General features: G+C 51.3%; 49 protein-coding genes (2 of these 49 running past the window's edge). 29 read left to right on the forward strand and 20 right to left on the reverse strand.

The annotated features are described in order from the left end of the window. The 4 genes from AC0YN3_RS14835 to AC0YN3_RS14850 all read right to left on the reverse strand — a co-directional run. A protein-coding gene (locus AC0YN3_RS14835; protein ID WP_475775803.1) for an ATP-binding protein crosses the window boundary here: on the reverse strand, positions 1 to 1,544 show its 5' portion. The gene continues 727 nt to the left of window position 1, outside the view; 1,544 of the gene's 2,271 nt are visible here — the first part of the coding sequence; it begins with the start codon at positions 1,542 to 1,544; the stop codon falls past the left edge of the window. A gap of 174 nt (positions 1,545 to 1,718) precedes the next feature. Next, the gene (locus AC0YN3_RS14840; RefSeq protein ID WP_475775804.1) at positions 1,719 to 2,204 is read right to left on the reverse strand and encodes a hypothetical protein; all 486 of its coding nucleotides are present in this window, start codon (positions 2,202 to 2,204) and stop codon (positions 1,719 to 1,721) included. Between the two features lie 221 nt (positions 2,205 to 2,425). Beyond that, complete coding sequence (locus tag AC0YN3_RS14845; RefSeq protein ID WP_475775805.1) at positions 2,426 to 2,935, reverse strand: hypothetical protein; 510 nt, start codon at positions 2,933 to 2,935, stop codon at positions 2,426 to 2,428. Positions 2,936 to 3,051: 116 nt separating this feature from the next. Next, entirely contained in the window at positions 3,052 to 5,160 is a 2,109-nt protein-coding gene (locus AC0YN3_RS14850) for a multicopper oxidase family protein (protein WP_475775806.1), read from the reverse strand. Between the two features lie 281 nt (positions 5,161 to 5,441). Between AC0YN3_RS14850 and AC0YN3_RS14855 the strand changes: the two genes are divergently transcribed. The 3 genes from AC0YN3_RS14855 (at position 5,442) to AC0YN3_RS14865 (ending at position 9,548) form a co-directional block, all read left to right on the forward strand. Beyond that, positions 5,442 to 5,663: a hypothetical protein gene (locus AC0YN3_RS14855; RefSeq protein ID WP_183562932.1), complete on the forward strand. Its 222-nt coding sequence runs from the start codon at positions 5,442 to 5,444 to the stop codon at positions 5,661 to 5,663. A 329-nt stretch (positions 5,664 to 5,992) separates the two neighbouring features. After that, complete coding sequence (locus tag AC0YN3_RS14860; protein WP_475775807.1) at positions 5,993 to 7,396, forward strand: MATE family efflux transporter; 1,404 nt, start codon at positions 5,993 to 5,995, stop codon at positions 7,394 to 7,396. Positions 7,397 to 7,550: 154 nt separating this feature from the next. Continuing rightward, a complete protein-coding gene (locus AC0YN3_RS14865) occupies positions 7,551 to 9,548 on the forward strand; it encodes a GTP-binding protein (protein ID WP_475775808.1) in 1,998 nt (665 codons plus the stop codon). Between the two features lie 48 nt (positions 9,549 to 9,596). On the opposite strand, the gene AC0YN3_RS14870 is transcribed toward AC0YN3_RS14865, so the two are convergent. Further along, positions 9,597 to 10,124 (reverse strand): hypothetical protein, encoded by a 528-nt coding sequence (locus tag AC0YN3_RS14870; protein ID WP_475775809.1) that lies wholly within the window; start codon positions 10,122 to 10,124, stop codon positions 9,597 to 9,599. A 431-nt stretch (positions 10,125 to 10,555) separates the two neighbouring features. On the opposite strand from AC0YN3_RS14870, the gene serS reads away from it, so the two are divergent. Continuing rightward, complete coding sequence (gene serS, locus AC0YN3_RS14875) at positions 10,556 to 11,836, forward strand: serine--tRNA ligase (RefSeq protein WP_475775810.1); 1,281 nt, start codon at positions 10,556 to 10,558, stop codon at positions 11,834 to 11,836. Positions 11,837 to 11,987: 151 nt separating this feature from the next. Here serS and AC0YN3_RS14880 read toward each other — a convergent pair whose 3' ends face one another. Then, a complete protein-coding gene (locus AC0YN3_RS14880) occupies positions 11,988 to 13,850 on the reverse strand; it encodes an ATP-binding protein (RefSeq protein ID WP_475775811.1) in 1,863 nt (620 codons plus the stop codon). A 591-nt stretch (positions 13,851 to 14,441) separates the two neighbouring features. Here AC0YN3_RS14880 and AC0YN3_RS14885 point away from each other — a divergent pair. Then, positions 14,442 to 14,696 (forward strand): hypothetical protein, encoded by a 255-nt coding sequence (locus AC0YN3_RS14885; protein ID WP_475775812.1) that lies wholly within the window; start codon positions 14,442 to 14,444, stop codon positions 14,694 to 14,696. 523 nt (positions 14,697 to 15,219) lie between these two features. On the opposite strand, the gene AC0YN3_RS14890 is transcribed toward AC0YN3_RS14885, so the two are convergent. The 3 genes from AC0YN3_RS14890 to AC0YN3_RS14900 form a co-directional block, all read right to left on the reverse strand. Next, positions 15,220 to 15,639: a DUF1284 domain-containing protein gene (locus AC0YN3_RS14890; RefSeq protein WP_475775813.1), complete on the reverse strand. Its 420-nt coding sequence runs from the start codon at positions 15,637 to 15,639 to the stop codon at positions 15,220 to 15,222. A gap of 92 nt (positions 15,640 to 15,731) precedes the next feature. Continuing rightward, entirely contained in the window at positions 15,732 to 16,250 is a 519-nt protein-coding gene (locus AC0YN3_RS14895; RefSeq protein ID WP_475776086.1) for a DinB family protein, read from the reverse strand. Between the two features lie 64 nt (positions 16,251 to 16,314). Continuing rightward, the gene (locus tag AC0YN3_RS14900) at positions 16,315 to 18,624 is read right to left on the reverse strand and encodes a helix-turn-helix domain-containing protein (protein WP_475775814.1); all 2,310 of its coding nucleotides are present in this window, start codon (positions 18,622 to 18,624) and stop codon (positions 16,315 to 16,317) included. A 144-nt stretch (positions 18,625 to 18,768) separates the two neighbouring features. Between AC0YN3_RS14900 and AC0YN3_RS14905 the strand changes: the two genes are divergently transcribed. The 5 genes from AC0YN3_RS14905 to AC0YN3_RS14925 all read left to right on the forward strand — a co-directional run bounded on the left by AC0YN3_RS14905 (position 18,769) and on the right by AC0YN3_RS14925 (position 25,415). Next, a complete protein-coding gene (locus tag AC0YN3_RS14905; protein WP_475775815.1) occupies positions 18,769 to 20,286 on the forward strand; it encodes an extracellular solute-binding protein in 1,518 nt (505 codons plus the stop codon). Between the two features lie 438 nt (positions 20,287 to 20,724). Continuing rightward, positions 20,725 to 22,284, forward strand: a complete 1,560-nt coding sequence (locus tag AC0YN3_RS14910; RefSeq protein ID WP_475775816.1) for an extracellular solute-binding protein — start codon at positions 20,725 to 20,727, stop codon at positions 22,282 to 22,284. 96 nt (positions 22,285 to 22,380) lie between these two features. Next, complete coding sequence (locus tag AC0YN3_RS14915) at positions 22,381 to 23,331, forward strand: ABC transporter permease (protein WP_475775817.1); 951 nt, start codon at positions 22,381 to 22,383, stop codon at positions 23,329 to 23,331. Between the two features lie 52 nt (positions 23,332 to 23,383). Further along, a complete protein-coding gene (locus AC0YN3_RS14920; RefSeq protein WP_475775818.1) occupies positions 23,384 to 24,259 on the forward strand; it encodes a carbohydrate ABC transporter permease in 876 nt (291 codons plus the stop codon). A gap of 58 nt (positions 24,260 to 24,317) precedes the next feature. Continuing rightward, on the forward strand, positions 24,318 to 25,415 hold the full coding sequence (locus AC0YN3_RS14925; protein WP_475775819.1) for a glycoside hydrolase family 88/105 protein: 1,098 nt from the start codon (positions 24,318 to 24,320) through the stop codon (positions 25,413 to 25,415). A 173-nt stretch (positions 25,416 to 25,588) separates the two neighbouring features. On the opposite strand, the gene AC0YN3_RS14930 is transcribed toward AC0YN3_RS14925, so the two are convergent. After that, a complete protein-coding gene (locus AC0YN3_RS14930; protein ID WP_475775820.1) occupies positions 25,589 to 26,311 on the reverse strand; it encodes an amino acid ABC transporter ATP-binding protein in 723 nt (240 codons plus the stop codon). Then, complete coding sequence (locus AC0YN3_RS14935) at positions 26,304 to 27,806, reverse strand: ABC transporter substrate-binding protein/permease (protein ID WP_475775821.1); 1,503 nt, start codon at positions 27,804 to 27,806, stop codon at positions 26,304 to 26,306. Before AC0YN3_RS14935 ends, AC0YN3_RS14930 begins: the two co-directional genes overlap by 8 nt. Positions 27,807 to 28,042: 236 nt before the next feature. Here AC0YN3_RS14935 and AC0YN3_RS14940 point away from each other — a divergent pair, with 236 nt between their 5' ends. Genes AC0YN3_RS14940 through AC0YN3_RS14950 form a run of 3 tightly spaced genes read left to right on the forward strand, consistent with a single transcriptional unit; the run spans position 28,043 to position 30,010 of the window. After that, positions 28,043 to 28,366 (forward strand): hypothetical protein, encoded by a 324-nt coding sequence (locus AC0YN3_RS14940; RefSeq protein WP_475775822.1) that lies wholly within the window; start codon positions 28,043 to 28,045, stop codon positions 28,364 to 28,366. Continuing rightward, a complete protein-coding gene (gene yidC / locus AC0YN3_RS14945; protein ID WP_475775823.1) occupies positions 28,336 to 29,166 on the forward strand; it encodes a membrane protein insertase YidC in 831 nt (276 codons plus the stop codon). The genes AC0YN3_RS14940 and yidC overlap by 31 nt, the downstream gene beginning before the upstream one ends. A gap of 19 nt (positions 29,167 to 29,185) precedes the next feature. Further along, entirely contained in the window at positions 29,186 to 30,010 is an 825-nt protein-coding gene (locus tag AC0YN3_RS14950; protein ID WP_475775824.1) for a sugar phosphate isomerase/epimerase family protein, read from the forward strand. 263 nt (positions 30,011 to 30,273) lie between these two features. Here the strand turns inward: AC0YN3_RS14950 and AC0YN3_RS14955 are convergent, their stop codons facing one another. The 3 genes from AC0YN3_RS14955 to AC0YN3_RS14965 are packed head-to-tail and all read right to left on the reverse strand — an operon-like array spanning position 30,274 to position 31,926. Next, positions 30,274 to 30,819: a chromate transporter gene (locus AC0YN3_RS14955; protein WP_475775825.1), complete on the reverse strand. Its 546-nt coding sequence runs from the start codon at positions 30,817 to 30,819 to the stop codon at positions 30,274 to 30,276. Beyond that, positions 30,806 to 31,441 (reverse strand): chromate transporter, encoded by a 636-nt coding sequence (locus AC0YN3_RS14960; protein WP_475775826.1) that lies wholly within the window; start codon positions 31,439 to 31,441, stop codon positions 30,806 to 30,808. Before AC0YN3_RS14960 ends, AC0YN3_RS14955 begins: the two co-directional genes overlap by 14 nt. A gap of 2 nt (positions 31,442 to 31,443) precedes the next feature. Beyond that, complete coding sequence (locus AC0YN3_RS14965) at positions 31,444 to 31,926, reverse strand: Lrp/AsnC family transcriptional regulator (RefSeq protein ID WP_475775827.1); 483 nt, start codon at positions 31,924 to 31,926, stop codon at positions 31,444 to 31,446. A gap of 284 nt (positions 31,927 to 32,210) precedes the next feature. Between AC0YN3_RS14965 and ggt the strand changes: the two genes are divergently transcribed. From ggt to AC0YN3_RS14990, 5 genes are all read left to right on the forward strand, one after another. Continuing rightward, positions 32,211 to 33,761 (forward strand): gamma-glutamyltransferase, encoded by a 1,551-nt coding sequence (ggt, locus tag AC0YN3_RS14970; RefSeq protein ID WP_475776087.1) that lies wholly within the window; start codon positions 32,211 to 32,213, stop codon positions 33,759 to 33,761. A 34-nt stretch (positions 33,762 to 33,795) separates the two neighbouring features. Continuing rightward, entirely contained in the window at positions 33,796 to 34,986 is a 1,191-nt protein-coding gene (locus AC0YN3_RS14975; protein ID WP_475775828.1) for an amidase, read from the forward strand. A gap of 21 nt (positions 34,987 to 35,007) precedes the next feature. Continuing rightward, positions 35,008 to 35,868: a fumarylacetoacetate hydrolase family protein gene (locus AC0YN3_RS14980; RefSeq protein ID WP_475775829.1), complete on the forward strand. Its 861-nt coding sequence runs from the start codon at positions 35,008 to 35,010 to the stop codon at positions 35,866 to 35,868. Positions 35,869 to 35,937: 69 nt separating this feature from the next. Further along, positions 35,938 to 36,636: a pirin family protein gene (locus AC0YN3_RS14985; protein ID WP_475775830.1), complete on the forward strand. Its 699-nt coding sequence runs from the start codon at positions 35,938 to 35,940 to the stop codon at positions 36,634 to 36,636. Between the two features lie 45 nt (positions 36,637 to 36,681). Then, positions 36,682 to 37,011 (forward strand): hypothetical protein, encoded by a 330-nt coding sequence (locus AC0YN3_RS14990; RefSeq protein ID WP_475775831.1) that lies wholly within the window; start codon positions 36,682 to 36,684, stop codon positions 37,009 to 37,011. 70 nt (positions 37,012 to 37,081) lie between these two features. Here the strand turns inward: AC0YN3_RS14990 and AC0YN3_RS14995 are convergent, their stop codons facing one another. Beyond that, the gene (locus AC0YN3_RS14995) at positions 37,082 to 37,213 is read right to left on the reverse strand and encodes a DUF4023 family protein (RefSeq protein WP_221226342.1); all 132 of its coding nucleotides are present in this window, start codon (positions 37,211 to 37,213) and stop codon (positions 37,082 to 37,084) included. Between the two features lie 299 nt (positions 37,214 to 37,512). Here AC0YN3_RS14995 and AC0YN3_RS15000 point away from each other — a divergent pair, with 299 nt between their 5' ends. Together AC0YN3_RS15000 and AC0YN3_RS15005 are read left to right on the forward strand one after the other, a co-directional pair. Then, positions 37,513 to 38,175: a hypothetical protein gene (locus AC0YN3_RS15000; RefSeq protein WP_475775832.1), complete on the forward strand. Its 663-nt coding sequence runs from the start codon at positions 37,513 to 37,515 to the stop codon at positions 38,173 to 38,175. A gap of 260 nt (positions 38,176 to 38,435) precedes the next feature. Then, entirely contained in the window at positions 38,436 to 38,666 is a 231-nt protein-coding gene (locus AC0YN3_RS15005; RefSeq protein WP_053373644.1) for a cold-shock protein, read from the forward strand. A 77-nt stretch (positions 38,667 to 38,743) separates the two neighbouring features. Here the strand turns inward: AC0YN3_RS15005 and AC0YN3_RS15010 are convergent, their stop codons facing one another. Continuing rightward, positions 38,744 to 40,369, reverse strand: a complete 1,626-nt coding sequence (locus AC0YN3_RS15010) for a response regulator transcription factor (protein WP_475775833.1) — start codon at positions 40,367 to 40,369, stop codon at positions 38,744 to 38,746. Then, positions 40,366 to 42,294 (reverse strand): sensor histidine kinase, encoded by a 1,929-nt coding sequence (locus AC0YN3_RS15015; protein WP_475775834.1) that lies wholly within the window; start codon positions 42,292 to 42,294, stop codon positions 40,366 to 40,368. The genes AC0YN3_RS15010 and AC0YN3_RS15015 overlap by 4 nt, the downstream gene beginning before the upstream one ends. A gap of 115 nt (positions 42,295 to 42,409) precedes the next feature. On the opposite strand from AC0YN3_RS15015, the gene AC0YN3_RS15020 reads away from it, so the two are divergent. The 4 genes from AC0YN3_RS15020 to AC0YN3_RS15035 all read left to right on the forward strand — a co-directional run bounded on the left by AC0YN3_RS15020 (position 42,410) and on the right by AC0YN3_RS15035 (position 46,793). Then, positions 42,410 to 43,297 (forward strand): carbohydrate ABC transporter permease, encoded by an 888-nt coding sequence (locus AC0YN3_RS15020; protein ID WP_441943037.1) that lies wholly within the window; start codon positions 42,410 to 42,412, stop codon positions 43,295 to 43,297. Then, the gene (locus AC0YN3_RS15025) at positions 43,297 to 44,130 is read left to right on the forward strand and encodes a carbohydrate ABC transporter permease (RefSeq protein WP_475775835.1); all 834 of its coding nucleotides are present in this window, start codon (positions 43,297 to 43,299) and stop codon (positions 44,128 to 44,130) included. The genes AC0YN3_RS15020 and AC0YN3_RS15025 overlap by 1 nt, the downstream gene beginning before the upstream one ends. A 147-nt stretch (positions 44,131 to 44,277) precedes the next feature. Next, positions 44,278 to 45,594 (forward strand): ABC transporter substrate-binding protein, encoded by a 1,317-nt coding sequence (locus tag AC0YN3_RS15030; protein WP_475775836.1) that lies wholly within the window; start codon positions 44,278 to 44,280, stop codon positions 45,592 to 45,594. A 152-nt stretch (positions 45,595 to 45,746) separates the two neighbouring features. Beyond that, on the forward strand, positions 45,747 to 46,793 hold the full coding sequence (locus AC0YN3_RS15035) for a PP2C family protein-serine/threonine phosphatase (protein ID WP_475775837.1): 1,047 nt from the start codon (positions 45,747 to 45,749) through the stop codon (positions 46,791 to 46,793). A 19-nt stretch (positions 46,794 to 46,812) separates the two neighbouring features. Here the strand turns inward: AC0YN3_RS15035 and AC0YN3_RS15040 are convergent, their stop codons facing one another. Beyond that, a complete protein-coding gene (locus tag AC0YN3_RS15040) occupies positions 46,813 to 47,913 on the reverse strand; it encodes a GGDEF domain-containing protein (protein ID WP_475775838.1) in 1,101 nt (366 codons plus the stop codon). A 150-nt stretch (positions 47,914 to 48,063) separates the two neighbouring features. On the opposite strand from AC0YN3_RS15040, the gene AC0YN3_RS15045 reads away from it, so the two are divergent. Together AC0YN3_RS15045 and AC0YN3_RS15050 are read left to right on the forward strand one after the other, a co-directional pair. Next, complete coding sequence (locus tag AC0YN3_RS15045; protein ID WP_475775839.1) at positions 48,064 to 48,432, forward strand: hypothetical protein; 369 nt, start codon at positions 48,064 to 48,066, stop codon at positions 48,430 to 48,432. A gap of 191 nt (positions 48,433 to 48,623) precedes the next feature. After that, complete coding sequence (locus AC0YN3_RS15050) at positions 48,624 to 50,927, forward strand: helicase C-terminal domain-containing protein (RefSeq protein WP_475776088.1); 2,304 nt, start codon at positions 48,624 to 48,626, stop codon at positions 50,925 to 50,927. Here AC0YN3_RS15050 and AC0YN3_RS15055 read toward each other — a convergent pair. Further along, positions 50,922 to 51,458: a hypothetical protein gene (locus AC0YN3_RS15055; RefSeq protein WP_475775840.1), complete on the reverse strand. Its 537-nt coding sequence runs from the start codon at positions 51,456 to 51,458 to the stop codon at positions 50,922 to 50,924. The two genes, AC0YN3_RS15050 and AC0YN3_RS15055, sit on opposite strands and share 6 nt — an antisense overlap. 143 nt (positions 51,459 to 51,601) lie before the next feature. Between AC0YN3_RS15055 and AC0YN3_RS15060 the strand changes: the two genes are divergently transcribed. Further along, positions 51,602 to 52,102 (forward strand): Crp/Fnr family transcriptional regulator, encoded by a 501-nt coding sequence (locus AC0YN3_RS15060; protein ID WP_475775841.1) that lies wholly within the window; start codon positions 51,602 to 51,604, stop codon positions 52,100 to 52,102. Between the two features lie 10 nt (positions 52,103 to 52,112). Here AC0YN3_RS15060 and hmpA read toward each other — a convergent pair whose 3' ends face one another. Further along, positions 52,113 to 53,345: an NO-inducible flavohemoprotein gene (gene hmpA, locus AC0YN3_RS15065; RefSeq protein ID WP_475775842.1), complete on the reverse strand. Its 1,233-nt coding sequence runs from the start codon at positions 53,343 to 53,345 to the stop codon at positions 52,113 to 52,115. 769 nt (positions 53,346 to 54,114) lie between these two features. Between hmpA and AC0YN3_RS15070 the strand changes: the two genes are divergently transcribed. Together AC0YN3_RS15070 and AC0YN3_RS15075 are read left to right on the forward strand one after the other, a co-directional pair. Beyond that, complete coding sequence (locus AC0YN3_RS15070; RefSeq protein WP_475775843.1) at positions 54,115 to 55,860, forward strand: ABC transporter ATP-binding protein; 1,746 nt, start codon at positions 54,115 to 54,117, stop codon at positions 55,858 to 55,860. Positions 55,861 to 55,882: 22 nt separating this feature from the next. After that, on the forward strand, positions 55,883 to 57,671 hold the 5' portion of the coding sequence (locus AC0YN3_RS15075; protein ID WP_475775844.1) for an ABC transporter ATP-binding protein. The gene runs 239 nt beyond the window's last position; 1,789 of the gene's 2,028 nt are visible here — the first part of the coding sequence; the start codon lies at positions 55,883 to 55,885; the stop codon falls past the right edge of the window.

Genomic DNA, 57,671 nt, shown 5'->3' on the forward strand with positions numbered 1-57,671 from the left:
ATGGCGCCAAGCTCATTGCGAATGGGCGAGATCGTTAGGCTGAGATCGATGAGCTCGCCGGATTTGGTATAACGCACCGTTTCGAAATCGGTGACGGAGCCGCCGCGCAGCACGGTAGCCTCAAGCTCGTGATGCGAGCTTAAATAATCATGAGGCACATTTTCAAGCGGCTTGCCGAGAGCCTCTTCTTCGTACCAGCCGTACATCTTTTCGAATGCCTTATTCACCTGAATAACGCTGCCGGACAAATCCGATACGTGTATGGCATCGGATGTATGGTTAACGAAGGACTCCAAATATTGCTTCGTGCTGCGGAGCTCCTCGGCCGTATCCTGAAGCTGCGTGGTGTAGCTGTGCAAGTTGCTGCCCATCGTATCGATTCTTGAAGCAAGCAAGCCCAGCTCGTCATTGCTGCGAATCGTAATGAGCTGGCCGAAGTCGCCGGCTGCGATCGCATTTACTTTGCTGAGAATTTGGTTCAAGCCGCGAATCATAAAGCCTGCAATGAAATAGCTGGCAAACATGGATACGAGGACGAGGCATAATGAAATGACCGATTGCATGAAAAGCTGTTTTTTAAGCGGCTTTAGAATCGCCTGCTGGTCAAAGCTGATGCAGATGACATAGGTTTTGTCGATCGTGATGGGAATAAACGTTTTCATCACTTGTTTGCCCATGATGTTGCTCTTCGCGGTTACCGCTTGCCCGCTATCCAAGGCATTCTGGATATGTACGGAGTCGTTTTCTTGGTCTTTGTACGTATATTGGCCAAATGGGATATCGCGCACGTCCAGATTGTAAACGGGAATGCCCTTTTTCATTTTGATAATCGGCCTTTTGCCAAAAAACTGCGGATCGAACCCTGTTATTTCCAAAATATCCTGCTGGTTAGCAATGATCTTATTCACGATGGAGTTCGTGCCAATCGAATAATCGAAATCCAGCAGCACCTGCGCGTTGACGTAGGGATTGATCATATAATTGGTCGTTCCGTCGTAATAGTCCCCCCATTTTCTAATCTTCTTAGGATCAGAGGTGGAGAAGTTAAATGGGCCGGACCAGTAGTTTTCGAGCTTTTGACCTTGTGGAATCGTTACATTATGGTTCTCAAACAGCTGAAGAAATGCGGTATGCCAGTAATCCCATGTTTTGGAGCTCATGTTGATTTCATTGGGATCGGATGATTTCAAAGCGATTACATCATCGCCGAAGCGCTTCCAAAGCGTAATATGGTCGACGCCAATTTTGCGGCTAAGCTCCACGAGCTGCTCGTTTTTCACGTTGTCGATATCGGGATCGAGCTGCGCTTTTGCCGCAATGGCAGCCAGTCTCAGCTTCTCGCCGATCTCATCCTCCATGGATTGCTTCGCGCTCTCCGAAGCCGTAATCGTTAGGCTGATCTGCTTTGCGATATTGTTCACTTGCTGTTCGAGACTTGATTGTACCTCAGCCTTGGAAGAGAAGTAATAGATGGATAAGCTCAGTGCCAAGATGACTGCAACGATGATAGAAATCGATAATGATAATTTGGCTTTAATGGACAACAGGATATCCCCCCAAAGTCTAAGGTGCACTTACTACAATTAGACACGGGTCTACATAATTCCTGTCGTTTCTTGGGGCATTTCTTAAAATATTTGTTGGAAGAAGGAATGTTCCTCATAAAAAAACGGAGAAACAGGGTTCTGTTTCTCCGTCCAATCACAAACGTATAGAAGCTAAGCGCGTGTGAACTGCTCTTCTTCCAAGTATTGCTCTGCTTCCTCATAGGTTTCGAAGGCCGATTCCAGATTGAGATCCGCATACAAATACCATAGGTCCTCTTCAAAAAGCAAAGTGAGCACCGCGTCGTCCGGACCGATCCATTTCTGCTCCAGCGGCGGTTTTTTCTTTTTCTTCTTTTTGGATTCCGGCTTCTCCGGGGGTGCGATAGCAAGCGAGCTAATCGATTTCTCGATAATCGAGCGAAGCTCCTCCTCCGTAAAGTCGCGAATATTGACAAGACCCTTGTCATCCGTCGCAACGCCTGGCACTAGTCCGGCGAAGACATAGCCGTTTCCGTTCGGATGCAGATGGTGCACGACCGATTTTTTCTCATGGGCGCTTTCCTCGTAATGGAAGTTGGTTCGTCCGAGAGAGACGTCCTTCCGTTCCAATTCGGGAAATGCCTCAATAATAGCGAGCTTTTGTTCAAAAGAAAGCATTTAATTCCTCCTAAAAGTTTGCGAAGCAAACTACTTCGTAAGCATGGGCTTAAGTTTGCGAAGCAAACTACTTCGTAAGCATGGGCTTAAGTTTGCGAAGCAAACTACTTCGTAAGCATGGGCTTAAGTTTGCGAAGCAAACCACTTCGTAAGCATGAGCCTGGGTTTGCGAAGCAGCTGTTGCGATGCTTGTGATTATACCACATAGCCGGAGGAAGTGGTTAAGCGTCTTTCCGCTTCATAAGAAGGATCATGGCGCCGGCAAGGATAAATACGATGGCGATAATCGGCTGGCTGAGTACAAACTTATTATAGAAGGAGCCAATCGAGAATACCGCGAAGAAGAGAAGCGACAGCACGCTAAGAATGTTGATTGGAATGAGCATCCATTTGTTGCGGTTGCCGAACCAGTAAAATTCGAAAAGGCCGACTGCAACGGCTAGGATAAAGCCCGGCCACATGTAAACCCAGTTATTGAATAACATTGCAATTTGGCAAATAACGCCTGCGACAAAAAGAATGCCGCCGGGAATGAGAAGGCCGACGCCTTTTCTTCCAACCATGGAAAAGTACATCCAGTGAAAGAATAGACCGAGCGGGATAACGAATAGCGATGGCCAGAAGTAGGCAAATATTTTGCCAGGTCCGAAGGTTTCGCCTTGGTTAAGGAACAGGCAAGCGCCGAGCAGAAGCAGGACAAACCCGCTAATTGTTCTTACATTAATATTCATTGTTCAATAGCACCCCAATCCACGTTTTATTAGCTGTCCTCAGCATAGCATAGATCAAAAACGGCTGTCCTCCTGCTGAAGGTAAAAATACGAACTGGACTAAAGTCCAGTATGGATTACTCCGGGTGATTAGGCGTCGCCGTTCCAACCTCGTAGGGCGACACGACACCTTCGTACATGAGATGCATCGTCATGCCAGCGGCGGCGTGCACTAAGTTATGGCAATGGTCCATCCAGATGCCGGGATTGTCTGCGCGGAACGCGACCTCATAGGAGTCTCCGGGTGCGACATCCAGCGTATCGGACCACCAAAGGCTGCCCGTAACGGACTCGTTGTTGCGCGACAGCACGAGCATGTGATGGCCGTGCAGATGCATGGGATGCTCGACGGAGCTGCGATTTACGATGGTTGTTTTTACGAGATCGCCTTCCTTGACGATGAACATCGGCGTATTCGGGAAGACCTCCCCATTGATCGTATCATAAGCGGCGAAGCCGCCGTTGAAGAAGGCAAACCGGTTATCCAGCACCATCATAAACTCGCGATCGAATTTGCTGTTCAGGTCAAAGGGGGCTGCCGTTGCCTCCGTACCGTAGTGCGTTGGATCAAAGGTTGTAGTCTTGCGGCGAACCGGTGCTTCTCCGTGGCCGTCTTTACTCATCAGTATGCCCAAGGAATTGCCTTTTCCAACCTGCAGAAAGACAGGAGTATCCGGCATGGTGAAGGTGATATCGTACCTGCCGCCGGTAAGGAGCTCAAGGCTCTGGTCATGCAGCTCGCTTGGTCCGGTCAGGTCGGTTCCGTCTATGGCGGTAACCTTAAAGGGAGCACCCGTCAAAACGTAGGACTGGCGAACCCAGTCATCGGTATGGATAAGTCGAAGCTTTACAGTCGTGCCAGGTGCAATCTTTTTTTGCTGGATGCCCCGGTTGTCACCAATCGACATGCCGGCATCTTCCCAGATATGCGTAATCACGGTGATGTCTTCGACATGGTCGGCGGCAGTATCGGACGGCTCTACGATGAGTGCGCCGAATAAGCCTTTTTGAACAGCGGTTTTGGAGTTTTGATGAGAATGATACCAGAAGGTGCCTGTCTGCTCGGCTATGAAACGGTAAGTATACGTTTCGCCGGGCATGACCGCATCCTGCGTTGCGCCGGCAACCCCGTCCTCCGCGTTCGGCACGTCAAGGCCATGCCAGTGCAGGGTAACGCCATCTTCGATGTCCTTGTTGTGAAGGATAACCTCCACAAGCTCGCCTTTTCTCATCCGAAGCTCGGGGCCGGGCACTTGGCCGTTATAGGTCCATGCTTCGACTTGCTCCCCAGAAGCTAGCGTGACGCTCTTATGCTCGGCGGTAAGCGCAAAACGGCGGTCCGGATTTCCCGAGAGCGGCCCAGTCAGCTTCTTTACCGAGACGGGTGCCGTTTCCGTGCTTGGCTGGCTGCTGACAGCTGGGTGGCGATGTCCGGCCAATGCTAAGCCGTTCGAAGGAGCATTAGCGATGCCGTAGTCGGCTTTGCCTGCCATCATGCTGAGTCTCTCGGGCAGCTTGCTGCTCTCCAAAGCGGTTAGGAACGGAATGCTGCCAACGGCCAATAGGGCTAGCAGCACGCCGCCATGCGTCAGTCTGCGCCTCCATGGGCGATACACGAGCGGTGCTGCCGCGGCCAGTTGGTTACGCCGGGTTTGCAGCATCCACAGCAAGCAGGCAAAAAAGAGGAGCGAGGTTATGGGAATCGTTACGGCCGTCCAATGGAACGGAATGGGCGGTACGAATGCGAAATAAAACAAAGCGGCCGAGCATAAGGCCGCAAGCTGAAACGGAACGATGAACGCAGGATCGGTAGCCTGCCGCCTGCGTGCGACGTCTGGCGCAAGCCCTGTCCGTCCGTTCGTTCGATGCAGGAGCTTGCGAAGCCTAGGGATAGAATAAAACCAGATCAGGAGAACGGGCATGACGGCAAGCGGCGTCCGGACGAACAGCCGATCCAGCCAAAACAGCGGGTGTGCCGTAGCCGCGAGCACGGCATCTGCACCGGTGATGACGGAAGCAAGCAAGCTTAGGCAAACGGACCAGAAAACGAGCTTGCGGGTCTTTATGTTAAGCTGCTTTTCTGTTTTGCAGTAAATGAGCTTGGCTGCTTTCCCAGCCGTAACGAGTGAAAAAACAACGAATAGCATTAAAGCGCCGAGCTCTAAATTAATGAGCAATGAGTACATCGGTATAGCCCCCTGAAGAATGTGTTGGTATGCGGTTTCAAGCGTCTCGAAGACGCGTTTACTAGTCGTCATTTATCTTATCTAGTACGGAAGCAATGAAAAACCGCCGCAGGTCCGAACGCAGTCCTAGACCTGTGGCGGGGGAGATTCGTCGGAAATACTCGAAAGGAATCGAACGTTACAAAAAGCGGAAATACTTCTTATGAAACGACATTTTACACCCCTTGTATAGTTCTATGAAAGCGCTATTATTAAGGTAATAAGAGGCAGGAGGTGATAACATGAGCCAAGAGGAAGAAGTAGTTCAAGAAGGCGTGGAAGAAACCGCAGAACTGATTTCGGAAGAGGCTCCAGCGGAAGAGGCAGTAGAAGCTGTTGAAGCTGAATTGGAAGAAGAGGAAGCGGAAGAAGCTGCCGCTGCGGTAGAGGAAGACGCTGCAGAGGAAGAAGAGGAAGAGGCGGCTGAGGAAGAAGCAGCCGAAGAAGAGTCTGAAGAGCAATAATGATATCTATCATTTTATATTATAAAGAGGAAGGCTGTTTCGAGGCTGCTTAGGCGGCTTCGGGGCAGTCTTTTTTTTAAATATAGGAAAGTGCAAGTTTCGCTCTTATTCCTATGCCTATATTTCATCCGCGAAACGATAGCTTACGCCGTCAAAGGACGGCGATAGCCGTTTATGGATGATAGAATTTGGCGAAAAAACCACGTATGCGTTTACATTGAAACTACCAACATTTTATTCGCGTAAAATCGTATTTCTTACGTGCAATAGCCCTCGCGATATGCTACGATACCTGTGCTTTACTTTTCCTATTAGAAGAAGGTGACATCATGGCAGCGGCAGAAGCCGGTAACGGACAAGGGCAGCAGGATCCGAAAAATATTAATTTGTTTTTTCTGACATGGCCCATATTTTTAGAAATCTTTTTATTTATGCTTATGGGCATCGCGGATACGCTTATGCTTAGCGCGATCTCGGATAATGCAGTATCCGGAGTGGGCGCGGCCAATCAATATTTGCATATCGCTATCCTACTGCTGGAGGTCATCGGCAACGGGGCATCCATCGTAGTTGCGCAATATATCGGTTCACGCAAGTTTATCGAAGCGGCCAAAATATCAGCGCTTGCCGTCACGCTTAATTTAGCGGTCGGGCTGCTGATCAGCTTAACCTTCGTGCTGTTTGGCGGGCATTTGCTCCAAACGCTGAATTTGCAGGGCGAAATTCTCGTTCATGCGAAGAGTTATCTATCCATCGTTGGCGGCATGATTTTCCTGCAGGCGATTATTAACTCGGTTGCGGCCATCATACGGGTTCACGGCTTTACGAAGGAAGCGATGTACGTATCGCTGGGCATGAATATCATCCACATTATCGGCAACTATTTGCTCATATTCGGAAACTTCGGCTTCCCAGAGATGGGCGTGCAAGGCGCGGCGCTTTCGTCGGTCATCAGTCGCGGTTTGGCGCTTGCGGTATTTTTCTGGATGCTGTATCGAATTATGTCGGTCCGGGTGGAGCTGCATTACTATTTCAACATGTCCAAGGAATATATATCCAAAATATTAAAAATCGGCATTCCGTCCGCGCTGGAGCAGGTGATGTACCAAACATGCCAAATCGTGTTTTTGTTTTACGCAACCTACCTTGGAGCAGCCTCCTTGGCAGCCAAAAACTATGCGAATAACATCTCGATGTTTACGTATTTGTTCGCATTCGCGATTGGCATGGGGACCTCCATTATTGTCGGCAGGCTGGTCGGTGCGGGCGAGCCGTCGACCGCGTATCACCGCGTGTGGAAAAGCGTGCGCTGGGCAAGCGGCGTTACCTTATTCGCCGTGCTGCTCGTAATCGCGTTCCGCGAGCCGCTCATGCGAATGTTTACGGACGATGAGGAAATTATCCGGCTTGGCGTAAGCGTTCTGCTTCTTAGCATCGTGCTTGAGACGGGACGCACGATCAACATCGTGCTTGTCAATTCGCTACGCGCGGCTGGGGACGCGAAATACCCGCTATGGGTAGGCATGTTCTCGATGGTCGCAATGAGCTTGCCGCTCGGGTATTTCTTTATTTTTCAGCTTGACTTGGGCTTGGCTGGCATTTGGCTGGCTATTGCTGCGGATGAGTGGCTGCGTGCGTTCATCATGTTTTTCCGCTGGCGCAGCAGGGCGTGGGAGAAGCACGCTCTGGTCAAGCGGGAACAGAAGGACGCAGCGCCAGCTGTGCACGGATAGAGGCCATATATGCAAGGGATGCTCAGAAGGCTATGATGCCTCTCGGGCATCCCTTTTCTATTAGGCATACCAGGAATCGACAGCAGATGCTTGCTGTAATGCGCTTTCAACGTTACGATAAGGAAAGAATGAGCGTTCGAGGGAGATATGCGACATGGAGCTTAATGCACAACAATATATAAGGAATATTGGGATCTTCGCTCATGTTGACGCGGGGAAAACGACAACAACGGAGCAGATCTTGTTCCACAGCGGGCGCATTCGGTCGCTTGGCAGCGTGGATGCAGGCACGGCGCAAACCGATTTTCTTGAGGTGGAGCGCACGAGAGGCATTTCGGTACGCGCTGCGGCGACGCGCTTGAACTGGGAAGGAATGGCTGTCAACCTGGTGGATACGCCAGGGCATGTCGATTTCCTATCTGAGGTGGAGCGGTCCCTGCGAGTGATGGACGGGGCGGTTCTTATTCTATCGGCAGTAGAGGGCGTGCAGGCGCAAACGGAGGTTATTTGGCATGCGCTAAGGCAGCGCAATATTCCAACGCTCATCTATGTGAACAAAATGGACAGGATCGGTGCAGATGCAGAGCGGACATTGAAGCAGGTGAGGAAGCTGCTATCGTCTCAGGCGGCGCCTATTCAAGCTCCTCTCGGCACGGAGGACAGCTTTAACGGGTCTATAAGCGTGCTGGATGTAGTAGGTGAAGATACGGAAGAGGTACAGGGCTATTTGCAGCTGCTCGAGGAAACGGTGGCCGAGAGCGAAGAAGCGCTGCTGCTTCACTATTTGGATCATGGAAATCTGCCGCGGGAGGAGCTGGTACGAAGGTTGACAGAGCTTACCCGCAGCGGTGAGCTATTTCCCGTTTTATTCGGCGCATCGAATAAGGGCATTGGCGTTGAGCCGTTGATGCAGGCGATGGCAGCACTGCTGCCAGGGCCGTTAGCCGTACCGGATGGACCGGTATCCGGCGTGGTATTCCGAATCGAACGCGACCAAGCGATGGGGAAGATTGCCTACGTACGTTTGTATAGCGGCAGCATTCGCAACCGTGATTCGGTGCGGAATGTGACGCAGCAGCTCGAGGAGAAGATCACTCAAATCCGTAAGATAGATGGCCAGAAGGCAGAGGATATCGGTATGCTGGCTGCAGGAGACATCGCTGCCGTATGCGGCTGGAACCAGGCACGGATCGGCGATATTATCGGCTGCCCCGACTACGTTCCCGGCGAGACGCGGCTTGCGGTGCCGCTGCTTACGGTTCAGGTGCGTTGGAGCAGCGAGGCCGAATACCCGTCTGTCGTTGCGGCGCTGCAAGAGCTAGCCGACGAGGATCCATTGCTCGATCTGCAGTGGCTTCAGGAGCAGCGGGAACTGCACCTCAAGGTGATGGGACCGATTCAAATTGAAGTGCTGACGCATGTGCTACACGACAGATATGGCTTAAAGGTCGAATTCAGCCAGCCTTCCGTTATCTACAAAGAGACGCCAGCCGAGGCGGGCGAAGGTTTCATAGCCTATACGATGCCGAAGCCGTGCTGGGCAATTATGCGATTCCGGATTGAACCCGGCGAGCGCGGCAGCGGACTAGTCTATAGCTCGGTCGTGCGGTCGGAACGGCTGCTGGAGCGATACCAGAACGAAGTGGCGCGGAGCGTGCCGGAGGCGCTGCAGCAAGGTCTCTTTGGGTGGGAAGTGACGGACGTGAAAGTCACGCTAATAGAAGGCGAGCATCATGTCTGGCATACGCATCCGCTTGATTTTGCATTGGCTACGCCCATGGGCGTGATGGATGGATTAGCCCGTACAGGAGTGACATTGCTGGAGCCCATGCTTTCTTTCCGGATTTCCGTGCCGGAGGAGACGGGAGGCAAGCTCATGAACGAATTGATCCAAATGCGGGGAGAGTTCGGCACGCCTGTTGTGAAGCAGGAGCGAATGGAGCTCGAAGGCACGCTGCCAGTAGCGACTTCACTGGAGTTCCCCGCGAGGTTTGGCTCGCTTACGAAAGGAAGAGGCGCCTTATCGACCTTTTTCGCTGGCTACCGAGAGTGTCCGTCCGATGTGAAGGCGGAGCGGGTTCGCCGAGGCGTTAACCCGCTCGATCAAGCGAAATATATTTTGGCATTTCGCAATGCGCTCGCCAGCTCGTAGTATCATTCGCGTGCTCTCGTTCTCGCGCTCGGATAAGCGGCGTTTGTTTCAATTACTGCTCGCGCGAGCTGTCTGTACGGGATTAACGGCAATTAAGCCGTACTTCTGAGGTCGCCCATCGACTACCCCGAACCAGAGCTCGCCGTTTCCGACCATGACGCCTTGGTCGCGAACGAACAGCTCTTCGACCTTTTGCGCGGCAAGCGCGTCCTTAATGGGCTTGGTCATAATGTCATCGTACTGTGCGATAAATGCTTCCTTTGAATCAATCGCAAACGGGGTTGCTGCATTTACATGCAGCGGCAGCAGGATGAATGCTGCGACAGCCGCTTTGTTATCTGCGGCAACGGCTGCTTGGGTAGCCTTAAACAGTTTAATAAAGGCTTCTGGATCGTTAATTCCGGCAGGCGCGAAGGGATTATCCTCTTGGCTGGCGACCGAATGGCTTGCCATGACGCCCGTTACGGATTGTCCGCAGCTAGCGTGAATCGCAAAGGCAAGGCCAAAGGCGGAAAATACAATGAGGCTTTTTTTCAAGCTTATTCTATACATCAACTTCGATATCTGATTAAGCATAACTATCTCCTTTGTGGTTGGCGGATTAAGCTTGGCCGGCTGAGATCTATTCATACCTATTGTAAGCCTAACGATGCTTCTTCAACCCTAAAACGCACATTTCCTTCTCGAAAGAACGTGAACCGGCTTCGCTTGGCAGAAGCGCCTTTTTTAGAGGAAGCACTTGTTTTTCGCATGAATCCTATGCTATAGTACTAGAAATTAATAATCGGATCACGCCAGTGAAGAGATTCCAACTCGGAGGCGTTCTCGTCAAGGAGAGGCAGAAACCTCCCCCTAAGTTTACCGGGACCGCCCGTTACAGCGGATCAAAGAGGATTGAACAGCCTGTCTGTTTGGTCAATTTGGGTGGCACCGCGAGTACAAAGCGCTCCTCGTCCCATAGGGATGAGGGCGTTTTTTGTATTTCTACTCAAAAGGAGCGCGGTAGCATGTTGGATTTGAAATGGATAAGGCAAAATGCGGAGCAAGTGCAGACGGCGGCAGATCAGAAGGGAATCAAGCTGTCGATGGAAGAGCTGCTGCTGCGGGATGACAAGAAGCGTACGCTTCTTCAGGAGACAGAGGCGCTTCGGGAAGCCCGGAATAAGCTATCGCTTCAGATTGGGCGGCTGATCAAGCAGGGGGCTGAGAGAGAAGCGGCGCGGGTGAAGCTGCAAGTAACGGAGACGAATGGGAAGCTGGCAAAGGCGGAGGCAGAGCTTGCGACCGTCGAACGCCAGTTAGCAGGGCTGCTCTCGTTCGTTCCTAACATCGTGTCGCCGGATACGCCTGTTGGCAGGTCGGATGCAGACAATGTAGAGGTAAGGAAGATCGGCGTGCCCCGAAGCTTCGAATTTGAGGCAAAGGATCATATGGCGCTCGGTGAGCTGCATGATCTCATTGACGTCAAACGAGGAGTCAAAGCGGCAGGCAGCCGCAATTATTACCTCAAGGGCGCAGGGGTTATGCTCCATCGGGCGGTTCAGCAGCTCGCGCTGGATATGCTGGTGGGGAAAGGGTTTACGCCGCTGGACGTACCGTTGATGGTTCGCACGGAGGCAATGAACAGCACCGGATTTTTCCCGCTGGGGGAAGACCAGACCTACCGGATTGCGAATGACGACAAATGGCTGGTCGGCACTTCGGAGGTTCCGATGGTTATGTATTACGCGAATGAAATCGTAGATGCCGAGGCTCCCATCAAACTGGCTGCGGCGTCGGCGTGTTTCCGCAGCGAGGTGGGCTCTGCGGGCAGAGACGTGCACGGTCTATACCGTGTACATCAGTTCGCCAAGGTAGAGCAGGTTGTTCTCTGCGAAGCGGATTCGGAGCTGTCGGAGGCGATCCTTCAGGAAATAACGGCGAATGCCGAGGAGCTGCTGCAACTCCTTGAGCTGCCTTACCGGGTAATGGCAGTCTGTACGGGAGATATGTCGCAAAAAACGTATAAGCAATACGATATCGAGACGTGGATGCCTAGCCGGGAGAGCTACGGGGAGACGCATTCGTCTTCTAACCTTCATGACTTCCAGGCGCGCCGCTCGAATATCCGTTACCGGACTAAGGAGGGAACGTTGAAGTTCTGCCATACGTTAAATAATACGGCAGTGGCAAGCCCGCGTATATTAATTCCGCTGCTTGAGAATCATCAGTGCGAGGATGGGTCGATTCGGATTCCTGAGGCTCTCCGGCCGTACATGAACGGGATGGAGCAGCTAAAAGCGAATTAGGTGCTTATGCGAAAGCGGCAAGGCCGGCATTGTGCCGCGTCTTGCCGCTTTCTGCATAAAGGAAGGTTCATTACTGTGATCCCAGCTCATGCATGAACCGGCATGGGGATACCGTGCCCGGGTCGAAGGACATTACCGGTAGTTAAGGATTTCATATTTTGGGAGAAACGCCGGAATGCACGGGAATGCGAAACGAAACGCTTGTACCCTCTCCGGGCTTGCTATGGATGGTCAAGCCTTGGCCGTATCTCTTTATTAATCTCCTGTTCGTATTGTACAGGCCGATTCCGCTTTTTGCTGCGCTTGGCTCGCTAAGCAGCCTGGCGATCTTTTCTTTGTCCATTCCGATTCCGTTGTCCTTCACCTCAATGTGCGCGTAGTCGCCTTGGCGTGTGACGCGTATCGAAACCTTAACGCCCTGCATGCGGGTAAGGCCATGCTTGACCGCGTTTTCTACTATCGGCTGGATCGTAAGCGGAGGAAGGCTAAGCTGGCAATCGGCAGCTACCCCCCAGTCCACGGTTAAGCGATGTTCAAAACGCGATTTTTCAATAAAGAGATAGGCTTTAACCAAATCTATTTCGTGAGACAAATCGACAACGGGCTGCGTATTCAAAAAATCAAAGCTGATGCGGAGATAGTCTGCAAAGGCCTCGACAAGCTCTTGCATTTTATCGGTGTCGATAGCGCTTAAGGCCGATATGGAATTTAAAGTATTAAATAAGAAATGAGGCTGAATCTGCGCCTGTAAATAGGCTGCTTCCATACGCATGCTCTCATGAATCGATTGCTTGAGGTTCGTTAGCGTCCTCATGCGGTATTTCAATTCCAACGCATCAACGGGTTTCGTTACGTAGTCATTGGCACCGGCTAACAGGCCGGTATAGACATCCTCGGGCATGGCCCGGGCAGTCAATAACAGAATGGGGAGATCCGACAAGGAATAGCGCTCCCTAATTTTTCTCGTCAGCTCATAGCCGGACATATGCGGCATCATGACGTCAATGACGAGTACATCCCATTGCCGAACATTTAGCATACTTAGCGCTTCTTCGCCGGAGCTCACCGTGGTTATCGCATAGGATTCAGTCGAGAGAATGGATGCAAGCACCTTCAAGTTAACGGCATCGTCATCAACGGCAAGAATGTGAATCCGATCGTCATGTGATGATGGCGGGGCAGATGCCGCAATGGTGTCTACCCGCACGTTCGGATCTTCGTTATTTACCCGCGAGGCTGCTGTAAGCTCCATTGCTGCTTCGAGCTCAGTAAGCTGCCGGTGCAAGGAAGAAGAGAAGGAGGGCTCGGCCAAAGGCAGGCTAAAGCTAAACACCGTTCCTTTGCCTAGCTCCGATTGAACCGTGAACGAACCGTTATGGAGCTCTATTAGTTGCTTGCATATGCTTAATCCGATTCCGATTCCACTTCCTTCGTTTATCCCGTGTGGTCCCTGCTCGTATGGCTGAAAAGCTCGGGCTGCCGTCTCTTCGTCCATACCGACGCCGGTATCGGAGAAGCGGATAACCGCATTCCCGCCAATGGCCTCCGCCGTAACGGAGATAGTACCTCTCTCCGTGAATTTGATCGCATTATGCATTAAGTTGTAGAGCACCTGAACTAATCGTTTCTCATCGGCCAATACGGCAGGAAAAGCCCGGTCCACATTCAGCTTTAAAACGATAGGCTTGTTTTCGTACATAAAACGAAGCATACTTGCTACGCCCGGAAGCAGCGCTTGCACCTGCAAAGGCTCCCTTTGCAGAACGATTCGATGTTCCCGAAGCCGTGTGATATCGAGAAGGTCGGAGAGCAAATAAGACATACGCCTGCTGATTTTAACGAGCAAGTCCATATCCCTCATGCTTTTCCAATGGAGTCTGTCCTTCTCATGCAGAAGAACCGTTTCCGCAATATTCATAATGCCGTGCAGAGGCGTTTTAAGCTCATGCGACGTATGGGTCAGAAACTGGTCTTTTAGCAGATCCGTTTCACGCAGTTGAAGGTTTAACTGCATAATTTCTTGCGTTTTACGAAAATACTTTTTAAGCGAATACGTAGAAAATCCGATAATCGCGGCAATAATGTCAACCGGGTAATAAAGATGCGTTTTGGTAATGCCAACGTTTATGGCTGCCCATATCGCACTCGACAGCACGGCTGCGCCAGAGAGCTGAAGAAATACGGCATCCTCATCGGTTGATTTTATAAAAAAGAGTTTGGTTATCAAATAAATGAGCCATGCGAAAGGAAAAAAGTACAGGGCGCTAAAAACTCTAAAATGATAGGTAGCGTGGACGAGAGCTGTCGGCGCCACGCATAAAAAAATAGAATACAGGATCAGTACGGCCGAATACACGTAAAAACCTTTGCGGCCTTGCAGCATCGAAGTAAACCTTCTGAAAAAGAAGATAATCAAATAGGCAAGCCACAAATAGGAAAGCAGCCTGATTTTGAAGGACCACGCGTAATTGATAGGCAGCCATAGCATCAGCAGGTTATCATTGTCGGAAACAATCGCAAGCGACGCTGCTAACGTAATCATGCCCATCAGGAGCGGCGCTCGCTCGCTGCGGTTCAGAAAAAACAAAATAAAGGCATACAAGCCGTGCAGCAGCAAAACGATAAAAGAAACGAGCTGAAAGCCAATCGAATACCACCGTTCGTAATCAATGGCCGCCTGGGAGCCAAAACGGACGGAATGCTGAATTCCTCCATCATAGGGGTTTTCGTAGTTGGCTACTTGAATGTACACGTCAAGCTCCTGTACGCCCAGCTCCGTGTAAGTGCTCGTAAAGGAGACCTTCTCGGGAATATAATCATCCGGATTCGCAGCGGGCTTGCCAATGTCAGGATCGCGTAGATCGTTGATTTGGACCTGGGCCGATGATTGGATTTTTTTGAACCAGAGCGTGGCGGGTTCCTTCAACGGATCAATTAACATGCGCAGTCGGTAGGTGCCGTATCCGAAAGAATTTTCATGAGATGCGGGAAAAGAATTTTTCCAGTCTCCAGGGACCTGGACATATGTAGACGAATGATCGTTTATTGAAAGCAGGTCACGATGATTTAGCAGCTGGCCAGGGAAAAACTCCCATTCTCCGTCCAATCGCATGGGCGGTGATTGCTGCAAATCCCATCCTCGTAAATCAAGCACGCCATTGACCGGACTTGGAGCATCGGCTGTAGGGAAAACAGTTGCCCAAGCCAATCGCAAGCCAAGCAGAATGCCTAGAAACAGCAACATGACGGAGAAACGTTTGAAAGCCGGTGTAGTTTTCATTATTCGCATACGATACCATTCGACATGAATTGACTTTTCCCTTCCCGGAAGGCAATGGTTAGGTGAAGGCTCTAGGGATGATCGTCTCGAAGCTGCTCGAGTGTCATGCCCCCACCTTGGGCAATGGCTGTCCGCTTGCCAACAGGCCTACGCCTTCGGCGCATACGCCATACTTTTCCCATGGGCAGGTGGTACATAGGCGGCTAATGTCCTCAGGCACCATCGAAGCCGCCACGCGGCTGCACAAAGAGTCCCAGCTTTCTTTCAAGCCTGCCGTAAGACCAAGCTTCGATAGCACGGCTTCGTCCAAGCCGTATACGGTTCCTTCGCAATGATTGGCTTTGTCTGGCGGGTAAGCTTGGCATACGTCATCCGGTCCCGTTATCAATTCAACTAGGGTGCGAGGCTGCGTGCGCAGCCTTTCGTAAATAGCGGTCATGTTGGTGCAGAAATCATCGGAATAGCCCATGCCGCGGTAGCCGAGCAGGCAAAGCAGGTGATGTCCGCGTAATCGAATCGTCATTCCTTCATCGCTCCTTACAACAAAAACTCCTATATGTTAACCATTTTATCATAATAAAAGGTTTACATATAGGAGTTCTTTATGGTTGATCCTTATCTTGCCAAGTATTTCTCGTGTACGATTTTCAAGTGATGCAGCTCGTGTCCGGCAATGATATAAGCGAGTGCCCTTGCGGATACCTCACTGCCGTTAGTTATACCTATGCGAAGCCAAGCTTCCTCCGACAAGCCTCTCAATAAGGATAGAGTAGACTTGCGAACGGTTATGTAGTCTTCGATAATTTGCGACAAGCTCCAGCTTTGGAATGAAGCGGCACTCATGAATTCATCCTGATCGAAGCCTGCTAGAGGGGTTTTGTCACCGCGTGCAGCACGCAATAGCCGATAGGACATGACGCGTTCCGTATCCGAAATATGTCCGATCACTTCCTTCAGCGTCCATTTGCCTTCCGCATAACGGTAATCGGCTTGGGCTTCGGGAATGTCAGACAGGAGCTCAGTCGTGCTTGCTAGCTGGCTTTCGAGCAATTCGGTAACGGCGCCTTCGCCTACGAGTCCGATATATTGCTCATGATAGGGGATATACTCCTCGGTTGACGGTCGTGATAACATCATGTAAGCCTCCTTCGCTTTTTCAAAAGTATAACATAGTATCTTCCAAATGAATCTAGCAGGTTTATCGCTCTATGTCTCGATGTTTATCCCGGTATTGCCCAGGCGTCATCCCCTCTAGCTTGCGAAAAGACCGAATAAAGTTCTGTGAGTTGTTGTAGCGCAGCTTGGCTGCAATATCTTTGATAGGCGTCTCGCTGTCCGCCAGCCACTTTTTTGCCATTTTGAACCGGTACGTCGACAAATACTCACTGAATGAATATCCGGTTTCCTTGCGAAATACGCTGCTCAAATAATTGGCATTGTAATGCAGGCGCGAGGCGCATTCCTCCAGCGTAAGATCCGTATCGTACTGATGCTGAACAAGATCGATGATTTTTTCGGAAATGTTATGATATTGCGCTTCCTGCCGGTCCTTGAAAATTCTGACCATCGGGTAGGCGACCATCGTCCAAAACCAATCATCTATTTCCGCTGCCGTATGCAGCTTCAGAAGCTCCTCCAGCAAAGAGCCCTTCATGGGATGAAGCTGGTTCATGCTCACGCCGGACTCCTGCATCACGATCAATAGCTGGTTGAGCAGCCTTGCAAGCGGAATCTGATATTCCTGCGGGGACATTTCCACGGCGAACACGGCCTGGAAGAAAGAACGCAGCAGTTCCTTTGCCCGTTCTTTGTCGGCGAGCTTAATCGCATCCAAAAGCTCGTTTTCTATATGTACGGGATAGTTGAGATTCAAATAATGTTTGCCTGCGTTCACGTTCTCGTACGGAATGATGATGCCTTCGCCCAGCTTGATGCGATGCTTTAGCGCTTCCAGCCCCTCGCGGTATGCAGTTGCCAACGCGGAGAAATTGCCGAAGGGCAGGCTGATGCCTATGCTGACCTGTATGTTTAGACAGCTGGCGATTTCCTGCTGCAAATGCTCGGTTAGCGCATAATTGCTCGTGTGGAAAGCCTTGATGTCATGCTCCGTACTGCCGATAATCATGACAATGGTATGGTCCATAATGACCGGGGCAAGGCGCTGCTCGTAAGGAACAAGCTCCTCAATCATATTGTGAACGGCAAAAAGGAGCAGCTCCAAGTCGGATTTGGCATACCGGCTAGTTTCAAGAAAGTCGATTTGCAGCGTAACGGCGGCCATGGTTTTCCATTCGGCCAACTGTTTGCCGTAGCCGAAATGTTCAAGCTTGCCGCTAATGTCGCCAGGCTTGATTTGTCCTTGAAAGGCTTTCATGAAAAAAAAGGTGCGCACCTGGTGCATATGCTGCCGTACTTCCTTCTCCAGCTCGGTTTTCGATTCGAACAGATGCGCCACGCGCTCCCCAATAACCTGGAATTCATTGGTTTTTCGCTGTTGAATATCGGTTAGACGCGCCCCAATTTGGTTAAGCAGAAGCTGGATCGGCGAATACATGCGCCTTGATCCTAGCCAAGCGAGCAGCATCGACAACGCAAGCATAAACAAGCATACGTACAGCGTATAGGTGCCGATTTTCGTAGATTCCTTCGTCATGCTGGCTATGGAGGCAGTAGACAAATAAATCCAGCCATTAAGATCGGAGCGGTAGTAGGTAACCGAATAGTCCTTCTGATTGACGGTTTCCTTGAATTGGCCGTTCGTTTCGTCAAGCAGCCCTATTTGCAATCCGGTTTCAGTAACTGGCTTGCCGATCAGCGACTGGTCATGATGGAGCAGAATGCGATATTGCTCATCCAAAATCATGATGGCAGATAATTGCTCGTCATCGCTCTCCAGCAGCTCTTGCAGACTGCATGCGGGGATATTGGCGAGCGCCAGCCCATATTTCTCGAGTCCGTTCGTCGGCAGCTTCTTCACGAGGCTGATGCTGTAGCCGCAAGCAGCGCTTTCCGCCGATTCCTCGCTGTAGAACCAGCTGGAAGGATTGAGCATCCACGAGGTTCCCTCAGGCGCTTGCAGCAAGCCGGATAGCTGCTCATAATAAGCGTACTGCCCGAAAGCGTACAACCCCGAGTTTTTAATCATCCAGTTATGGCGGTCATTAATGAGCAGCACGTCCTCCAGCTTCGTATCGAAGGATTGCATATGCCGAATCTCGCTCCGTAAATCGTCGTACATGACGAAATCATTCACGGTCAGCGGCTGGTTCATCGCTTTTTTGAGCACCGTGGAGTTGATGACTTGATTGAGCGTATGGTTGACAGTCATCAATTTCTGCTCTACATTTGATTTAATTTGCATAATAAGCTGCATTTTTCCTGCATTTACATTTTTCTGTATTTCATTCGATGAGGTCACATAAGAGAAGGCGCCAATGAAAATAACGGGAAGCGTGCTGAGCAGGAAACCGAAGATCGTCATCTTGCCTAAGAAGGTTAAGGATCGCACAGCCACCAACACCTTATCTAAGATTGGGAGAGAATTAGTTTTATTTTAGTAAACGCATACATTTTGAGCAATAATCATCTGTCCCGCCGATAATCATTTCCTTAGATTATGGGGATATAAGGGCGATTACACAAGGGGGCCGCCATGAGCATCCGTACACGAAGAACAAAGCTGTCTGTTAGCCTGCGATCTGCCGCGGTGCTGCTCATTCTTCTTTTATGCGCAGCATGCACGTCGTCGAATGCTTCGAATGAACTGGGCAATGACCCTACGATACCGACCATTTCCATTATGGCGCCGCTGCATTTCCCCCATCCGCCGAGCGAGGAAATGCTGGAGGGAATCGAAGGCCTCACCCATGTGAAGCTCGATATCAACTGGGTGCCGGATGGCATTTATACCGATAAAATGAACACGGCGCTCTCCACCAATTCGCTCAAGAAGGCGACTTTCGTGAAGCATACGGATTATATTTTCGTGAAAAACGCGATTCGCTCAGGTTCTTTCTGGGAGATTGGGCCGTACTTGGAGCAGTTCCCTAACCTGAAGCATTTGGATGCCGATATTCTGGGCCAAGCGGCGATTGACGGCAAAGTCTATGGACTGTACACGGAGCGTCCCTCTTCCCGTCAAGGCATTATTATTAGGCAGGATTGGCTGGACCGCCTGAAGCTTAGCGAGCCGGGAACGATTGATGAGCTCTACGAGGTCATAAAGCAATTCACGATAAACGATCCAGACGGCAATGGCGAGCAGGATACGGTTGGATTAGCTGATCGCAATGACTTGGTATTCGGGGCATTCAAGACGCTGAGCTCTTATTTCGGAACGCCGAACAATTGGGGAGTGACCGAGCAGGGGCTTGTACCGGAATTCGAGACGGCAGCTTATATGGATACGATGGATTTCATGAAAAGGCTATATGAAGAGAAGCTGCTGAATGCTGACTTTGCCGTGACGAGCAAGGACATGCAGCGCGATCAGATCATTCGCGGCAGCGCTGGCGTGTATATTGGCAGCATGACGGATATTCAACGGCTATCCGACGAGGCGATGCAGATTAATCCTGAGGCGCGGTTCACGCTCGTGAACCGGATACTGGGTCCGGAGGGGTACCGGATATGGTCCATACCGAACTATAACGGCCTGTACTTGTTCTCCAAAAAAGCCATTCGCGAGGAGAAGGAGCTGCTAGCCATGCTCGGCTTCTTCGACCGTACGATGGATAAGGATGCTGCGAACCTAATGCGTTACGGCATAGAGGGCAAGCATTATCAATTGGAAGACGGGCAGGTGGCGCTGCCGGAAGCAACCTCCCAGCTGCGCGTGAGCGAGGTGAATGCGCTATATTCGCTTATGATCGCGGATTTGAGCAATCCGAACCTGATGAAGGTGGCTGAGAAGGAATCGATGTGGGAGCTGGCAGAGAGGCTTAGCGCGGATAATGACAAATTTATCGTCAAGGACCCAACCATCGGTCTGGAATCCAAAACCAATGACGAAAAAAGCATGGAGCTATTTAAAATCATCTCCGACGCGACGTATAAGTACATGCTCGGACAAATTAGCGCAGATGGCTTTTATCAAGAGGTTGAGCGCTGGAAGCGCAGCGGAGGAAGCTTGATCATGAGTGAGTATACGGCAGCTTATTTCAAAAAGTAGAAGGGGTTGTTCCCAGAAATGGATAACTAGCGTCTGCAAGCCTCATAAAAACCCGAAAGGAACCTTCAACGCCACGATAAAGTGGGGCTGAAGGTTCCTTTTTTTGACGTATAGGAAAGGGTATGAGTGTGCTCATCCTTTCTCTATACGTTTCGCAGAAACGATGGCGTCTATAGAAAGGACGCCGTCAGGCGTTTCTTCTTACCCTATATGAAGTTGAAAGCGGAAGCTGAAGCTTCTTGAAATGATTTTGAGATGGCCATATTGGGGGCGGTTTCGGGCTTGGGCTTAGGGAGTGTCATTTAAGAGGGAGATAATCATTAGCTCAGTTGGAGCCCTTGAAGACGCGCATCGGTTCAAATGATTATTTCGGGACTCCAAATAGGCATGGTAGCTTGAATGGGAGCAATCAAAACGATATATGGAGGTCAATGGGGTATGAAGAAAAAATCGTATTCGATTCTGATGGGCATGGTTTTGACGTTCAGCCTGCTGCTTGCGGCATGCTCGGGTGACAGCAACGGAGGCAACAATAGTACATCGCCTTCGCCGAGCAACGACACCGGAGCTAAGACAGAAGAAACAGCCAAACCGGAAGAACCGGCAAAGCCAACCGAAATTACGATCATGCTTCCGCTTAACACAGCAGAGACACCGCCGGATACGATCAAGAACGAGCTGGAGAAGCTGACGAACACCAAGCTGACCTATCAATTTTTTCCGGCAGATACGTACGAGGAGAAGCTAAATGCTTCCTTTGCAACGGGATCGCTGCCGCAGGTGACGTATTTGAAAAACCAAGCGACCTTCGTGCAGATGAAGGAAGCGATCCGTGAAGGGCAGTTTTGGGAGATAGGAACTTACCTTGCCGAGTTCCCGAACCTAAGCAAGCTAAAGGAAGAAATTTTAAATAATACGAAGGTAGACGGGAAGCTGTATTCGGTTTATATCGGAAGGCCGCTTGCACGCCAAGGCATGATTTACCGCAAGGACTGGGCGGATAAGCTGGGCCTGACAGCTCCTGCTAATGTAGATGAGCTGTATGCCATGATGGACAATTTCACGAATGGCGACCCGGACGGAAACGGCAAGCCGGATACGGTCGGCTTAGCCGATCGCAATGATCTCGTTTATGGCGCATTCAAAACGGTTGCCGCTTGGTTTGGGGCTCCGAATAACTGGGGTGAGCGGGAAGGCCAGCTTGTGCCTGACTTTACGACGCCGGAATATGCGGCAACGATGGATTTTATCAAAAAGATCCGTGATGCCAAAGCGATGAACGTGGATTTTGCGGCGACAAGCAAGACCGATCAAGTGAATATGTTTACAAGCGGCAAAGCAGGCGTCTATATCGGCTCGATGCAGGACGTGGATTCGCTCGTGAAGGACTTGGTCAAAAACGTGCCAACAGCGGTTGTCGATACGCACAGCATGGTAGCGGGTCCTGACGGGAAAATAGCTTCATGGTCTATCCCTGGCTACAATAACGTCGCATTGTTTCCTAAATCAGCGATCAAGGACGAAGCGGAGCTCAAGCAAATATTGGCGTTCTTCGATAAGCTGATGACGCCGGAAGTGGCGAATATGATGTTTTGGGGCATTGAAGGCACGCATTACACGGTCGTGGACGGCAAAGCCAAAGCATCCGCGGACAAAGAGCTGACCGAGCGGGAAGTGAAAGGCTTCAAGGACAGCGTTATCGGCGAGCCGGAAACGAATGGCATGTACGAGGGCTTGCATGAGCTGGAAGCGCGAATCCATGCCGAGCAGCTCATCGTGGAGAACGAGAAGATCGCCATTGCCGATCCAACGGCACCGCTCGATTCGGCTGCTTATACGGAGAAAGGGACTGAGCTGCAAGAAATCATTAAGGATGCCACGTACAAATACATGTACGGCACGATTGACAAAGCAGGCTTTGATAAGGCGGTAGAGGACTGGAAGAAGCGCGGCGGAGCCCAAATTATCGAAGAATACAACGCAGCGTACAAGAAATAGAAGCATTGATCGAGCAAATGCAGCAATTGTGATGACTTGGAGGCTGCTTGCGCCGATCCGCAGCCTCCAAACCTCCCGCAGAAAGGAAGAAGCCATATGCAAGAAACGGTTATTCGGCAGGCGAGAGTACCGCAGCCTAGAACGAGCGAGCTCAAAAAGCGGCTATGGAAAAACAAATGGCTCTATGTCATGCTGCTGCCGGGCATATTCTTTTTTATCGTATTCAAGTATATCCCGATGGCGGGCCTTTCGATCGCTTTTCAGGACTATAAGCCGTTCAAAGGCTTCGGCGGAAGCGAATGGGTAGGTTTCAAGCATTTTGAAAGGCTCTTTACGGAGCCGGATTTCCTTAACATTCTGACCAATACGCTGCTGTTGTTCGGCATGAACCTGCTGTTCTATTTCCCGGTGCCGATCCTGCTCGCGCTTATGCTGAACGAGGTTCGCTCCTCCTTTTTCAAAAGAACGTTCCAAACGCTCGTTTATTTGCCCCACTTTATGTCCTGGGTCATCATTGTGTCGATCAGCTTCGTTATGCTGACATCGGACGGCGGCATCGTCAATGAGCTGCTTGCGTATTTTGGGTTCGAAAAAATCAATTTCCTGCTCAGCCCCGAGTGGTTCAGGCCGACCTACATTATCCAGGTTATCTGGCGGGAAGCGGGTTGGGGAACGATCATATATTTGGCGGCTATTGCCTCTGTGGATCCCGGTTTATATGAAGCCGCGAGAATGGACGGCGCCGGGCGGGTGCGGCAGGTGTGGCATATTACGCTTCCCGCGATCAGAAGCGTTATTATTATTTTGCTCATATTGAAAATCGGGGATGTGCTGGAGCTTGGATTCGAGCATGTGTATCTGCTGCTGAATTCAATGAATCGCGACGTAGCGGAAATCATTGATACCTATGTGTATACGGCCGGTTTAAGGCAGGGACAGTTCAGCTACAGTACCGCAATCGGCTTCTTCAAATCCTTTATCGGGCTCGTATTGGTCATGGCAGCGAACAGGCTGGCGAAGAAGATGGGCGAGGAGGGCGTTTATTAAGTGAGGAAAACCCAGCTAACCCATTATGGCAACCGGAGGAGGGAGCTTTCGCATGGTAGAGGATAAAACGGTTGGCGGACGGTTGTTTTCGATCGTGAATTTCGCGCTGCTCGCCGTAATCGCGCTCGTTACCGTGCTGCCGTTTCTGCATGTCGTAGCGGGATCGTTCACAACGAGCGCCGAAATGGCGATGAAGAAATTCATTCTTGTTCCCACCATCTGGAGCTTTGACGCCTATACGTTTATTTTTTCGACGGATACGATTTTCCGCGCGATGGCAGTATCTACAGGCATAACGTTGTTTGGCACCTTGTTCAGCATGTTTACAACCGCGCTCATGGCTTACGGATTATCGCGAAGGGATCTCGACGGGCGCAAGGCGATCATGTTTCTGGTCGTGTTTACGATGCTCTTCAGCGGAGGGCTGATTCCAACGTTTCTTGTCGTACGGGAGATGGGGCTGATCGATACGTATGCGGCCCTTATCATTCCTTCCGCGATCAGCGCGTTCAATTTAATCATTCTGAAAAACTTTTTTCAGAATATTCCGGAGGGGCTGGAGGAGTCGGCCAAAATAGACGGCTGCAATGACTTTGGCATTCTATTCCGAATCGTTCTGCCATTATCGATGCCAGCGATTGCGACGATATCCTTATTCTATGCGGTGACCTATTGGAACACCTATTTGAGTGCGATTCTCTATTTGGACGACAGCGCCAAATGGCCGATTCAAGTGCTGCTGCGTCAAATTGTCGTGCTTGCGAGCGGTCTCGATTACAGCTCCGACCTGGACGCGGCCGTACCGCCGCCTGACCAGACGGTGAAGATGGCCGTCATCGTTGTAGCGACGCTGCCGATTCTGCTGGTATATCCGTTCTTGCAGAAGCATTTCGCCAAAGGAGCGATGCTGGGATCGATCAAAGGCTAGCCTGCTAGAGAAAGAGCGAAGAATCATGGCATAGAAACAGCTGAGGGGAGTTTTGGAAATGCCGAATCATGAGGCACGGACGCCGATCGCATGGGCGAGGGCGGCCTGCGACCAATTAATGAGCAGCCATGCGCCGGAGGAGCTTCCGCCAGCGGGCCGCTGGCACTATCATCAAGGCGTGTTCCTATGCGGAATGGAGCAGCTATGGCAGGCGGAGCGGGACGATCGGTATGATGCGTATATCAAAAGGTATGTCGATCAGCTGGTTGACGACTGCGGCAATTTTGAATTCGCGCGGGATGAGCTGGACGCGATCCAAGCGGGGCTATTGCTGTTCCGACTAGATGAGCGCTCGGAGGAGCGCAAATACCGGATTGCAGCAGACAAGCTCCGCGGTTTGTTCGGCACGCTGCACCGAACCTCGGAGGGGGGATTCTGGCATAAGGATAAGTATGCCTACAATATGTGGCTGGACGGCTTGTACATGGGAGGCGTATTCGCGCTGAAATATGCGAATGCTTACGGTGATGAGCCGCTGCGTGCATTGGCGTTGCAGCAAGAGCGGTTGATGCGGCTGCATATGCGCGACGAGGAAACGGGATTGCTATACCATGCTTGGGATGAAAGCAGGCAGATGCCTTGGGCCGATCCGGAAACGGGCTGCTCGCCGGAGTTCTGGGGGAGGTCGCTTGGCTGGTACGGACTGGCGCTCGCTCAATTTCTGGATGAGCTGCAAGAAGGGGGAGCGGGCCGTGCCGAGCTCGAAGCCGCGCTTTCCGAATTTGCAGCCGCGCTCGTGCGGTATCAAGATACGGAGACCGGCCTGTGGCATCAGATCGTGGACAAGGGGCATATGCCGGACAATTGGCTGGAAACCTCCTGCACTTGCTTGTTTGTCTATACGCTAGCCAAAGCGTATAAGCTCGGTTTAGCGGATGATGCTGTCCTTGCTGCGGCTAGGCGAGGATATGAGGGACTTGTGCGCGTCGTGCAGAGCGATAATCAGGAAGGCTTTGTGCTGCCCGATATTTGCATCGGCACCTCGGCAGGAGACTATGAGAGCTACGTGACGCGGCCTACCTGCGAGAATGATCTACATGGCGTGGGTGCATTCGTAATGGCATGCGTTGAGATGGAGGCGCTTGTGGAGCTGTGAGAGTAAGGGATAAATAAAGAGAGCTCTGCGGCATGAATATCCGCAGAGCTCTTTAGGTTCGCTGCTTTGTGGCAGCTCCGGTGTTCATTCTCCCGACGCAAGGCTGACGCGGGAGGGGCGTATGCGCAGTGCCAGCCACAGACATTCTACCCAAGACGAAGGAGCGTCTTGGATTAAAGCACCTGCTCCAGAAACCTCGCAGCTCGCTCGCTTTGCGGTTTTGTGAAAAACTGCTCAGGCTTGGTGCGCTCGACAAGCTTGCCGTCGTCTAGGAAATAGATCGTATCTGCGGCTTCCCTGGCGAATTTCATCTCATGCGTGACAATCAGCATCGTCATGCCGCTGTCGGCAAGGCTGCGGATTACCGTAAGTACTTCCTTGACCATCTCGGGATCCAGCGCTGAGGTTGGCTCATCAAATAGCATAATGTCGGGCTCCATCGCGAGGCTCCTTGCGATAGCGACGCGCTGCTTCTGCCCGCCGGATAAGCGGGAAGGATAGCTGTCTGCTTTGTCCGAGAGACCAACGCGGGCAAGCAGCTCCTTCGCTTTGCTGCGCGCTTCTTGGGCTGTCAGTCCTTTCACTTCCATAGGAGCGAACGTAATATTATCGATGACAGTCATATGCGGGAACAGGTGGAAGTGCTGAAAGACCATTCCGATGCGCTGGCGAACGCGAGCGATGTCGGTTTTGGGATCGGTAATCGCTGTTCCCTCAATATCGATTTGGCCGGAGGTCGGCGTTTCCAGCATGTTGATACACCGCAGAAACGTGGATTTGCCCGATCCGGACGGACCGATCAGCGCCACGACCTCCCCTTTTTCTACCGTTGTTGTAATGCCCTTCAGTACTTGGTTTTTACCGAAGGCTTTCGTTAAGTTGGTTATGTTAATCACTGCGGCGCAGCCTCCTTTCGAGCTTACGGGCAAACGAGGTTAGGATAAGGACAAGCACGTAATAGATGGCAGCGACAAACAGCAGCACTTCGATGGAGCGGAAGGTGTCAGCGCGAACCACGTCTGCGCGGCGCATTAAATCGGATACTCCGATGACCGAGACGAGTGACGATTCTTTTAAGAGCGCTACGCATTCGTTCACGAGCGCGGGAAGAATCGTACGAAGCGCTTGCGGGAAAATAATGCGGATCATCATTTTTCGATATGGTATGCCAAGCGCAACGGCAGCTTCCCGCTGGCCTTTGTCGACAGCCATAATGCCGCCCCTGATTGTTTCCGACAAATAGGCAGCGGAATTAAGCCCGAATGCTAGCCCGGCTGCCATCAATGCAGGAATGTCATAGTTGAACAGCTGCGGGGTCGCATAATAAATAATAGTAAGCTGAACGAGCAGCGGCGTGCCGCGGAATACGGATGTGTAGGCGGTTGCGAACCACTCCAGCGGCTTGATGCCGGAGATTTTGAAGAGCGACAGAATCGTTCCCCATATAAGTCCGAACAAGGCGGACACAAGCGTGAAGAGCAGGGTGACGTAAACCCCTTTTAGAATATACGGAATGTAGTCCTTAAGAATGCTGAAATCAATGTTCAGGCCAAGCAATGAGCCTGAGCTTGCTTCTTCCTCGGCAAACCATTTCTTTGTAATGTCATCAAGCTTGCCGTTCTCCTTCATCTCGGAGAGAACGCCGTTAAACTCGGCGACAATTGGCGATTGTTTGGGGAAAGCAATCGCATACCCGTTGTCCGCAGACTCGGCAGGCAGGAAATTCATGGCAAGCTCGGGATTGGAATTTGTCATTTCTACGGCGACGGCATCCTCAACGATCGCGGCATCGATCCGGCCGGAATTCAATTCCTGAATGAGATCGGGAATTTTATTGAGCTTCTTCAACGAGGCGCCGGCGATTGTTGCCGCATAGAGATCCTGCGTGGAGCCGAGCTGGGTTCCGACTCGTTTGCCTGCGAGCGAGGCTTCGGTTGCAAGCGGCGCTGATTTTTTGGAAACAATCGTATTGCGCGCGGCGTAGTACATTTCAGAGAAATCAACGCTTTGTCTCCGTTCGTCCGTAGCGGACATGGCGGACATGACAAAGTCGACGCGTCCGGTTTGCAGCGCAGCGATTAACCCATTGAAATCCATGTTGGCGATTTCCAGTTCATATCCGAGCTGGCTGGTGATATACTTGGCTACGTCGATATCCATGCCGACGATTTGTCCGCTGCCTTTGGCATCTACGCTTTCGTATGGCGGATAGTCGGCCGATGTGCCCATAATGAGCTTTTTCTTCTGCCCGGAGGCAGGCGCTGCGGCGCTTTCTGCGCTTACGGAATAAGAGCCGGTTTTTCCGGTTGGGAAAAATTGGCCGAGCGCGACCAGCAGAACCGTGAAAGCAATGAGCGATAAATAAATGATTTTTAGTTTTTTTCGATTCATGTTGTCCTCTTTCTTCTAAGTTGTTTGGGAATCTATGGTGGAATGAAGCGCCGCGGTGCGGACATTGGCAACTTAGAAATTATATGGCGCATGGTATTCATTTGTAAATAACCAAGAAGCACCGCTTTGTAACATAATTGTGCTTGGGATAGTCGTAATCGGATGAGAATTACTGTTATAATAACCAGACAGCAATAAATCTATTTTCGAAACGACGATGAAAGGAGGTGAATACATTGTTCGAGTTTGAATTGCATGACATAATGCCCTATCTCATTTCCCTCAGCCTCTTATGCTCCTTGGCTTTCGCTTACGCTTCGCATTTGCAAACCGATGCCCATGAGCATTGGGAGCGTGACGAAGTCATAAGCATCTTGTATCTTTCCATGCCGCAGGTGCTGATTCGCACCGTTCCGCTGCACCATTGGTTAGCCAGAAAGGTGAAGCGGAAGGAGTCGCCTGATGACGATATAGCAGATTGCATGTCCTCGTTTGTTCCAGTACTTTCAAACAAACGAGGAGGATTTTTATGCAAACGAACAATGTATTCCCTTCATTAAAATATGGACGACTCTTTATAATCGGCTTGATGCTGGCAGGCTTGCTCTTGGTGAGCGGCTGCAGCACGGCTAGCGGCACGATCGACGGCGATACGCCAGGCTTGTTTAATCACTATGTCATCTATCCGCTTTCGGCGGTGCTTCAATACTTGGCTGATATGTTCCACGGCAACTATGGCTTTGCGATTATCGGGATCACCCTCATTATCCGGTTGGTGCTGCTGCCGCTCATGATGCGTCAATATCGCGCTCAGAACCAAATGAAAACAAAGATGGCCGTGCTCCAGCCGGAGCTTAAGCAGCTGCAGGACAAGTACAAAAACAAATCCGATTCGGAATCCAAACAAAAGCTTCAGCAGGAAACGATGCAGCTGTACCAGAAGCATCAGGTCAACCCGCTTGCCATCGGATGTCTGCCTATGCTGATTCAGATGCCCATTTTGATGGGGCTTTACTCAGCGATCAAGCTGACGCCCGAGCTGGCGGACCACTCCTTCCTATGGTTTAAGCTTGGATCGCCGGATATCGTATTGCCGATTATCGCGGCTCTCGTGTATTTCGTGCAGTTCAAGGTATCGCAGACGACGCAGCCGAACGCGAATGCCGCTCAGCAGAAGCAAATGGCGTTTATGGGCTACTTGTCTCCGATTTTGATGGGCGTGTTCGCCCTGTCGGCACCTGCAGCGATTTCGCTGTATTGGGTAACGGGCGGTATTTTTATGATCGCGCAGTCGTATTTGGCCAAAAAAGTGTACGCGCCTAAGGCAGAGCTAGAGGTTGCCCTTAAAGGCAGCGTCTAAACGTAAAGGAGTCGATCAAATGTCAGTCGGTGTTCTTGCCCATTTATTCGGAAGCCTGCCTTACAAGGAGTTAGCTCCCAAGGTAGCTGCGAGCGGCTTTACCCATGTACAGCTCGCGCTATGGAAAGCCATTAGCGATGTCGATTTCAGCAAGCCCGGCAATATTAGCCCGGGCCTTGCGAATGCGATTGGCGAGCAGTTCGAAAAGAACGGCGTTTCGATTTCGGTGCTGGGCTGTTACGTTCATTTATTCGAACGCGATGAGAAGCTGCGCCGCGCAAACGTGAACCGGTTCAAGGAGCTGCTGCGCTATGCCCGCTTTTTTGGTGCCCCCATGGTAGCGGCGGAGACCGGACGGAATGAAGGCGGAGACTACACCGACCGCGATTGGTCCATTATGAAAGAAACGCTTGAGGAGCTTGCCGAGGAGGCGGAGAAATGGGGCGTGTTTGTAGGCCTTGAGGCTGCAAATGACCATCTGGTCGGAACGGCGCCTGAGCTAGCGCGCATGCTGGAGGAAGTGCCTTCCTCCAATATCGGCGTCGTGATCGATCCGGGAAATCTGTTGACAGCAGCCAATTTCCACAATCAGAACCAGATTATAGAGGAAGCATTCAAGCTGCTGGGCAGCCGCATTATTGCCGCACACGCGAAGGATCGTTTGCTGCTGGAGAACGGAGAGCTTGGTACGGCAACGGCGGGGCTCGGCGGAATGAACTATGAGCTCTATATGAAGCTTCTGAATCAATATAAGCCGCATGTCCATATTATTATGGAGGAAGCGAAGGAGCATCAGATGGCGCAATCGAAGGCGTTTATAGATGAGATTCGCGGACGGTTCTAACGAAGAAAAGGCATTTGAATCAGCAGCCTAAGGTGTTTTCCTTGGGCTGCTTTTTTTCTTCACGCCTCGGATAATAGTCGTTAGTAAAGCAGTGAAAACCAAAAAAGAACGGATTCCCAAGGCAAGCAAGCCGGGCGGAATCCGTTCTTTTTTCAACGTATAGGAAAGCATATGAATTTACTCATGCTTTCTCTATACGTTTCGCGAAACGATGGCGTCCATTGAAAGGACGCCGTCAGGCGTTTCTTCTTAAATAACCGCAATTACAGCACATTCAAATGAGGAATAACGAGGCCGCCATATGCGAATGCAATAACGATGACGATGGCAGGGTGAACTTTACGGAATTGCATCGCCCAGAAAGCGACGGCAGCGATAATGAGCGATTGAATGATGCCGATCGACTCAACGGAGCTTTGCGCCATTTGCCATGTGAGCAGCAGCATCATGATTGCGATTACGGGCTGCACAAGCAGGGTCATTCCTTTGACAATAGGAGACTGACGGTGCTTCTGGAGCACTTTAAGCAGCACAATCAGCGCCACAGCTGATGGAACAATGGTTGCCGCCAACGCAACAATAAGCCCTAGCCAGCCGCCGACATCATAGCCGATGAACGCGGCTATTTTGGTTGCGATCGGACCTGGCAGCGCGTTGCCTAACGCGAGAATGTTGGAAAACTCCATAGGCGTCGTCCAGGCATGATTGGTCACGATCTCCCGATACATAAGCGGGATGGATGCAGGTCCCCCGCCATAGCCAAGGACGTTGGCAATAAAGAAGCCGATAATTAAATTAATCCATTCCACGGGTTACGCCCTCCTTTTTCTGTACGCCGCGCTGCTGCTTCTGCTGTTTTCTGCGCTGCAGAGCCGCCACCGTACGCAAGTGGAATGCACCGTAACAAAGGAATAATAGAATAACGAAAGCGGGATGGATATGAACGCCTTGAAGAAGAGCGAACGCTATTGCGAAAAAGCCGAAGCCCACGTATTTTCCAAGCCCTTTGACTGCTCGCTCTCCGAATTCGTAGGCCATCATCCCGAGCATGACCGCTATAACGGGTGTCACGGCTCCGATCATGCCTTGAATAAATGCAGCGCTGCTTAGAAATTGAACGGTCGTCAGCAGCAGAATCATTGCGATACCCGAAGGAATGATATGAGCGAGTACGGATACGATGGCGCCAAGCGTTCCTTTCTCGCGATAACCGAGATAAGCGGCGATTTTGGTTGCGATCGGTCCGGGGAGCGCGTTAGCCAGCGCAAGAATTTCGCCGAATTCCTCGTCTTCTATCCACTTGTAATGGGTAACGGCCTCGTACCGAATGAGCGGAATAACGGATGGACCGCCGCCATAGCCGATAATGCCCGTTTTCATCATGGCCCAAGAGAGCTGCATGTAGCGGTTGTTCATCATTTTGCCAGCCATGCTTACAGCCTCATTCCCATACGGCTCTTATACCGATTAATTAAAACTTGGCAGTCTACGCTCATAATGCCAGGCAGGGTATAGAGTTTTTCTTTTAGAAAATGCTCCATCTCCTGGTTGTTGCGAAACAGCCCGTGCATATGCAGCTTGCTTGGTCCCGTCATATGGTAGAGGCTCGTAACGAACGGCTCCGTAGACAGTTGATCGGCAACAGCGTGCAGATGCTTGGGCTCTACTTCTACGTTGAAAAAAGCAGATACGTGAATGCCGATCCGCTCTGGATTAATGACGGCGGTAAAGCGTTCGATTACGCCTCCATCCATTAGCGCATTGATACGGGATTGAACGGCGACCCGGGATAAACCGATCTCTTTTGCTAAGTCCGTGTAAGATATTCTTCCATTTATATTCAACTCAGCTATGATTCTTCGATCGATATCATCAATTTCTATCGTGTTCGTCTCATCAAACGGTTTGGCTTGCATGCTTTATCAGCTCCATTCAGAAAATGCCTCATATCAAGGTGTCTTGTAATATCGCGTTTTAATTACCATATGTATAAATATATACACTAATTCATACGTAATCAATACAATATTGAAATAATGCTTACATTTTAGTTGCCTATCAAACGGTGAGGTGGTATTTTAGATTTATACAAGATGTTATATTATCTATCATTTAAACAAATAGATAGCGAGCCATAACCCAATCAAATTCATATTCAGGAGTGATAGGCGTGAATCAGTCCGTAATTGGAACCAAAGCAATGGTAGTAAGCCCTCATTATTTAGCTACGGCGGCTGGCGCACGCATATTGGAGCAGGGAGGGAATGCTTATGATGCGGCTGTCGCGGTTAGCGCATGCCTGGCCGTCGTGTACCCCCATATGACAAGTCTCGGGGGGGACTCGTTTTGGCTGGGCTATCATCATAGCGAGGGCAAAGTAAGAGGTTATAATGCAAGCGGCCGTTCTGGCTATAAAGCAAATATAGAGGCCTACGCTGGGCTTGCGGCAATTCCCAATCGCGGCGTGGGCAGTATTGTAACTGTGCCGGGTATGGTGGATGGCTGGGATGCGGTTCATAGCGAGTACGGTAGATTGACATGGGCAGAGGTGCTGGCGCCCGCGATTGATTATGCCGAAAATGGTTTTCCGATGTCCAAGGATCAATACCACAACACGGTACATAATGAAGCCGTGCTTGCAAGGATGCTCGAAACAGCCGATATTTATTTGCCTGGCGGCCAGGCCGTAAAGATTGGCGAACGCTTTAAGCAGCCTGCGCTTGCCAAGACGCTGCGGCGCCTCGCCCAATTCGGTCGCGATGATTTTTATAAAGGCGAGACCGCGAAGGAAATGACGGACTTTCTTGCGAAGCATGACGGACTGCTGGCAGCAGATGACTTTGCGGATCATAAAGGCAGCTGGGTGACGCCGATTGAGGGCTCTTACCGGGGGTATGCGATTCATCAAATGCCGCCTAATTCGCAAGGCTTTTCGGCCATTATGGCGCTTCATATATTGGAAAAGTTCAAGCTTGGCGAGATGGAGCACGGCTCGCATGCCTATTACCAGCTATGCGTGGAGGCCCTTAAGCTCAGCTTCCGTGATCGGAATACTTATTTATCTGATCCTGCGTTCACGAACGTGCCGCTGGAGCGGTTATTGGACAAAAACTATGCGGCTGCGCTTGCTGCCTCAATCGAGATGAACCGAGCATCAACGGAGGAGTCGCAGGTGCTTGGCAGCGATACCGCTTATGCGGCCGTTGTCGATGAGGAAGGCAACTCCGTTTCGTTTATCCAAAGCCTCTACTTTGAGTTTGGGTCCGGCGTGGTTGCTGGCAGTACGGGCGTATTGCTGCAAAACCGCGGCTCGTTTTTCTCGCTCGACCCGAATCACGTGAACAGCCTTCAACCGGCGAAAAGGACCTTTCATACGCTTATGCCTGCGATGGCTTGCCTAGGCGGCAAACCGGCAGTGCTGTACGGCACGCAAGGCGGAGAAGGACAGCCGCAGACGCAGACGGCTATTATTACGCGCATGATCGATTACGGAATGGACCCGCAGCAGGCGATTAATGAGCCGAGATGGGTATGGGGACGCACGTGGGGAGAGCCAACGCAGGAGCTGAAGATTGAGGGGCGGGTATCGCAACAGGTACTTGATTCCCTGGCAAACGCGGGCCACACGGTTCGCAAAGTAAAGGATTTCGACGGCATTATGGGGCATGCGCATGCCATTAGACGAGATGAGCAGGGCTTCCTGCAAGGCGGCTCTGATCCGCGCTGCGACGGTGCCGCGATTGGCTGGTAGCCGCATCATGAACGATAGGAAGGGGACGAATTCGATGCAAAGCTGGAATGTGTATGCAGATGAGCGAGTGGTGGTAGAACCTGTCGCCGAAGGCTTGCTAAGCGGTAAAACGTTTGCGGTTAAGGACGTGTTCGATATTGCCGGACATACGGCTGGCGCAGGCAATCCGGACTGGCTGCGTACGCATGAGCCTGCCAAGGAGCACGCTGCCGTAGTGGACCGGCTGCTGCGCAGCGGCGCAAAGCTTGAGGGTACGACCATTACGGACGAGATTATGTACAGCATAAACGGGGAGAATGCCCACTACGGCACACCGGTTAATAGGAAAGCGCCTGGACGCATCCCTGGCGGCTCCTCCAGCGGGTCTGCAGCGGCAGTAGCGGCTGAATTAGCCGATTTCGCGATTGGCACGGACACGGGCGGTTCGATCAGGGTCCCAGCTGCGTACTGCGGCATATATGGCATTCGGCCTACGCATGGAGCGGTCCATGCGCAAGGATTGATCCCGCTTGCGCCAAGCTTTGATACGGTAGGCTGGATGGCTCGCGATCCGCAGCTGCTGCTTGAGGTAGGCCTTGTGCTTTTGGACAATTTGGCCGGGAGTCGAGCAAAGGAAGGGGAATTCGGACGCATGCTGTTTGCTGATGATATATGGTCGTTGACGGATCAGCATACGCTTGAAGCGGCGTCTGGGTATTTTCCGGCGCTCCGCGATTTGGTTGAAGAGGCGAGCAATGTTAAGGTTGCCCCTGGCGGGCTGTCGGAATGGATGAATGCGTTCCGTACGATTCAAGGAATCGAGATTTGGCGTGCGCATCGAGAATGGGTTGAGCGGGTGAATCCCGCCTTCGGACCGGGCATTGCCGAGCGTTTCGCATGGGCCAGCACCCTGAAAGCTGAGAATAGCTCAGCATCGTATACGCTAAGGGAAGAAGCGCGAAGCCGAATGGATGAGCTGCTCGGCGATGATGGGGTGCTAGTGTTGCCGACGGTGCCCGCCATTGCTCCGCTGCTTCATTTGGGGGGGACTGAGGTGGAGCAGCGCCGATTGCGGACGTTCGAAATGAGCTGTATCGCCGGCCTAGCCGGCTTGCCGCAGATTACGGTTCCGATTAGGGGCGAGCTTGGCTGCCCGGTCGGCCTTTCTTTCGTTGCTGGCCGCGGACAGGACTTGAGGCTGCTGGAATGGGTAGCGAACCGCGTGGATGCAAGCGTGAACCAATAAGCTGAGGAGGAGTGCTGTGAAATGAAATTAGCAACGGTGAAAATAAACGGAAGAGAGCTTGGCGCGATCGTTGGCGCGCAAGGCCTTGTGCTGATCGAAACGATTAACGCGGCAGAAGATGCCAATTGGAGCACGGAGCTATTCGAGCTTATCCGGCTTGGCGAGCTTGAGCTGCTAACGGAATGGTATGGCTCGGGAGGCAAAGAGAAGCTGGCGCAGCTTGACGCCATCCCCTTCGAGGAAGCCGAGTACGGCCCGCTCTATCGTTACCCGCGCAAAATATGGGGAATTGGCCTTAACTATGTGAAGGATGCGGAGGAGCTTGCGGCTGTTGATCCAAGCGAGGAGCCCGTTAGCTTTATGAAGCCGGATACGGCTTTGATTGGCCCGCTCGACGCCATCCGAATTCCTCCGGATGCGGGCAAAATTACGGCGGAAGCCGAGCTCGGCATCATTATCGGCAAAACGTGCAAGAACATCACCGAGGCTGAGGTATATGACGTCATTGCCGGCTACACAACCTCGATCGACGTAACCGCATCCGATATCCATGCCCGGAATCAGCGCTATTTAACGAGGGCCAAAAGCTTTGATACCTTTTTTAGCTTAGGACCGGAGCTACTGACAAAGGACGAATTTCCGGATCCGCTTTCCATACGGGTGGAAACGGTGCTTAACGGCGAGACGGTTCATTCGAACAAGACGTTTAACATGAAATTTCGGCCATGGTTTTGCGTGGCTTATCATTCGCGCGTTATGACGCTCCTCCCAGGCGATATTATTATCACGGGGACGCCCGGCGCCGTCGTTATTCGTGATGGCGATATCGTGGAATGCCATATCGACCGTTTTGAACCGCTGTTGAATCCTGTAAGGGATTAGCAGTTGCTAGGTGGTTTGAAAACTGCTATAAATAAGTAAGTAAATAAATTGTGATTTGGAGGAGAGACGATGATCGACGTATTTCCTGCTGCTGAGCGGCATTCGGCAGACCTAGGCTGGCTGCGCAGCCAGCCTAGCTTTTCGTTCGGAGGCTACCATGATCCGAATCGAACCGGCTTTAGCGTGATGCGCGTGTGCAATGACGATTATTTGGCTCCGGGAAAAGGCTTTGGTGCCCATCCCCATAGCGATATGGAGATCGTGTCCATCGTGTTGGACGGTTTTATACGACATGAGGATAACCTTGGTAATTCCGTCGTATCCTCATTTGGCGAAGTGCAGCGCATGTCGGCTGGAACCGGCGTCATTCATACGGAATTTAATGCCTCGGAGGAAACGGAGCTGCGGCTGCTGCAGCTTTGGTTTATGCCGAGAGAACGGGGACTTGCGCCGTCTTACGAAGCGAGCAGCTTTGATCCGAACAAGCTGCGCAATGCCCTGCTGCCTGTTGTCTCTGCGCAAGGAGCGGAGCAAATAGCATCGATCGGACAAGACATGACGATTTATTTGAGCAAGCTAGAGCAGGGAAAACAGCTTGCTTATACCGTTGAGCCGGGACGCAAACAATTCATTTATATGATCGAAGGCGTGCTTCAAGTGAATGACAAGCAGCTAGAGACAGGCGATACGGCGCAAGCTGATACGTTAAACGAGCTGGCTTTTAAAGCTGATGCACCGTCATTTTTCATGTTGATTGATTTGCCATAGGCTTTCGAGATCAGTTTGCATGCGCAAGCTCAGGGGAGGTGTTACGTGATGAAGCAAACGTTTCAAGTGAAGCACGCGATAGGCGGACGGATGTTTATCGACTCGAATAAGCACGGCGTGCCTTACACGCAGGAAGCACAGGGGCAGGGCTGGCGATTCACGGTTCACGTACCGAATGGTCCGATGCTCCAAGAGGTACTCGCTCATAAGCATGAGCTGAATGTGTTTATTTTTCAGGAGTATGAGGATCAGCCGACTTTGAAAACGTGGTATTACATCAAGGATGGGCAGGTCGAATACGATGCGGATAAGGGCATTCTTACGATTATCGCCGATTCGCGCATTGAGTATTACCCCCATGAATATTCGGTTTAAATGAATTGCAAACGCAGGATGAAAAGACCTTTTGGCGGCTGCTCCGTCAAAAGGTCTTTTTGTATTTTGTTTATTTATTGGTGCCGTGCTGCTTGTTGGAGAGTCTTTCTGCGGGGTTTCCGTTTCCGCTTCGCCGCTTATTGAGCTCGGCTTTGTGCTGATTGGCCTTTATTTTATCGACAAAGCTTTTGGTGCTTTCCAATGCTGTTCCCTCCTCGGATGCAATTGTGATATCTACTACTCCCATTAGAATAACCAACATTTGAAAAATCAGGCATGACCGTGAATATTTTATTCGGCAGCCATTGAACGCTGGATGGGACATCCTTTATGCTAGCTATAAAGATATAATCGGGAGAACAGATTTCTGCCGAATGAAGTCGAAGCGCCGCGATAAGCACAAATATGTTCTAACAAGCGCCCAAGTAACCCGAGTTTGCTGCCTGTAAGCACCTGTAGGCGCTTACAGCAATCCACTCAAACAGGAGAAGCGAGGTACATATGATTAGACTCATTGCAAGAGCGTACATGCAGGAAGGCAAGGAAGAGCAGGCGATTGATGCCGCGAAACGGGAGGAAGCTGTACTGGTGTTAATGGAGCAAGGGGAGATTATGACCGTCGGCTGCTTTCGTTGGGAGCGCAACCTATTCTTGTATTGCGAATGCAGGAACCGACAGCTCGAGCCGTCTGCGCTGATGCCGGCGGTGACGCCATTTTTAGAGGATTGGCCAGGACAGGGCGATGTGCGGAATTGGGTTCCAATGATCGATGTGTTTCATTTCAACGAGCCTGCCAGCGAGGAGCATTGGCTGCGCAAGGAGACTGTCGAGCGCAGGGTTGGCAGGGTGGCGCATTTGAAGCCGGAAATGGCGGCAAGCTATATTTATTACCATTACCAGCTGCAGGAGGAGCAAGCTTTCCATGGACCCAAATACGAGATCATTGCGATGCATGAGAATCTTTTGTTTGGTTACCAAGAGTTTCCGGCTGTCGTAGAAGCACCTGTCATACCCGGCAAGCTGAGCACGAAGGGGACGCCAACTCCATGGAGCGATTCGAGAATGGACCTGCATTTCCAGCCTTGGGAGGATGGGCATTTGTTTTTCAAGCCTGTGGAGCAGATATTCGCTTATTACAATGATCCGGCAAGCGTAAACGGCTGAAGCCGTCCTCTGGCGGATAAGCTAACGTTTCGCGTAGAAATATCGAGAAGGTAGGCAGAATGATATACTTTCCTATATTTTAAAAAAAGGCGCACAAGCATAGGCACATATTTGCCTTTATTGGACGAAATATGGTACAATAAGATTACTTGCAAGTTTGTAGCACATATTCACAATACACTGCTGTTTATAAACGATAACTGCCCCTAACTCATCAGTTCGAGGCAGTTTTTCCTTTTTTATCGCGAAGGGGGCTGACCATGTACAATCGTAAAAAACCGCTTGAAGAGATTCCGGAAGAAAACACGAAGGTATGGACATGCGAGACGGAAGGGTGCAACAGTTGGATGCGCGATAACTTCGCGTTTGATCACGTTCCTACTTGTTTGATCTGCCATGAACCAATGGTCAGCGGCGAGAAGATGCTGCCCGCGCTCAACAACTCCAATAGTGACATGAAGACGCTGAAAAAGGGTACGCCAATTATGTAGTTTCTTCTCCAGCAGGCAGAAGCCGAGCTTTGCACGTACGGTTAACACCGTTCGCGCAGAGCCCGGCTTTTTTCTGTTCAGACATCCCCGCCGAAATGGTGCTTGCGGTAATCATTAGGCGAGCAGTTTGTTCGTTTCTTAAACACTCGGCTGAAATATTTCTCATCCTGGAAGCCGACAAGCTCAGCGACCTGCGAAATTTTCAGCTGACCGTTCGCAAGCAGCTCCTTCGCGCGTTTAATGCGCACCTCCGCGATGAAATCGGATAGATTGCCATTTGTCTCCTGCTTGAACTTGCGCGATATGTATTCCCGGCTCAAATAAAATTTTTCGGAAATATCCTGCAGCGTAATTTCCTCATGGGGATGCTGCTCGATATATGCGGCGATTTCCTCGATGACGCTGCGTTCCTTGTCCTGTTCGGCGAACCTCGCTGCAATCTCGAAGGCTTCCGCCAATACGGCAAGCTGCCATTGCCCGAAATCAAAGAAACCATTGGCATCAACAGGCAGCGACGCATGTTCCCCGTTAGCCGCCGTGCGGCCGTTGCCGTTCCTGCTGCGCTCATTCTTTGATTCCCATATCGATTTGGCAAGATCATATTGCTGACGCCATACGGCAAGCTGCTCCAAGGAAAGAAAGCGTTCTTGCTCCAAAATATCAAACCATGGCCTCAAAGCGCGGCGAATTTGTTCCTTGCTGCCGCTTAGCACGGCAAATCGAATGCGCTCTTCATGCTCGCTAAAGAGGAGCGGGGTGTTCTTGCTGCTGCCAGAAGCTGAGCTGAACACGTGTAAATATGCGTCATTTACGAGCAAATTCCGGCGCAGCAGAGCAAGCCTTGCCTGCTGATAAGCGCTGGCACCAGCGGCCGGAAAGGCGGCAGCGTCGCTAAGTCCGAAGTGAAACCGGGTCTTAAGCGTCTGAAGGAAAGCGCGATTCATCGCTTGAATGAGCTCAGCCGCCTGATCGCCATCACCCCAGAAGAGGAGCAGAATCTCCTGCTCATGGCTCCAGTGGCGAAGCGCATAGCCTTGCTGCTGCGGTTTTAAGAATTCATTGCAAATATTCGTTATCGAGAATAGGAGCAGGTCGAGACTATCCGCGAATTTGTCTCGCACGGCAGGAGGGATGAGATCGAGCCTGATGACTGCTATGCGGACGCTTGTTATCGGCTTTGTAATACCAAGATCCTGCTTGATGGTATCGGCAAAGCCGGGATGGGCGCCAGGCTCATTGATGATCGTTGAGAAATACTGCTCCAGATACATCGGCTTCAGCTGGTTCAGCTCGATGCTCATCATACGCTTTCGAGCACGCTCCTGCTCCTCCGCCGTCCAGCAATCCACGGCTTTCGTAAGCGCGCCGATAAGCTGATCAGCGTCTATCGGCTTGAGAATATAATCGACTCCGCCGTATTTGACCGCATGGCGGACGAAGCTGAAATCATCATGGCCGCTGATGACAATGATTTTGCTGGCCGGCGCGTGCTCAGCTGTCCATTGCAGCAGCTCCCTGCCATCCATGTTCGGCATCATCATATCGGTAAATATAATTTCGGGACGCTCGCTGCGGATCAGCTCCGTAGCGGACATGCCGTCCTGCGCTTCCAGCAGCGTATCAATCCCGAATTGCGCCCAAGGCACGAGCAGGCGAATCGCTTCCCGCACATGCTTCTCATCGTCAATAATTAATGCCTTCATGCCTCATTCTCCTTCGACAGCGGAATATGAATCGTAACCGAAAAGCCGTGCGGCTGTACATGCCTCAGCTCCATGGCAGCGGTCGCGTCGAAATGCAGGCGCAGCCGGGACAGCACGTTATGCAGCCCGATGCCGCCTTCGTCTTCGCTTTCCTCGCGAGCGGCTCCTAGCCTAGGTACTTTACGCAGCTGGCTTAACACTTCCTGCAGCCGCTCTTCGGACAACCCGCAGCCATTGTCTTTCACTTCAATGGACAGCAATTGCCGTTCTTCGTCCAGAAAGCTGGCGATTATCAGCTCGGACGGCTGTTCAAACGATTGCACAAATCCGTGCTTGAAAAAGTTTTCGAGCAGCGGCTGCAGAATCATTTTCGGAATCAGAATGCTTCTTGTCCGTTCATCGATGCTCAGCTCAATATGAAGGGCGGTATCAAACCGCTGCTTCTGCAGGTCGAGATAGGCTTGCACGTAATCGAGCTCGCGGCTAAGCTCTACGACGGCGTTCATCGTGTTCATCTGGTAACGCATCATTTTGCCAAGGGATGTAATCAAGGAGTAGGCTTTCGTATCCCCGTGCTGAAGCGAGACGGTGCCTATCGACTGCAGCGCGTTATACAGGAAATGCGGGTTGACCTGCGCTTGCAGCGCTTTCAATTCATTGGTCTTATTGGCGATTTCCAGCCGGTATTCGGTAAGAATCAGATTGTTGATCGTCTGCATCATGGATCGGAAGCGTCTGGCGAGCAAGCCGATTTCGTCATTGCTGTGAATATCGATCGACACGTTTAGATTGCCGGTTTCGATCTTGTTCACGTACCCGATTAGGCGCAGAAGGGGCTTTGTGAACCGGATGGAAATGAATAAGGTGGCGAGCACGACGACAGCCAGAAAGGCGATGCCGACTGCTGTATTGATGCGTGCAATACGGTCTGCGGCACTGTAGAGATGCTTGTAGGGTGTTTGCTTAATTAAATACCAGTCCATATAGGGCGTTTTGATCCGGTCGTAGAAGACCATCCCATCGAAAGCTTCCGTTTTCCAATCGAAATGGCCGCTGTCCTGTCCGGATTGCAGCACCGTGCCGAGCCAGCTTTGCTTAGCTGCCGTACCTATCTCGGTTTTATCCGAGGATAAGACGATTTGGCCGCTCGCATCGGTGATGTAGAAGCTTTCTTGTCCGCTGTCATAGAGCTGACGGTTCAAATCCTCCAGCACATGCAGCCTGACGTCGATGGACAGCTCGGCCAGCAGCACCTCGCTCGGCGCAAGGAATATGGGGCGGTGCAAACTAAATACCATCTCTTCGGAAGCGGCGGATTTGAGATCAACGAGCCCGTAATTATGGCTTTGATGCGATGCCTCGATATACGCTTTTTTAGAGGTTAACGGCACTTCTCCCGTGTTCTGGCCGACCTTGATATCATCGTTCCAAAGCAGGTATGTCGCATTCTGCTTCACGACGTACAGCCTGACTTTATGAAATTCGCTTACGCTTTGATACATGTTGTAGAGGTGGTCCTTCAGCAGATTGCGATTGCGGATCACGTCCGTAATATCGTTCGGGAACACTTCGTCCTCCATGCTGTGCTCCAAAATGTAATACAACGAACGAGGCACATTCATCGCATTGTAGACGGCTAGCGACTTTTGGTTGATGTTGTTCATGTAGTTCATGATGTTGGTTTTGCCGAGCGACAGCAGCCGGTTGTTTTTGGCAATGGCTTCCTCGGTAATCGATTTGGTCGTCGCATTGTACGAGATGACCATGGAGGTGGCAATCGGCAATATGGTGGCCGCAAGCAGCAACAGCATAAGCTTTTTTCGAATCGTATTGAATGGCTTCCCCGTATTCATGACCACCATCGCTCGCTTTCTGTTCCTATCGCTTATGCATACACAGTAACCGATCCATGTGCGGATGGTCAATATAGTCCACCTACCTTATCATCATCCTCTGTGTTCGGAGCCCGTCAATCGGTTTTATACTGTGAGTATCAACAGACAGCTACCGTCAGAGGGAAAGAGAAGGGGGACGAGGATAATGTCCAAAAAAATCAAATGGACCGAGTGGGTCCAGCAAACGGTATTTGTCGGCCCTGGGCTTATTGCCTTTATACTGATCGTGCTTGCTCCGTTCGTGATGGGCTTCTACTACACGTTCACGGAGTGGAACGGTATGGATCTCGGCAACGCCAAATGGACCGGCATGAAAAATATTACCAAAATATTTACCGACGATGAGCGGTTCTGGAATGCCTTCTGGTTCACTACCAAGTTTACGCTCGCAGCGGTTATTGTGACCAATGTGATGGCATTCCTGCTCTCGCTGCTGCTAACGCGCAACCTGAAGAGCCGCAATTTCCTGCGCACGGTATTTTTCCTGCCGAACGTAATCGGGGGATTGCTGCTCGGCTACATTTGGTATTTTATATTCGTGCGGGGTTTCCGGGCTATCGGCGAAGCGACGAATATCGGATTTTTCAACCTGCAATGGCTCGGCACGCCCAATACGGCCTTTTGGGGCATCGTTATCGTGTTCGTATGGCAGACAGCCGGCTACATGATGATCATCTATATCGCGGCGATGATAAGCGTGCCGAAGGATTTGATCGAGGCCGCCAAAATCGACGGTGCCGGGGCATGGCAGCTGCTGCGCTCCGTAACGGTGCCGCTCATTATGCCGGCGATTACGATCTGCTTGTTTTTAACGACCTCCAATTCGTTCAAAATGTTCGATCTAAACCTGTCGCTGACAGCCGGCGGGCCCGGCAATGCAACGGAATCGATCGCGCTTAACGTATACCGCGAGGGGCTAGTGAACAATCGATACGGGCTTGGGACAGCCAAAGCCATGATCTTCTTTTTCGGAGTAGCGCTGATCACGGTCACGCAGGTATGGATTACGAAGAAGAAGGAGGTGGAGGCATAATGGAAAACAGGCAGCGTTACACGCCTCTTATTCTGTTGCTTGAGCTTATCGGCGTTGCCGTGGCGCTTATCTTCCTGACGCCGTTTTATTTTCTCATCATCAACTCGTTCAAAGAATTGAAGTACATTCTGCTTAATGCCGCTTCCCTGCCGGAGAAGCTGGGGCTCGACAATTTCAAGCGCGCGTGGGTAGCAATCGACTTTCCGACCGTGTTCCTGAATTCGTTCTTAATTACCTCGATCAGCGTACTGCTGCTCGTTGTCGTCAGCTCTATGATGGCTTACCGCTTAGTGCGCCGGCCGACCGCCTTCAACAAGCTGCTGCTAACGGTGCTTATCGCAGCCATGATCATTCCATTCCAATCGGTCATGCTGCCGCTTATGCGGATTACGTCGATGTTCGAGCTTCGCGGCCATCTCTATGGTATCGTTATTTGTTACATGGGCTTTGGCATTTCGTTGTCGATGTTCCTATACCATGGCTTTATCAAGTCCGTTCCGCTGGAAGTGGAGGAAGCGGCAGTCATGGACGGTTGCTCGCCGTATGGCGTGTTCTGGCGCATCGTGTTCCCGCTGCTCAAGCCGATTACCGTTACGGTTATCATTCTGAACGTCTTGTGGATCTGGAATGATTACCTGCTGCCGGTGCTCGTCATTAACGACAATCTAACGACGATTCCGCTTGCGGTGCAAAAGTTTTTCGGGCAGTATTTGCGCAAATGGGACTTGGCGATGGCGGCGCTCACGCTGAGCACGATTCCGATAATTGTATTTTTCTTGTTTTTGCAAAAGCATATTATCGAGGGAATTACTGCAGGATCCGTAAAAGGATAATGACTTACATGAATAAATGGAAGTTATCAACATTTTACACCTATATGTACAATATATTCTGTGTTGTGCCAGCTTGTTGCACACTTATAATGACGATGTAAGCGTTACAAAAAAAGTGTATATATAAAAATTGCGGGAGGTCATAAGATGAAAAAAATTTCCTTTCTAATGCTCGCGGCTATCATGGTTATTGTTCTGCTCAGCGGCTGCGGCAACAACGCAAACGGTGAAACAGCAACTAATGCACCAGCGAAAACGAACAACCAGGGTGCGGAGCCGGATCCTACGGAGGCTCCGAAGAAGGATGTCAAAATCAAAGTGTTCCAATTCAAAGTGGAGATTGCGGAAGCGCTTGAAAAGCTGGCTGCCGAGTATGAGAAGGAAACGGGCGTTAAGGTGGAAATTGAGACGCACGGCGGCGGCGAGGATTACAGCGCATTGCTGAAAGCGGAGCTGGCTGCAGGCGAGGAGCCTGAAATTTTCAACTCCAGCGGCTGGGCAGGCTTCGATCCTTATGTGGACCGTGCGACAGACTTGTCTGGCGAAGCATGGGCGAAGGATTTGGTTGAAGCGTCCAAAGCGCAAATTACGCGTGACGGCAAGCTGCTGGGCATGCCGATGAACCTAGAAGCTTACGGCTTTACGTATAACAAGGATTTGTTTGCAAAAGCAGGCATTACCGAGCTTCCGCAAACGCTTGAAGAGCTGGAGGCTGCCGCCAAAAAGCTGAAGGATGCAGGTATCACGCCATTTGCCCTTACTTCCGAGTGGTGGTCGATGGGTATCCATACGCTGAATATCGCTTTCGCGAATCAAGCTGATCCTGCTGCATTCATTGAGGATGTTAAGGCAGGCAAAGTGAAGCTGAAGGACGATCCGATTATGAAAGAGTGGATTCGCCTTGTGGATATCATGTTCGCCAACGGCCAAGACAATGCTTTGACAACGGACTATAACACGCAAGTCGCTGAATTCGCAGCGGGCAAATACGCGATGATTCAGCATGGCAACTGGGTTCAAGGCATGATCGACGAGATCGACCCGGCGCTTAACCTCGGCATGATGGCTGTGCCTCTGCAAGGCAAGCCGAACGTGTTCACAGGCGTGCCGAACAACTGGATCGTAAATAACAAATCCGCGCAGGTTGAAGAAGCAAAAGCATTCTTGAACTGGATGGTTACATCGGAAACAGGCAAAAAATTCATCTCCACGGACTTTAAATTTGTTCCGGCCCTGTCTTCCATCACGCCGAATCCAGAGGCGGTAGGTAAAATCGGCGGCGACTTCGCAACCTTTGCGAACGCTAACCCTGAGCAAGTAAAAGGCTGGAACTGGGATCGCTTCCCGGACGGCATTACGCAGCAATGGGGCGCGGCTATGCAGGAGTACCTCGGCAAACAAATTACGAGCGATCAACTGCTTGAGAAATTCGATAAAGCGGTACAGGATATCGTGAAGAAATAATAGGCTGAAAGCAGAGCCCCGTACAGTCAAATGTGCGGGGCTCTTCGCTATGTATCCCTACGAACATAAAAGCTTGCGCTACCCAATATGAATATAGATGAAGGGAAAGCCCGCGTACGTACGGGCAAGTCCATGATAGGGCGGGGGATGCGATGAGCGGGATAGGGTGGAGCTGCACGGTGATCGGGATTGGAGTGCTGCTGGCAGCGGCGATTGCCATATACAGGCATGCCCGCCGACAAAGGAGCATGTATGTGAAGAATCCGCTTGAGCATATGCCTGAGGCTGAAAAAGATTTCGCAAGTGTAGGAGAGCATGATTCTATACATTTTAATGCATCAGGCGAAGGAGAAAACGAGAATACGGGTCCGAATAGAAGAGTAGAGGAGCGGGCGAGAATCGGAATTGCGGAGGAGAGTGACAGCTTCCTATTCGGCAGCATTCAGGTTCAGCTTGGCTTTGCGCAGCACATCGGCGAGCGGGAGGAGCAACAGGATGCTTATTGCTACTCGGAGCTGGAGGATATCGCGGTCATTAAAAAGCAGGGGGTACTGGCTGTGCTGGCTGATGGAATGGGCGGCTATGAAATGGGCAAGGAGGCGGGGCAGCTGGCTTCGCAGACGATGCTGAACGAATATAGAAGCCTGGTTGAGAAATGGGGGGTGCCGGGAGCGCTTGCCGGTGCTTTGCACGCGTCTAACAAATCGGTATACGAGCTCGCGCTGGCGCATGGACTGGAATGGAGCGTGGGCACGACACTGATTGCCGTTGTCATCCAGGAGGGGAGGTTATACTGGATTTCGGCGGGCGATAGCCGTATTTTTTTGTACCGAAACGGCAGCTTGATTCCATTAACGAAGGATCATGTTTACGGAAACTGGCTGCAGGAGCGGGTCCAAGCAGGCGAGCTTACGCAGGAAGAGGCGGACACCCATCCAGAACGGCATTTATTGACGAGCTATCTGGGTATCCCTAACGTCACAGAGCTTGATGCGAACGAGCTGCCGCTGCGAGTCACCACAGGCGATCACGTTATTTTGTGCAGCGACGGATTAAATGAAGATTTGACGGAAGAGCTGCTGGAGGAAGCGCTGCGATTGCCTCCCTCGGAAGCATCGGCGTTTATCATTGCGCATGTATGCGCGCAGAAGCGGCCGTATCAGGATAACGCGACCATTGTCGTTTTAGGCTGCTATTAGCCCGATGGTAGCCTGGCATCTACTGGATCGTTGTGCGGTTTTTGCCTTCGCTCTTCGAAACATAAAGCGCCTGATCCGCCTGTTGGAAGGCGTATTCCTTGGTCTCGCCGGCCTCGATGGCATGAAGCCCGATGCTGACGGTTACATGGCGCCGGTTCATTTCCCCAATCGGTCTGCAAGCGATCGAAATCCGCAGCTTTTCAACGATTTGCCAGGCAGTCCGCATATCCTTTTCTTGCAGCAGCACAACGAATTCTTCCCCGCCGTAGCGGGCTGCAAAGCATGTGTGGGAAAGGCTGTCCGCTATGCAAGAGGCAGCCTGCTTAAGCGCAATATCGCCAGCCCAATGACCGAACGTATCGTTCACTTGCTTGAAGTTATCGATATCGAGAATCGCGATCTGAATCGGAAAAGCGTGAAGCCTCTGATTCTCAAGCAGCTTTTCGATATGCTCGTGAAACGATTTATGGTTATGCAAACCCGTCAAAGGGTCAATCTTGGCCATGCGTTCCATCATCATTGCCTGAATTCGCAGCTCCTGCTCGGATTGCTGCACCATGTCGAGCTGTTCGACCAGCTCGCTGCCGCGTCGAATGACCGCAAGGCCGGTAAAAGCGGCGACCAGAATAATGCAGGTCATCAGAATCAAATCGATCATGTCCGCCGTGGATCGGTGCTCCGACAAGCAGAAGGCTCCGAACAAGCCGGCAAAGCACAGGGCAAGGCATGCGAGCAAATATCCCTTTTTGAAATAAATGATGGAAATAAACAACGGAAACAGCAGAACGACCGGCGCTACCGCAAAATAATCCCGGATGAAATATAAATAAATATACGACAAAGCGATGGAAGCGGAAATAATGGCTCCTTCTGACCATTGCGGATAGGTTCGATGACATAGCTCAAGGCCTATCATAATAATCAAAAAAATCGAATCCGGTACAAGCAGGTCTTGCGCGAAATAATTCAGGGGCGTTAAAAATGGCACCTGAGGCGCGATGACCTCATATATCAGCCACTGCGAGATGAACACGACAATAGATATGGCCCACATAATATTCAGAATGAGTCGGTTCCAATTGAATGTAATAAGCAAGCTGTGAAGATGCGGTCTCGTCATATACGCCTCCAGTTCTACGGTGCAGTCTGTGTAGGCTTCGACGAATTTACAGCAGCATCCTTTTTTTTCGACAAACTCGGTTTCACTTTTTGGTTAGAATCGTGACCTTAGTGGGTATTATAGGGTAGAAACGTCTAAGGAGGTCATTGCATGGAGAACGTTAATGAGCGTGATAAAAGGCATATAGGAAGCTTGGCTACGGAAAAGGATATTGATCCGGCATTCGGTTTGTTTACGGAAGAGGCGAGCGCGAGTGAGGTTCCGGCAGCTACCGAGCTTCTGTCCAGCCAGCATCGGCATGAGGATGCCGGGCTGCATGAATCGCATGTTCCGGTCATGCTGGATGATGAAGTGGACACGGCCGAGGAAATTTCGGAGGAGCTTGCCGCAGTGCCCGATGCAGACGTTATCGCGAAGGACAGTCCCATCGATCCTGCCTCGCCAGGTGAGGAGTTCCACGGCACGGATCTGTTGAACGGCGTTGGCAACCATCCGGAGGAAGAGACAGAGGAGCTTTAGCCTGCTTATCCATAGAGCGGCAAAGCAGCCTATCCTCGTACGTTCTTCCTATTCATGCAGCATCTGCAAATCCGTTGCCGCCGGCGGAATTGCAGATGCTGCTTTTTGCTGTTTGGTTGTTTGATACGCCGCATGTGATACAATTAAGGAACAAATGTTCTTTATGGGGCGGTTGAGAAACAGTTATGCTAATCGACGGAACGGTTGCGATATCGGTAAGGCATCTGGTGGAGTATGTATTCTTGAGCGGCAGCATCGACGTCAGGCTGAATGCGATCGATGCGATGCATGAAGGCACCAAGGCGCATCAGAGGGTTCAGCGAACCTACGGGGAGCAGGATGAGAAGGAAGTGTACGTCAAAGCGGACATCGCCGTTGATGATCTGCTATTTGTCGTGGACGGGCGCTGTGACGGCTTGCTCCGTACGGAGCCGTTGCTTACCGTGGACGAGATAAAGTCGACCGGCGGCGATCTTGACCACATTACGGATGACGGGTATGCCGTGCACTGGGCGCAGGCACTTTTCTACGCTTATATGTACGCCAAGGAGCATAGCCAGAAAGCGATGCGTGTGCAATTAACCTACGTGCAGACGGAAACGGAGGAAGAGCGCCGTTTCGCGCGGGAAGTCAGCTTTGAAGAGCTGGAGCAGTACGTCCATGATGTTGCTGCACGGTATGCACCTTACGCGCAGCAGCGGCGCAGGCACGAACAGAATAGAAATGAAAGCATCAGCGGACTCGCGTTTCCGTTCGAAACGTACCGGGCGGGGCAGCGGAAGCTGGCAGGCGCGGTCTACAAGTCGATCGAAGAGAAGGTCCGGTTGTTCGCGAAGGCGCCTACCGGCATCGGCAAGACGATATCGACGACCTATCCGGCGATCAAGGCAATCGGTGCGGGCATGCTGCAGCGCTTTTATTATTTGACGGCAAGGACTACGACGAGGGCTGCTGCCGAGGATGCGCTGCTATTCATGAAGGAGAAAGGGCTGCGCTTGCATGCGGTGACCATCACGGCTAAGGATAAGGTATGCTTTCAAGAGGAGGTCCGCTGCGAGAAGGAGCATTGCCCCTATGCAGACGGTTATTATGATCGCATAAATGGCGCTGTACTTGATATTTTGGAGCAGGAGACGGTGATGACGAGGTCGGTTATTGAAACGTATGCGCATAAGCACCGGGTGTGCCCGTTTGAATTTTCGCTCGATCTCGCCTATGCGGCGGATGCGGTCATTTGCGATTATAATTACATATTCGATCCGCGGATTTCATTTAAGCGGCAATACGCTGAGATGAAAAAACGAACGGCGCTGCTTGTGGACGAGGCGCATAACCTGGTAGACCGCGCACGTGAGATGTTCTCGGCTGAGCTGTCGAAGGCGCCTTTTCTGGCACTGCAGCGCGAGCTGAAGAGCGTGCATAGCGAGGGCTACCGAACCGCAAAGGCTATTAATGATTACTTCATCGCGCTTCGTAAAACGAGCGACGGCGCACCGCATGTGGTGGAGCGTCAACTGCCGGAGACGCTGGTCGCATTGGCGGATGCATTCGTTCATGCGGCAGAGCAGGCGCTGGCGTTAGGGGCTAGCGCCGGTGGCTTGCTGCTGGATACGTATTTCACGGCCCAGAACTTCATTCGTACGGCTAAGCTGTTCGATGAGCGGTATGTCGTATTTACGGAGCTGACAAAAAGCGATGTGCGGCTAAAGCTATTTTGCTTGGATCCGTCCAAGCTTCTACAGCATATGGGGAAAGGCTATCGCTCCCATATTTATTTCTCGGCCACGCTGTCCCCTGTTTCTTATTATATGGACATGCTGGGGGCCGGGGAGGACGATTACACGCTGGCCGTGCCGTCTCCGTTCTCCAGAGATCAGCTTGATGTCATAGTCAACCCGCTCTCGACCCGCTATCATGACCGTGATGAATCCAAGCTGCCGATCGCGCAGCTGATCGTGAAGCTGATGGCTGAGCGCCCGGGCAATTATTTTGTGTTTTTCCCCTCTTATGCTTATATGAATGCGGTTTATGAGACCTATATGGAGCTAAAAGAGTGGTCGGTGCCTGCCGGCTCGGCGTCCGATGCCGAGGTGCTTCTGCAAAGGCCGGATATGGCGGAGGAGGAGCGGGATCAATTTCTTGGCTCGTTTCAGGCAGGCAGCGGAAAATCGCTGATTGGCTTCGCCGTGATGGGCGGCGTATTCTCGGAGGGAGTAGACCTTGCCGGCGACCGCTTAGTTGGCGTAATCGTTGTCGGAGTCGGCTTGCCTCAGCTGGGCGTGGAGCGGAACATGCTGAAGGATTATTTCAACGAGCAGGGGAAGAGCGGCTATGATTACGCTTATGTGTTCCCCGGCATGAATAAGGTGCTGCAGGCTGGCGGCCGTTTAATACGCTCGGAAACCGATCGGGGAACGCTGGTACTGATCGATGACCGGTATTTGCAGCCGCAATACCAGCGGTTGTTGCCGGAGGAATGGCGCGGCTCCTTATAAGGCGGAGTCGGACTCTGCTTTGACGCCGCGCTTGGGGAATAGCGATAAGGCACCGAGCTTTTTCTCGACGAGTGCGGCGGCAGACAACGTAACCAACAGCCCGAGCAAAGATCCGCAGACGGATAGCGGAATGACCCAAAGCAGCGACGGCTGCGTAAAAAAGGGAATGAGCGAGACGGCGAGAATCGGCGGCGCATTCCATTTGAATGTGTTAATAAAAGAAATAACGATCACCAGCGTAAGCAGCAGCGAAATGACGCCTGGGTGGATGTATACCGACACGGATCCGACAATGGAGGAAATGACCGCGCCGAAGGCGATTTTGCGAACCTCCGCTTTCTCGAACGGACGTGAGATGAAGAGCAGGCTGAACGCGCCCAGCGTAGGGAAAAACAAGGAATGCATATAAGGAATATGTGATGAAATCCAATAAATGAGGATGATATACAAGCAGATTGCATAAGTGCGTATGCGCATGCCGCAGACTCGCCTTCTTTCATAGTTGGATAGACCGATAACTTTACTCAGCATGTTACATTTTACGCCGCTTGATCTTGTACAGTCAATTGCTTAAATGTGTCATTTTTGGAGTCTTACCCGTATTGGACATGCAAGCAAAGCAGCAAAAGAGCCCAGTCGGCATTCGACTGGGCTCAGCAATAAGGAGGATCGGCATGTTATTGCACAAAGGACAAACGCTGTTCCATCAAGGCGAGACGGGCTCCCTGTATCATCTTCGCAGCGGTATGCTCAAGATTGTTCGCGTCCACGAGGACGGGAATCCTTTTCTCGTTAATTTGATCGTACCGGATGAAATCATCCCCCATCATTCGTTAATCAGCCCCATGCCCTATCACGGCACGGCAGTTGCGCTGGTTACCTGCGAGGTGGACCTTGTTCCTCAGCAGCAATGGTATGGCGAGCTTGAGAAAAGCCCGGAGAAGAGCCGTGAAATCGCTTTGCTGCTGCAGGGCAAGCTGCGCATGATGCAGCAGCGCATCGACCAGTTGACGCAGGTAGCTCCAGCGGACAAGCTGGCGAAGCTGCAGCAATGGTTCGCGTTATATATTGGCGCAGCGCCGATTACCGACGTACTGACGCAGGATGAGATCGGACAGCTAATCGGCCTTCGGCGCGAGACCGTAAACCGGCTGCTTCGCGCCCAAATGAAGTAAGCGGCGCGGATTAGCTGGAAGCGACAGGCTGAAGGCTTGCCGCAGGTCCGAAAAATTCGAAATGGATATCCGCTTGCGGGATGCCCCACTGCTGAAGCGCTTGGTTAATGGCTGCCATAAAAGGAGTAGGACCGCAGAAATAATAGCTGGCATTGGCACGCGGGATGACGGATTGCAGCCATGCCAAATCGATATAGCCCTCTTTATGGAAATGGCGGAGCTGCCGGTCTTCCTCTGTCGGTTGCGCATAGCAGTAGTGTACGGACAGCTGCGGATGCTGCTCCGCGAGGGCGTTCACCTGCTCTCTCATCGCATGCAGTCCGCCATGCTGCGCAGCATGGATGAAGGTTACTAGGCGCGAAGGATAGTGCTCGGTCAGCGTGTTTAGCATGCTGATCATAGGAGTCAGCCCAACGCCGCCGCTCAGAAGGACAACCGGACGCTCGTCAGCGGTATCCAAGACGAAATCTCCCGCAGGAGCCGATAGCATGAGCGTTGTTCCTTCCTGCGCGCATTGGTGCAAATACGTGGACACGGCTCCCTCGGCGCGTTCCTGATCGGCATCCTCGCGTTTGACCGAAATACGATAATAGCGCTTGCCGGAAGCATCCGACAGGCTATATTGCCGGATTTGCGTATACTCTGCCCCTTCTTTTTTTATTTTCACGCTCACATACTGTCCAGGCAAAAAGCTTGCGATGGCGCCGTTGTCCGCAGGTACCAAATAAAAGGAGGAGATGACCTCGCTTTCTTTCACGACGCGATCGATTCGGAATTCTCGGAATCCGTCCCAGCCGCCGGCCTGCGAACGCGTCTCCTCGTACATCTCCTTCTCTATGCTGATGAAAGCATCTGCGATTATGCCGTAAGCCTCAGCCCAAGCGGACATAATGTCTTCCGTAGCCGCATCTCCTAATACTTCTTTGATGGCCATTAATAGATATTTGCCGACAACGGGATAGTGCTCGGGCTTAACGCCTAGGCTCCGGTGCTTATGTCCAATTTGCTTCACGACCGGAATAATGGCAGCTAGATTGTCTATATGCAGGGCTGCAGCGTAAACGGCATTAGCCAAAGCGGTTTGTTGTTTGCCTTGCTTCTGATTGGCGTGGTTAAAAATGTTCAGCAGCTCCGGGTGGTTGGAGAACAACAGCTCATAGAAGCGTTTCGTAATCGTGACGCCGTGAATCTCAAGTACGGGTACGGTGGATTTAATGACTTGAATCGAATGTTGGCTTAGCATCAAAAACCCCTCCAATGTCTTACGGCTCTTCGGCGAGCGTGCCCATAGGCAAGCCTCGCTTCTCCGTTAGGAATAAGCCAAGTATAGCTGGGAGCAGGCAGCTGCCTTGTGATTGAAATCACAGTAAACGGAAACGATTTGTGACGGATGGCTTGCGCAACGAATCGGATCGAGCGAATGCGTTAATAAAGCTCAACCGGAGGGGCGTGGTCAAACTTGATTATAAAAAAAGAATACGGTTGCAAGGGGTTGACAGCCATTTCCGCGAATGGTAAAGTGACAATTAGATTTTATCGAGAGGAGGGTTACGTTACATGAATACAAACATTCACTTTCATTTAACTGCTGCAATGAATCATCGTTTGAACATGAATAACGTAATCCATCCGCGCGTCGTTTTTCTTTGATAAAGGGAATCCCCACCATCAAAGGCGCATGATTACGTCATCGTAATCATGCGCCTTTTCTATGCTTGCGGGTCAGGACTGCTGTGCAGCCCTGGCTCGAAGGAGGAAGAAGCGTGTCGTTACGGCGACATGCTTCTTTTTTTTGATATATAGGCATTTATATGTTTTCGCAAATAAATGCGCTTATATGTCTCAGCGAAACGACTGCTTTTGCCACAGAGTACGGCGACAGCCGTTTACGCTAGCCATTTAGGGGAAAATAGACGGCAAGGAATGTGTCGGACGCTAGGTTGAAGGATGCTGCTTGTGCAATTGAAGGGAAACGAAGCTTGGATGGATAGCGGAAGGTGTGGTAGATAAATATGTTCAGTGTACTCAAAAAATTAAGCTGGTTTTTCAAAATGAATTGGAAGCGGTATACCGTTGCCATTTCACTCCTTATTTTAACGGGATTTCTTGATGTCATCCCGCCTTGGCTAATCGGCTATACGATTGATGGCATCCATCAGGACCTGCTTGGGCAGGCTGACTTCAATCGTGTGCTGTACGGCTGGATCGGGCTGACGGTTGTGGGTTACATCATTACGTACATATGGCATTATAAGCTGTTTGGCGGAGCTTTTGTACTGGAGAAGCTGCTCAGGTCGCGGTTAATGGGCCATTTCCTGCGCATGACCCCTACTTTCTATGAACGTAACCGGACGGGCGATCTGATGGCGCGCTCGACGAATGATCTGGGAGCGGTGGCTACGACAGCGGGCTTCGGCATTCTGACGTTGATCGACTCGACGCTATTTATGATTACCATTCTTATCGTAATGGCAGGCCTAATAAGCGTGAAGCTAACGCTGGCCGCATTGCTGCCTTTGCCGTTAATGGCGCTTGCGATGAAGCATTACGGCAAAAAAATTCACGAACGGTTCATGGATGCGCAGGATGCCTTTGGCGAGCTGAATGACCAGGTGCTTGAATCGGTGTCTGGCGTACGCGTCATCCGTGCCTTTGTGCAGGAGGAAGCGAGCGAGGCGCGTTTTGGCGCCAAAACGAATGATGTGCTGAACAAAAATATTGCGGTTGCCCGCATTGACGCATTGTTCGAGCCCACGATGAAAATACTCGTTGGAACGAGCTATTTGATCGGGCTTTGCTATGGCGGGTATCTCGTCTTTCACAATGAAATTACGCTCGGAGAGCTGGTATCCTTTAACGTATTTCTAGGCATGCTGATCTGGCCGATGTTCGCTATCGGCGAGCTGATTAACATTATGCAGCGAGGCAACGCTTCGCTCGATCGCGTTAGTGAAACGCTCGGCTATAAACCGGATGTTGCCGATGCCAGCGCAACCGTGCAAGTTGGCGGTCCGTCCTCCTTGCAGTTCAGAGGGGTAACTTTCCGTTATCCGTCTTCTAACGTTGATAATTTGTCGAACGTATCCTTTGCGCTAAAGCAAGGCCAGACGCTCGGTATCGTAGGCCGGACAGGAAGCGGCAAGACGACGCTGCTCAAGCAGCTTCTACGTGAATACCCGCTGGGCCGGGGCGAAATCAGCATTTCGGGTGCAGCTCTCGGGAGCTTGAAAATCGAGGAGCTGCTCGGCTGGATCGGCTATGTGCCGCAGCAGCCGATCTTGTTCTCGAAATCGATCCGCGACAATATTTTCTACGGGCTGAAGGAAGGAACAGAGGCTGACCTTCAGCGGGCGCTTGAGCGTGCTTCGTTCGCGAAGGATATTAAATTCCTGCCTGACGGGCTTGCGACGATGGTTGGCGAGCGGGGCGTAGCACTGTCAGGCGGGCAGAAGCAGCGTGTCAGCATTGCGCGTGCGCTCATCGCCGATCCGGAGATTCTGCTTATGGACGATGCTTTGTCTGCCGTAGACGGCAAGACCGAGTCCGAGATTATAGAAGGCATCCGCACGGAAAGAGCAGGGAAGACGACGCTCATTACGACGCATCGTTTATCCGCCGTACAGCATGCCGATTGGATTATCGTGCTGGATGACGGACGGATCGTAGAGGAAGGCACGCATGAGCAGCTGCTCGCGGGCAACGGCTGGTATCGGGAGCAGTACGACCGCCAGCAGTTAGAGGCTATTATTGAAACGTAAAAATGAGGAGGCGTGAAGAGCAATGGGCAACACGGGAAAACGTTTGTTTCAATACGCCATGCTTTATAAAAAACCGATTATGCTTGCGCTGCTGCTGCTCATACTCGCAGTGTGCGCCGAGCTGGCAGGTCCCTTTATCGCCAAACGAATGATTGACCAAAACATTCTCGGCATAGAGAAGAAATGGCATGAGGTCGAGGGCAAGCAAGACTTTGCCGTTCTTTATAAAGACAAATGGTATAAGCGGGAGGACCACTACGCGGCTGATGCTTCCGGGCAGAAGGGCAAAGAGGTCCGGGTGCTGCAGGTAGGAAGAAGCTTCTACTTTCTTGACGGCGCGCTAGCATCCGATGATGGCAAACGGGTCGTCGAAGGAAGCGCGCTCACCGTCACGGACAAGGATACGGCAGAGAGTGTCTCTTACAAGGTAACGAAGCTTGCGAAGGATGAGCTGTACGCGTTCTATCAGCCGGAATTTCCTTCATTATTGAAGCTGGCAGCCATGTATTTTGGCTTTTTGCTGCTGGTTGCGGTCTTTACTTACGGACAGCGGCTAATGCTGCAGACGTCAGCGAATCGCATCGTTCGCAAGATGCGAACCGATATATTCGCGCATACGCAGCGGCTGCCGGTTAATTATTATGACAATCTGTCTGCGGGCCAGGTCGTATCCCGCGTAACGAACGATACGGAAGCGATCCGCGAGCTTTATGTCGCAGTGCTGGCCAACTTTTTTACGGGCATTATTTATATGGCAGCTATTTACGGAGCGTTATTTCTGCTCGATGTTCGCTTGGCGCTTGTGGCGCTGCCGCTCGTGCCGATTCTTATCGTCTGGATTATCGTATACCGTAAATTCGCGGCTCGCTATAACCGAATTATTCGCGCGAAGCTGAGCGAAATTAACGGTATGATCAATGAATCCATCCAAGGGATGACCATTATCCAAGCGTTCCGCCGCCAGAAGGAAACGACGAAGGAATTCGAGGACATGAATGAGCATTATTATAAGTATCAAAACAAGCTGCTCAGCTTAAATTCCATTACATCGCATAATCTCGTTAATGTCGTGCGGAACATTTTGTTCATTGTCGTCATTTGGATGTTCTGGGGCGATTCACTGCGAGGCGCCGTTTCGGTAGGCGTGCTATATGCGTTCGTCGATTACATGAACCGTATGTTTGCGCCGATTGTCGGTATCGTCAATCAGCTGTCGAATCTCGAGACGGCACGCGTCTCGGCGGAGCGGGTATTTAAGCTGATGGACGAAGAAGGAATCGACGTAGCTACAGGAAAAATGGATCGCTATAAAGGCGACGTCAAGTTCGAAGATGTTTCATTTGCATACAAGCAGGACGAATACGTGCTGAAGCATATCTCCTTCCATGCGCGCCAAGGTCAGACCGTTGCGCTGGTCGGCCATACCGGTTCGGGAAAAAGCTCGATTCTCAATCTGCTGTTCCGTTTCTATGATTCGAAAGAAGGCAAGATCATCGTGGACGGCAACGATGTCCGCGACATGCCTAAGCAGCTGCTTCGCCAGCATATGGGAATCGTGCTTCAGGATCCTTTCTTGTTCACGGGAACGATCGCTTCCAACATCAGCTTAGATAATCCGGCTATCAGCCGCGAGAAGATCGAGCAGTCGCTTCGCGACGTAGGTGCGTACGATATGTTCAGCCAGCTGCAGGGAGGTATCGATGCTCCGGTGATCGAGAAGGGCAGCACGCTGTCGGCCGGGCAGCGCCAGCTCGTATCATTCGCCAGAGCACTGGCTTATGACCCTGCAATCCTCATTCTTGACGAGGCGA

The organism is Paenibacillus sp. J22R232, assembly GCF_056269165.1.

Excerpts from the sequence above, each read along its gene's own strand:
- AC0YN3_RS14840 (WP_475775804.1), bottom strand. The coding sequence starts at position 2,204 with ATGCTTTCTTTTGAACAAAAGCTCGCTATTATTGAGGCATTTCCCGAA.
- AC0YN3_RS14845 (WP_475775805.1), bottom strand. The coding sequence starts at position 2,935 with ATGAATATTAATGTAAGAACAATTAGCGGGTTTGTCCTGCTTCTGCTC.
- AC0YN3_RS14850 (WP_475775806.1), bottom strand. The coding sequence starts at position 5,160 with ATGTACTCATTGCTCATTAATTTAGAGCTCGGCGCTTTAATGCTATTC.
- AC0YN3_RS14855 (WP_183562932.1), top strand. The coding sequence starts at position 5,442 with ATGAGCCAAGAGGAAGAAGTAGTTCAAGAAGGCGTGGAAGAAACCGCA.
- AC0YN3_RS14860 (WP_475775807.1), top strand. The coding sequence starts at position 5,993 with ATGGCAGCGGCAGAAGCCGGTAACGGACAAGGGCAGCAGGATCCGAAA.
- AC0YN3_RS14865 (WP_475775808.1), top strand. The coding sequence starts at position 7,551 with ATGGAGCTTAATGCACAACAATATATAAGGAATATTGGGATCTTCGCT.
- AC0YN3_RS14870 (WP_475775809.1), bottom strand. The coding sequence starts at position 10,124 with ATGCTTAATCAGATATCGAAGTTGATGTATAGAATAAGCTTGAAAAAA.
- serS (WP_475775810.1), top strand. The coding sequence starts at position 10,556 with ATGTTGGATTTGAAATGGATAAGGCAAAATGCGGAGCAAGTGCAGACG.
- AC0YN3_RS14880 (WP_475775811.1), bottom strand. The coding sequence starts at position 13,850 with ATGCAGTTAAACCTTCAACTGCGTGAAACGGATCTGCTAAAAGACCAG.
- AC0YN3_RS14890 (WP_475775813.1), bottom strand. The coding sequence starts at position 15,639 with ATGACGATTCGATTACGCGGACATCACCTGCTTTGCCTGCTCGGCTAC.
- AC0YN3_RS14895 (WP_475776086.1), bottom strand. The coding sequence starts at position 16,250 with ATGTTATCACGACCGTCAACCGAGGAGTATATCCCCTATCATGAGCAA.
- AC0YN3_RS14905 (WP_475775815.1), top strand. The coding sequence starts at position 18,769 with ATGAGCATCCGTACACGAAGAACAAAGCTGTCTGTTAGCCTGCGATCT.
- AC0YN3_RS14910 (WP_475775816.1), top strand. The coding sequence starts at position 20,725 with ATGAAGAAAAAATCGTATTCGATTCTGATGGGCATGGTTTTGACGTTC.
- AC0YN3_RS14915 (WP_475775817.1), top strand. The coding sequence starts at position 22,381 with ATGCAAGAAACGGTTATTCGGCAGGCGAGAGTACCGCAGCCTAGAACG.
- AC0YN3_RS14920 (WP_475775818.1), top strand. The coding sequence starts at position 23,384 with ATGGTAGAGGATAAAACGGTTGGCGGACGGTTGTTTTCGATCGTGAAT.
- AC0YN3_RS14925 (WP_475775819.1), top strand. The coding sequence starts at position 24,318 with ATGCCGAATCATGAGGCACGGACGCCGATCGCATGGGCGAGGGCGGCC.
- AC0YN3_RS14935 (WP_475775821.1), bottom strand. The coding sequence starts at position 27,806 with ATGAATCGAAAAAAACTAAAAATCATTTATTTATCGCTCATTGCTTTC.
- yidC (WP_475775823.1), top strand. The coding sequence starts at position 28,336 with ATGCAAACGAACAATGTATTCCCTTCATTAAAATATGGACGACTCTTT.
- AC0YN3_RS14950 (WP_475775824.1), top strand. The coding sequence starts at position 29,186 with ATGTCAGTCGGTGTTCTTGCCCATTTATTCGGAAGCCTGCCTTACAAG.
- AC0YN3_RS14960 (WP_475775826.1), bottom strand. The coding sequence starts at position 31,441 with ATGGCTGGCAAAATGATGAACAACCGCTACATGCAGCTCTCTTGGGCC.
- AC0YN3_RS14965 (WP_475775827.1), bottom strand. The coding sequence starts at position 31,926 with ATGCAAGCCAAACCGTTTGATGAGACGAACACGATAGAAATTGATGAT.
- ggt (WP_475776087.1), top strand. The coding sequence starts at position 32,211 with ATGGTAGTAAGCCCTCATTATTTAGCTACGGCGGCTGGCGCACGCATA.
- AC0YN3_RS14975 (WP_475775828.1), top strand. The coding sequence starts at position 33,796 with ATGCAAAGCTGGAATGTGTATGCAGATGAGCGAGTGGTGGTAGAACCT.
- AC0YN3_RS14980 (WP_475775829.1), top strand. The coding sequence starts at position 35,008 with ATGAAATTAGCAACGGTGAAAATAAACGGAAGAGAGCTTGGCGCGATC.
- AC0YN3_RS14985 (WP_475775830.1), top strand. The coding sequence starts at position 35,938 with ATGATCGACGTATTTCCTGCTGCTGAGCGGCATTCGGCAGACCTAGGC.
- AC0YN3_RS15000 (WP_475775832.1), top strand. The coding sequence starts at position 37,513 with ATGATTAGACTCATTGCAAGAGCGTACATGCAGGAAGGCAAGGAAGAG.
- AC0YN3_RS15005 (WP_053373644.1), top strand. The coding sequence starts at position 38,436 with ATGTACAATCGTAAAAAACCGCTTGAAGAGATTCCGGAAGAAAACACG.
- AC0YN3_RS15010 (WP_475775833.1), bottom strand. The coding sequence starts at position 40,369 with ATGAAGGCATTAATTATTGACGATGAGAAGCATGTGCGGGAAGCGATT.
- AC0YN3_RS15020 (WP_441943037.1), top strand. The coding sequence starts at position 42,410 with ATGTCCAAAAAAATCAAATGGACCGAGTGGGTCCAGCAAACGGTATTT.
- AC0YN3_RS15025 (WP_475775835.1), top strand. The coding sequence starts at position 43,297 with ATGGAAAACAGGCAGCGTTACACGCCTCTTATTCTGTTGCTTGAGCTT.
- AC0YN3_RS15030 (WP_475775836.1), top strand. The coding sequence starts at position 44,278 with ATGAAAAAAATTTCCTTTCTAATGCTCGCGGCTATCATGGTTATTGTT.
- AC0YN3_RS15035 (WP_475775837.1), top strand. The coding sequence starts at position 45,747 with ATGAGCGGGATAGGGTGGAGCTGCACGGTGATCGGGATTGGAGTGCTG.
- AC0YN3_RS15040 (WP_475775838.1), bottom strand. The coding sequence starts at position 47,913 with ATGACGAGACCGCATCTTCACAGCTTGCTTATTACATTCAATTGGAAC.
- AC0YN3_RS15045 (WP_475775839.1), top strand. The coding sequence starts at position 48,064 with ATGGAGAACGTTAATGAGCGTGATAAAAGGCATATAGGAAGCTTGGCT.
- AC0YN3_RS15055 (WP_475775840.1), bottom strand. The coding sequence starts at position 51,458 with ATGCTGAGTAAAGTTATCGGTCTATCCAACTATGAAAGAAGGCGAGTC.
- AC0YN3_RS15060 (WP_475775841.1), top strand. The coding sequence starts at position 51,602 with ATGTTATTGCACAAAGGACAAACGCTGTTCCATCAAGGCGAGACGGGC.
- hmpA (WP_475775842.1), bottom strand. The coding sequence starts at position 53,345 with ATGCTAAGCCAACATTCGATTCAAGTCATTAAATCCACCGTACCCGTA.
- AC0YN3_RS15070 (WP_475775843.1), top strand. The coding sequence starts at position 54,115 with ATGTTCAGTGTACTCAAAAAATTAAGCTGGTTTTTCAAAATGAATTGG.